This window comes from Martinezella sp. CNPSo 3890, from assembly GCF_057784455.1.
This window is the reverse complement of sequence record NZ_JBXSOR010000029.1, coordinates 1-45,841: the sequence shown is the minus strand read 5'-3', so window position 1 is coordinate 45,841 and position 45,841 is coordinate 1. Positions and strand designations below refer to the sequence as shown.

The window sequence follows — 45,841 nt, the reverse complement described above, 5'->3', positions numbered from 1 at the left end:
ATGGTTTTTGCTGCAAGGCAGCAATTCGTTGACCATGCCTGCTCCTGCCTGATACCGGTTGCATATGGCGACGTACAGCTCTCAGGCTGCCGCCGTCATGGCTATCCGATACGAACCCGATCCTTCGTGGCAAACAGCATGGACACCGCTGCCGGTGCCCACAGGCGATATCCCGTGAACACTGCTTCCCAGACCATCCGGTCCACTTCGACCCTGTCCCTCATATCGATCGTGGCGCTGACATTCTTCGGCTACCTTGCCATCGGATTGCCGCTTGCAGTGTTGCCGACCTATGTCGACAGCAGCCTCGGCTTCGGCGTCGTCTGGGCCGGCATCGCCGTCAGCACGCAATATGTCGCAACCATCGTCAGCCGCGCCCATGTCGGGCGGCTCTGCGATCAATATGGACCCCGCCGCTCGGTCTTTCTGGGCTTCCTTGCCTACGGTCTGTCGGGTGCACTCACCATCGCTTCCACCTTTACGATCCAAGTCCCGGCAGCAAGTCTTGCCCTTCTGCTTGCGGGGCGGCTGGCGCTCGGCATTGGTGAGAGCTGGGTGAGCACGGCGGCGATCACCTGGGCGATCGGCCTGATGGGATCGCGTGAAACCGTGCGCATCATCTCCTGGAACGGCATCGCCACTTACGGCGGCATTGCGCTCGCCGCCCCGATGGGCGCTTGGCTGCAAGGGCAATATGACTTCTTCGCCATTGGCGTCGTCACCATCATCCTTGCGGTTGCCGGCTTCATGCTGGCTCAAACGCGGCCGCCCGTTCCGGGCGTAAAGGAAAAGGGCATCGGCACCGGCCAGGTGCTGAGCCGCGTTACACCGTACGGCGTCGCACTTGCGCTTGCCTCGAGCGGCTTCGGCGTCGTCATGGCCTTCGTCGCGCTGTTCTTCCATAGCCGTAGCTGGGAAGGCGCCTCCTTTGCACTCAGCGCCTTTGGCCTTGCCTTCATGGGCGTGCGCCTGGGTCTTGCGCAAGCCGTCGCCCGCTTCGGCGGTCTGCCGCTGGTGCGCATCTCGCTTGTCATCGAGATCATCGGCCTGGCGGCGCTTGCCTTCGCGCCATCGCCGACAGTCGCCATCATCGGCGCGGCTCTCGCCGGCGCCGGCTTTGCGCCCGTCTTCCCCGCGCTCGGCAATGAGGCCATGGAACGTATCCCGCCGCAGAACCGTGGCGTCGCGCTCGGGCTCTATTCGATCTTCCTCGACGTGTCGCTTGGGAGCACCGGCCCTATCGCCGGCCTGTTCGCGGATCATCTCGGTTATGCAGCACCGTTCTCCTTCGGTGTCGGCGCAGTGCTGCTCAGCCTGATCCTGAGCTTCTGCCTGCGCAGGAATGGCAGCCGCTGAAAGCTTTTTTGGCGCTGTTTGTCCCCGATCCTGATTTTGGCATGTGGAGACAAACGGTTGCAGGCTCCCTTTAAGGCTTGATATGGGTCTCTGATCATCATCAGCAGGAGGCCCGCCCATGAACGTCACCGAAATCGTCATCGAAGGCGATACTCCGGGGATCGCCTGGCGGCTGCCGGTCCTGCATTTTGCCGGCAGCAAGGCAGACGCGCCGAAGATCTATATTCAGGCCGCATTGCATGCCGGCGAGTTGCCGGGCACGGCCTCGGTGCATTTCCTCTGCGAGCGGCTTCGGAAAGCGGAAGCCGAAGGCGCCATTCTAAGCGATATCATCGTGGTGCCGCATGCCAATCCGATCGGCGCGGCGCAATCGCATTTCGGCGAGATGCAAGGGCGCTTCGACTTGGGCTCGCGCACCAACTTCAACCGCGACTTTCCGCTGATCTCGCTTCGCGACCGCGATCTCCTGATCGAAAATCTGGAACGCTATTCCGCCGTCGATCGGCTGAAACGTCAGCTGATCCATATGGCGCTCGGTGCCGATCTGGTGATCGACCTGCATTGCGATGACGAATCCCTGCAATATGCCTATATTGACGAGGCATTTTGGCCTGAAGCCGCCGATCTTGCCGCGGCGCTCAAGATGGATGCGGTGCTGCTGTCGGACGGTGAAAGCTCGGCCTTCGAGGAGGCCGTCAGCTTCGCCTGGAAATACGAAGTGCCGGGGGAGAAGAAGGCAAGGCTGCCGGGCAAGCTTTCAGTCACGGTGGAATTGCGCGGCACCCGCGATGTCTATCCCGAAATGGCAAAGAACGATGCCGAAGGGCTCTGGCGCTTCCTGGCGGCGCGCGGCGCGGTACAGGACGACAGCGTCGCGCCCGGCACCTCCTTTAGCGGACCGGCCGTGCCGCTCGACAATGTCGAAATGATCCGCGCACCACAGGCCGGCACGGTGCTCTTCCATCGCAATATCGGCGAGCGCGTTGAAGAAGGTGATCTGCTGGCGACGATCATCACCGCGCCGGGCATGCCGGACGGCGCCATCGATATCCGCGCGCCGCAAGCGGGTCTGATCGTCACCCGTGTTTCGGACCGGCTGGTGCGACGGCGCGGCGATCTGATGAAGATCGGTTCGGACAGACCAAGCTCCGTCGCCCGCAAACCGGGAACACTTGAGGATTGATTTCCTTTAGCGGCGATCGATCACCTTGCAGCGCATGATGAAAGCGATCGCCGCTGATTCCCGCAGAAGCGTACCGAAATGGCGAATGTGATACGGCGCGCCGGCAATGAACGCGCGCACTATATTCGTTAGCCGGGCAAGAATTGAACGATTTTCCATCGCGATCATGCCTCCGATCGAGTTGATGCAGGCAATGTTCAGGTCAGAGAAGGCGACAATCATCGCTTTTCAAAATATATGTATGCAGTGTGCATATATATAATGAAAATGTCAAGACGCTGTTCCGGGCCTACGTCATGAAGGCAATCGGGCAGCGATCCTGGTCGCAAACGCCTTGATCGCACACGCGGCAAACCACATCCTGGTCATCGCCGAGATCGACCAAGGCGGGCAGCAGCTTTTCGACCAAGCGGCCGAACTCGGCCGTCTCCTCCGGGCTGAGAACGCCAAAAGCCCGGTGGATGACAGTTTGGCGGGCGGAGAGACTTCTATCAAAGAGCAAGTGGCCTTTTTCTGTCAGCTGCAGCGCGCGGGCTCGCTTGTCTCCCTCGACGCCGCCGCCCCGCAGTACGAGGCCGGACGCCACCAGCTGATCGACCAGGCGCACCGTGGCGGAATGAGAGAGCGCGATCATCCGCCGTAGGCTCTCGATCGTCAGGCCCGGCTCGATGCCGATTTGAACGAGTGCGGCAATGGCGCTCGGGCCGAGGCCGGTTTCATCGGCGAAAGCCTTCTCCATCTTGTCCACCAGAGCAAGGCTCATAGCGCCAAAGAGGTTTTCCAGCCGCAATATTTCCTTGTCCGTCGCCATGCATCCGACCCATAAATATGCATGCTGCATATTTATGCGATTATCGCTGGCACCTGCAATGGGTGAGAGAACCGCTTCCCCATCCGAGCGGCTTTCATCCGCCTTTATCCGCATGCTATGCGCTATCGGACAGCAAAAGACGGATTCGCCATGACGATCACCATTTACGGCATCAAGAACTGCGACACGATGAAGAAGGCCCGGACCTGGCTCGAAAGCCACGGCATTGCCTATGACTTCCACGACTACAAGGCCGTCGGCATCGACAGGGAACATCTGGAGCGCTGGACGAAGGAAGCGGGATGGGAAGTCGTGCTCAACCGGGCCGGCACCACCTTCAAGGCCTTGCCGGAAACGGACCGCGCCGATCTTTCGAAGGACAAGGCCATTCAGCTGATGTTGGCACAGCCCTCGATGATCAAGCGTCCGGTGCTGGAAGCGGACGGCAAATTGCTCATCGGCTTCAAGCCGGATATTTATGCGGCTGCATTCGGCAAGGCGGCCTAGAGGCGAGCAATGTCAAAAACCACGCGCGCCACCCAAGTGCTGACCCAGGCGAAAGTCGCCTTCACCGTGCATGCCTATGACTACGATCCGAATGCGGAGCGTGTCGGCCTGCAGGCGGCGGAGGCGCTGGGCGAAGAGCCGCATCGGGTATTGAAGACCTTGATGGCCGAAGTGGATGGGAAGCCGGTGTGCATCGTCGTGCCCTCGGATCACGAAGTCAGCATGAAGAAGCTCGCCGCAGCCTTCGGCGGCAAATCGGCGGCCATGATGAAGCCCGCCGATGCCGAGCGTCTGACGGGCTATCATGTCGGCGGCATCAGCCCCTTCGGCCAGAAGAAGATCGTGCCGACGGCGATCGAGGCGCAGGCGATGACCGAAGCCTACGTCTATATCAACGGCGGCCAGCGCGGGCTGCAGGTGCGCCTCAGTCCGCAGGATGCCTTGAGCGCTCTCAAGGCCAAGGCTGTGCCTCTGATCGCCTGACGATCTTCAAGATCGGACATAGCGCCTTCAATTTCGCCGCAAACAGGTCTAAGTCTTTGGGCCATCTTTCGATAGCAAGCACGCAGGTTTTGCCATGACATCAGCCATCCCCAACCATCATCCCGTCGATCACGCCAAGCTGGAGAAGCTTGCGGAAGTAGCCGTAAGGGTCGGGTTGCAGCTACAGGCGGGCCAGGATCTGCTAATAACAGCGCCGGTCGCGGCAATGCCACTGGTTCGGCTGATCACACGCGAAGCCTATACGGCCGGCGCCGGTCTCGTCTCCACCTTCTATTCCGACGAAGAGACGACGCTCGCCCGCTACGAATACGGCCAGGACGCGAGCTTCGACCGGGCCGCGACGTGGCTTTACGAGGGCATGGCCAAGGCCTTCTCCAACAACACAGCACGCCTCGCCATTGCCGGTGACAACCCGATGCTCCTGTCCAATCAGGACCCGAACAAGGTGGCGCGTGCCAACCGCGCCAATTCGGCCGCCTATAAGCCGGCGCTGGAAAAGATCTCGAATTTCGATACCAACTGGAACATCGTCTCCTACCCGAATCCCTCCTGGGCGAAGCTGGTCTTCCCGAATGATCCGGAGGCGATCGCGGTCGCAAAACTTGCCAAGGCGATCTTCTCTGCCTCGCGCGTCGATGTCGAAGATCCGATCGCGGCTTGGACGGAGCACAATGCCAATCTGCACAAGCGCTCGGCCTGGATGAACGGCCAGCGTTTTTCCGCTCTGCACTTCCAGGGACCGGGCACCGACTTGACTGTCGGTCTGGCGGATGGCCATGAATGGCATGGCGGCGCTTCCACCGCCAAGAACGGCATCACCTGCAACCCGAATATTCCGACGGAAGAGGTCTTCACCACGCCGCATGCGCTGCGTGTCGAAGGCCATGTCTCGTCGACGAAGCCGCTGTCGCATCAGGGCACGCTGATCGACAATATCCAGGTGCGCTTCGAAGGCGGTCGGATCATCGAGGCCAAGGCGACGCGTGGCGAGGAAGTGCTGAACAAGGTGCTCGACACCGACGAAGGCGCCCGCCGGCTCGGCGAAGTGGCGCTGGTGCCGCATTCCTCACCGATTTCGGCGAGCGGCATCCTGTTCTACAACACGCTCTTCGACGAAAACGCCTCCTGCCACATCGCGCTCGGCCAGTGCTATTCCAAGTGCTTCATCGACGGCGCCAAGCTCAGCCAGGAGCAGATCAAGGCGCAGGGCGGCAATTCCAGCCTAATTCACATCGACTGGATGATCGGCTCCGATAAGGTCGATATCGACGGCATCAATGCCGATGGCTCGCGCGTGCCGGTCATGCGCAAGGGCGAATGGGCATAACCAAAGCTCAGACGTTCGAATGCGATCATGCCGCGGTATCCCTGCCGCGGCATTTTTTTGGCTGAATCGTAGGATCAGATCGTCGCCAGCGCTTTCCTGACGCGGTCGAGATGCGCCTTGCGCCGAGCTTCGGTGACGCGGTCCATGTCATGCAGCGCCAGCATGCGGAAATTGAGCCGCTTGGCGCAGAAGGCGGCGATGCCGCGCTTCAGCAGGCGCCGCACCGGATTGCCCATGTAGAGATGCACGATCCACCAGGGCGAACCGGTCGTCGTCAGCGCCCAGAACAGGCGGATATTGGTCAGTTCAGGCACGATGCGCCCACCGGCCGGATCATGGGTGAAGGCGACGCCGGGCGCAAAGGCGCGATCGAAGAAACCCTTGAGGATCGCCGGGAAATTGAACCACCATTGCGGAAAGACGAGGATCAGTCCCTCCGCCGCTCGCAGTCGCGCGACGATATCGCTGACACCTGAGACATCGTAAGGCTGATCGAAATAGCCGCGCCGCTCGGCCTCGGACAGACGCGGGTCGAAGCCCTCGCGATAGAGATCGAGCAGATCGACCTCGTGCCCGCCGGCGACGAGCGTCTCCTGCGCGAGCTTTGCCACGGCGGCGGCAAAACTATCCTCCAGCGGATGAGCCAGCACCAGCAGGATGCGCATCAGAAGAGGCTTCCCTGCTTTGGCGGAACGGCAGGCTCCGCCGGTTTGGTGGCACGCTTCTTCGAAGGCGCAGTGCCTGATGGCGGCGTGGATGAAGACGGTGGGGAGGCATCATCGCCGGTGACGGCCCCGATGCGGCCATCAGCAAACTCGATCGAAATCGCGGCACCCGTCGAAAGGGCCGCGGCCAGCGAAACCGGGCGATCATCCTCGTCGCGCACGACAGCGTATCCGCGCTTCAAGACATTCTTGTAGGAAAGCGACTGCAGAATGCGCTCCTGCGCCGTGAGTTCGCTGCGCGCTCGGGTCAGCTGATGGCGGATGGCCGTATCGGCATGACGGACGAGATTGCCGAGGCGATCGCGAGCCCGCCCCGTCTGTGCCTCAAGGCGCGATGGCAACGTAGCGAAGACGGCATCGGCGCGTTCGATGCGAGCGCGGGACCGGTCGAGCATGCGCTCAATGGTCCGCTCCGCGCGGGTCATCCGTTCGCCCAATTGCTGGCGGCGCTCGGCGATCCTGTTCGACAGTATATCGGGTCGGAGGTGCGAGGCCGTGCGTTCGAAGGAACGGCGTTTGTTCAGCGTGTTCAGCTCCAATCCGCGGCCAAGGCCGGCGGCGGCCTCATCGAAGCGGCGGCGGGGCAGAGCCAGGATCTGGTCGAGGGAAGGCAAAGCGCGCAACAGCGCACGCACAGCCTGCCGGCGTTGATCCATCTGCCTCGTCATTCCCCCCTGCAACCGGGCTGCGAGGCTCGCCAGCTGGGCTTCGAGCTCGGCTTTGACCGGAACGGCCATTTCGGCAGCACCCGTCGGCGTCGGGGCGCGCACGTCGGCGGCATAGTCGATCAAGGTCCAGTCTGTCTCGTGGCCGACGGCCGAGATCAATGGGATCTCGCTCGCGGCAGCCGCGCGGACCACAGCCTCATCGTTAAAACTCCAGAGATCCTCGAGGCTGCCGCCGCCGCGCGCGACGATCAGCACATCGGGGCGCGGGATGAGGCCACCGGGCGCAAATTCGTTGAAGCCGCGTATGGCGTTCGCCACTTCGTCGCCGGAGCCCTCTCCCTGTACCTTCACCGGCCAGACCAGCACATGTACGGGGAAGCGATCGGAGATGCGATGGAGGATATCGCGGATGACGGCGCCAGTCGGCGACGTGACCACCCCGATCACCTTGGGCATGAAAGGCAGCCGGCGCTTGCGCTCGGGATCGAACAGGCCTTCGGCAGCAAGCTTGCGCTTGCGTTCCTCCAAAAGCGCCATCAGGGCACCGGCGCCGGCGGGTTCCAGGGTCTCGATGACGATCTGGTATTTCGACGATCCAGGGAAGGTCGTCACCTTGCCTGTTGCAATGACCTCCATTCCCTCTTCAGGGCGGAATTTCAGCTTGGAAAATGTGCCTTTCCAGATCACCGCATCGATACGCGCGCGATCATCCTTCAGCGAGAAGTAGGCATGGCCCGAGGAATGCGGCCCACGATAGCCGGAGATTTCCCCGCGCACACGCACCTGGTCGAACGCATTCTCGACCGTGCGCTTGATCGATCCGGATAGTTCCGAGACGGAGTATTCCGTCAGGTTCGAAGGCGAATCATTCTCAAAAAAGCTGCTCATGTCCCCCTTCTACCCGATGTCGCGGTAAATTCGGAGCCTGCTTCATACCGCTTAAGTCCGAATCGATCGAAAGACGGGATTGTGCGCATACTTGAGATGCTTCCGCCTCCTTGCATGTCTCACAAAGGGCGCGGAGCCTATTGCTTCATCAAGCGTTAACCCTGCTGACAAAGGCTTTCTTAGCCATCTGCGCGTAAACCTGTGCAAACTGATTCTTGGTAAAGAGGATATGGAGCGATGATATTCGCGACCGCCACGATCATCGGAATTGCCGCCGGCCTGCAGCGCTCGACGATCGGCGCGCTGCTCGGCGTGGCACTCGTGAGCATCGCTTTCATGGCCGCCGTCGCCACATCGATCGTTCCGCCGCCGCTGACGACGCTGTTCATCACGCTCGGCGGCTACAATCTCGGCTTCATCGGCTACCTCGTCACCATCGACATGGTGGAGCATCGCCGCGCTTAAAAGCAACGTCAGGAAGTGTCTGGCGATTTCGCCAATTTAAGTGACGCGGAGTGATTCAAAGAATCCAAGAGGAGCTGAAACGCTCCAAATCAATCCTGCGGCTTGACGCGGAAGAACCGCACATCCGATTCCGCCGGCGCCGCAATCGGCTCCAGATAGACCGGGATATGCCCGGCAGTCAGCTGCGCATAAAGCCCCTTCGGCGCCCGCTCACTCACTAACTCCACCTGGGGATCCCCCTTACAGAAGGCGACAATCGTCACCTTTGCCTCATGCAGAAGCGCTTCCGCCCGTTGCGGCTCTGCAAGACCGATATGCAGCTCGGCCAGCATCCCGTCGGGATCGCGATGATAGGGACCGGAAAGGGTACGGTGCGGCGTGAAGCGCAGAAGCGGCGCTCCCATATTGGAGGCGGCCGCGACGACGCCCGGCTCGAGACCCGCAATCGGTGCCAGGGCCTGCCTGGAGGCACAATTGGCAGCCTCCTCTGCTTTGGCCGGTGCCGCGACTGTAAAGCCGTTGACGATCCCCTTGCTCGCAAGTGCACCGCCCACGGCCCAAACGGCCGGAACGGAAGCCAATATCGTCGCTGCGTAAAGCAGAACGGAACGAAGATTTCTGGTATCGGCCATGTAGTCTTTGCGCAGCTCGGCGATCGCCAACGCCAATGGCGGTATCGCCAAAAGGTTGGCAAATTCTGCGCCGCGCACCTGCACCAGCGTAATCATCCAATTGATCGCGATTAGAGCCATCAGCATTGCATGGAGGCTCGCGCGGTTGCCCCGCAGGATACGAACCGAGCAAATGAGCATCGCCAGGAGACCCGTCGCATAGAAGGCGCCGAGCGTATCGGGCTGCCTGTGAGCGACGGAAAAGATCGACTGCGCCTCGGTCACCCTGCTGAGCCAGAAATCCACCAGCATGGGATCCAGATCGGCAAGCGGATTGCGCAGGCATTGCGGTGCAAGTGCTGCGGTCGTCGCAAACACAAATGCGCCGTTGACCGCGAGAATTGCAATGCGCCAGGGGCGGGAGAGACGGCTGGCAAAAAGGGACGACAGGAGAAGCCCGACGCAGCCGGCGCTGGTGATGCCGTAAAAGCCAAGCGAGAGATTGTCGCAGGTAACCATCGAATAAAGGCGCGGCGGCACCAGCGAAAAGAAGGCGGCGCTGACGGCAACCGTCAACGTCAGCGCAAAAGCTTTTGCAGCGGGTGCGAATATCTCGCCTTTCCAAGCCCACAAACAGGCAACAGACATGCAGGCGATGGCGACAAAGGGCGTCGTCTCTGCGCCGATACCGAGCTGAACGGCAAGGGCGATGGCAGCGATTGCAAAGTTGCGAGGCCTGTAACTTTCGTCGACCAGCATTGCGACAGTAAGCGCGACGAGGCCGAGCTGGACATTATCGTGATCGATGGAGCCCGGCACGAAGCGCGGCGAGAGCAGGACGAAGAGTGCCGTCAGGATCAGCGAAAAGTGCATGCCCTGCAGACCGGCGATCCGCCTGCCCGCAAGACCCATGAAGAACATCAGCGGTAGGACGAGCATCAGCGGCCAGACGGTTAATGCCGCCGCCTCGGCGCTTTCCGGTGAAAGGAAGATCCGGAAGAAGAGGATGAGGCTTGCAATCGGCAGATCGATGAAGCGCGACCAATGCATCAACGTCCCGCCCGCAAGGCCGAGACGGTACTGCATCATGTCGAACCAGCCCTGGCCTGCGAGAAAATCGCGCACTTCGACAAGACGCATGGCGTCGTCATTATCCGGCCCGACATAGTCCGTGAGGTTGCGATGAATGATGAGCTGCGCGACGATGACAATGGCGGCATAGACGAGCGCAGCGAAAGCAGGATGAGACCAGCGCATGGGCGCCTTCTTCTCTGCCGTTCCGGCTGCCTCGGGCGGCATTGCCAGCGTTTGCGCCATCTCGGTGAACCCCATATTGAAAGGATAGTCGGGGCGAAACGCTAACGGTTGCCGATCAAAAAAAAGTAAAGCTGCTGCCTTCAGCCGCTTTCATCACGAGAATGTTTTTCACAACGCCGGTACCCCGCCTTTTTTATTTCGCAGCCATAGGGTCTTATTAACAGCCAGCGGGATAAGCTCTCGTCCGGATCGTCAATCGGGCCTCGACTTGACTTCACACGCAGCAACCGGCCAAGACCATGTGGAATGAGAAGCTGAACATCGCTGTCCTCCTGCCCTGCTACAACGAAGCCGCAACGATCGGCGAGATCGTGCGCGGCTTCCGCAAGGCACTGCCGCAGGCCGCGATCTATGTCTACGACAATAATTCGACTGACGGCACCGCGCTGCATGCCATGCTCGCCGGCGCAACCGTCGTGCGCGAGCGTCGGCAGGGCAAGGGACATGTGGTGCGCCGCATGTTCGCCGATATCGAAGCCGACATCTATCTGATGGCCGACGGCGACGGAACCTATGCGCCCGAGGACGGAGAAGAGCTGATCCGCACGCTGCTGACCGAGGGATCGGATATGGTCGTCGGTACGCGGCGCAACGTGCATAATGATGCAGGCAGGCAGGGACACGCCTTCGGCAACCGCATTTTCAACTGGCTCTATCGCACCATATTCGGTGCCGATTTCACGGATATATTTTCCGGCTACCGCTGTTTTTCGCGTCGCTTCGTCAAGAGCTTTCCTGCCGTGTCGGGCGGTTTCGAGATCGAAACGGAAATGTCGGTTCATGCCTCCAGGCTGAAGCTGCCCGTGAGCGAGCTGGAACTCGATTACGGCCGGCGGCCGGAAGGCTCGCATTCGAAGCTTTCCACTTTCCGCGACGGTGGCAAGATTCTCTGGATGTTCGCCATGCTGATGAAGGAAACGCGGCCTTTTGCCTTCTTTGGCATCCTGAGCGCCATTGCCATGGAACTCAGCATCGGCTTCTCCATCCCGGTCTTCATCGAGTATTTCGAAACCGGGCAGGTATTGCGCATGCCGAGTTGGATGCTCTCCCTGGCACTGACAATGATCGCCTTCATGCTGTTTACGGCCGGTATCATCCTCGATTCCGTGGCACGCGCCCGCGCCGAACAGCTGCGCATCCACTATATGAGCCTGCCGAAGCCTTCCTCGCGCGAAAGCGGCAATGACAGGACGGTTTACATGGCTGAGATCGACAAACCGGCAAGCCGGAAGAAAAGGGCCAAGGCTGCATGAAGAAGCTCTTTCGCTTCCTGATCGCCGGCGGTGTCGGCTTCATCGTCGATGCGGGCGTGCTGCATCTGCTGCTGTGGTTCACACCTTTCGGCCCCTTCGTCGGCCGCGCCATATCTATCCCCAGCGCGCTGCTTGCCACCTGGGTGCTCAACCGCAACTTCACCTTCGGCCGGTCCGACCGCTCGCTTGCGGCGGAGGGCTTCCGCTACGGTTCGGTCGGGTTGACTTCGGCCCTGCTGAACTACGCCCTTTTCAGCTCTTTGCTGATGACCGAGCCGTCATTAAGACCGATCATTGCGCTGACCCTGGCATCAGCGGCGGCAACGGCGTTCAGCTTCTTCGGCTATTCACGCTTCGTCTTCCGCCACCGGCAAAGTCCCTGAAGCAATTCCCGGAAAGTGTGCAGCGGTTTTCCGCCCGGAATTGCGCCAGAAAATAAGGAACACCCTCAGACCGGCTCCCAGCCATCCTTCTCGCTGGCGCGGTAGATGGCGTCGATGACCTTCTGGTTGAGTTTCGAACTTTCCAGCGACACGACCTCTGCGCCTTGACCAAGCGCAGCAGAGGCGAAGGCCTCAGCCTCGCGCCTGTACTGGCGGCTGTCTGGGAAACGGAAAATCTGCGATTCCGAATGGCCGCGATTGGTTAGTTCCAGCTCTTCCGCGCCGTAACGGTCGGCATTGAAAGGCGACTTCACCTCGATGAAGCCTTCCGTGCCGTGGAAGACCATGACCTGACGGTTGGCCATCTGTGTCGAGATGTAGAAGGTGAGCTCGAAGTCGCCGAAGTCTGCCTTGACGCTGGAATAGATGTCGGTGCCGAATTCCGGATCGCGCTCGGTCACCGCCTGGATGCGCAGGGGTTCGCGGCCGGTGACGAAACGGGTGCTGATCGTCGGATAGACGCCGATATCGGGCAGGCCGCCGCCGCCGAGCGCCGGGATATTGCGCATGTTGCCGGCATCACGGTTGAAATAGGTGAAGGCGCCCTGGATATGACGCAGGCGGCCGATCGCGCCATCGGCAAGCAGCGAGCGAACCTTCCTCCAGACCGGCGCATAGGTGACCATATAGGCTTCCGTTACCAGCACCTTGTTGCGATCACGGGCGGCGATCAGGCTGTCGATCTCATCCGCCTTGAGCGCGATCGGCTTTTCGCACAGCACATGCTTGCCGGCATCGGCAGCCTTGATCGTCCATTCGACATGCTGCGATGTGGGCAAGGGAATATAGACGGCGTCGATCGTATCGGAGGCAAGCATCTCCTCATAGGAGCCGAAGGCATGCGGCACGGAGAAGCGGTCTGCCATCTGCCGGGCGCGACCGAGATCGCGGCTGGCAATTGCCGTCACAACGCAGTTTTCCGCATCCTGAATGGCGGGCACGACCAGATCGCGGCCGATTTTGGCCGTCGACAGAATTCCGAAGCGCAGCATGATCTCTCTCCTGAAGCATTGTCCCGAAGCAGACGGCCGCATGGCGATGATCGCAACACGGGCTTTCCGGCGGGATCCTTTGTGAACACGGTGGGGTAAAGCGAAACGGGGCATTCCGCTCTGAACGAAATCGACGCCAATCTTATTCGGCCCCTGCCGAAGGCGCAACGCCCGAGACGGCCCGCAGGCGCGAACCCGAGGACATAAGGACCATCTCACCATGTCCGTATTTGTCCCTTTTCTGTCTGCCAGATGGCTTTCGAAGCTTTCAAGCGACGCCTAATCTCGGCTATCCTTCAAGCACAGGAGATACGAAAATGTCCCATGCGGATACCGCACTGCTCGTCATCGATGTCCAGGAATCCTTTCGCCAGCGTCCCTACTGGAGAACGGACGACCTGCCGGTCTTTACCGACCGCCTGCAGGCGCTGATCAATGGCGCCAAGGCGAAAGGCATTCCCGTCGTCCAGATCTTCCATGTCGAGGACAGCGACGCGCATTTCAGCCTGAAGAGCGGCTATGTGCGCAAGCTCGATGAGATCTCGCTGGAGGCCGATGCCGTCTTCCACAAACGCCGCCACTCGGCACTCGTCGGCTCCGGTCTCGATGTCTGGCTGGTGGCAAACGGCATCCGCAAGGTGATCGTCTCGGGTATCCGCACCGAGCAATGCTGCGAGACGACGACCCGGCACGCCTCCGATCTCGGCTATGAGGTCGACTATGTCACCGAGGCGACGCTGACCTTCCCGATGACGCATGCCTCGGGCACGGTCTTCAGCGTCGACGATATCAAGAAGCGCAGCGAACTGGTGCTATCGGGCCGTTTCGCCCGTATCGCAACGGTCGAAGAGGCGCTCGCCGATGCAACGATCCTGAATGCCGCATGACCCAAAGCGACCAGCGCCTCCATCGGCGGATCATTCCTGTCTACGTGCTTCTGCCGCCCTATACGCTGCTGATGGACGTGGCCGGGCCGGTGGAGGTTTTGCGCCGCGCCAATATCGAACAGGACGACGTCCTGTTCGACTATCAGTTCATCGCTGCCCAGCCGTCACAGACGACTTCGGTCGGGCTGACGCTTGCCGATCTCAGGCCGTTGCCGGATCACATTCCTGATAGCGCCTATGTCATCCTGTCCGGCAGCGTCACGCCGCCCGACGATGCCGAGGATATAGAGCCGGAGCTAGCCACGCTCGCGGCGTGGCTGAAAAGTGCGATCCGTCCGGGCATCACCCTCGTCACCATCTGCTCCGGAGCCGTGCTCGCCGCCCGCGCCGGGCTGATGGACGGCTATGCCTGCACCACACATGCCGCCTGTCTCGACGAAGTCAGGGAATTCGCTCCGACGGCCAGGGTTCTCGACAACCGGCTCTACGTCGAAGACCGCGATCGCTATTCTAGCGCCGGCATCACCACAGGCACCGATCTGATGCTGCATCTCGCCTCCAAGCTGACTTCACCGATGACGGCTCTGACCATTGCCCGGCACATGGTCGTCTATATGCGCAGGACCGGCAGCGAGCCGCAGCTCTCGCCATGGCTCAGCGGCCGTAACCACATCCACCCCGCCATCCATCGCGTTCAGGATGCGATCATGGCCGATCCGGCCCACGGCTGGTCGCTTGCCGAGCTTGCCGGCATCGGCGCAATGAGCGCACGGCATATTTCGCGACTGTTTCAGGAGCATGCCGGCCTGTCGGTGACGGCCTATGTCAATCTGATGCGCGTGACGCTGGCGCGCGACGTACTTGCCAATTCGCGGCTGAATATGGAGCGCGTGGCGGAAAAATCCGGTTTTGCCTCGCCGCGGCATATGCGGCGCGTCTGGTCGAAATATAACGCGCTGCCGCCCAGCCACTATCGACGCTCGACGACGGAATAAAGAAATTGTGTGTGGTTTTCGCCGCGAAAGGCCGATAGCCTGCCTTGTCCCTTCCTCCGGCGTCCGCTCGCCGGTTTACCTTTCAAATGACCTGGAGAAATAGCATGGACACGCGCAAGCTTGGACGAACCGATCTGTTTGTCGCCCCCATCGTTTTCGGCGGCAACGTCTTCGGCTGGACGGCCGATGAGAAAACCTCCTACGCACTGCTCGACGCCTTCTTCGACGCCGGCTTCAACACGGTCGACACGGCCGACGTCTATTCCCGCTGGGTCCCCGGCAACAAGGGCGGCGATTCCGAGGAGATCATCGGCAAGTGGCTGAAGCAGGGCCGCGTTGCGCGCGACAAGGCCATCATCATCACCAAGGTCGGATCGGAGATGGGGCCGGGCAAGAAAGGCCTCAAGGCCGGCTATATCATCGAGGCGGCCGAGGCTTCTCTGAAACGGCTGCAGACCGATCACATCGACCTTTATCTCTCGCACTGGCCGGACCCAGAGACGCCGCATGAGGAATCGCTCGCCGCCTATGCCAAGCTGAAGGAACAGGGCAAGATCCGCCATGTCGGCTGCTCGAACCTCGATGCGACGCAGCTCCAGGCTTCGCTCGATGCTGCCGCAAAGGCTGGTCTGCCGCGTTACGACGTGCTGCAGCCGGAATATAACCTCTACGCCCGCGACAGCTTCGAGGGGCCGCTGGCGGATCTCTGCGTCAAGCAAGAGATCGGCGTCATCACCTATTTCAGCCTCGCGGCCGGCTTCCTGACCGGTAAGTACCGCACCAAGGCGGATACCGAGGGACGGGCGCGCGAGAACCGGGTTTCAGCCTATTTCGACGACAAGGGCCTGCGCATTCTCGCAGCCCTCGACAAGGTTTCAGCCGAAACCGGCGCCAAGCCCGCCGAGATCGCGCTTGCCTGGCTCTTGCGCAAACGCGGCGTCACCGCTCCGATCGCCAGCGCCACCAGCCTCAGCCAGCTCGACGCGCTCATCAATTCGGCGAAGCTCTCGCTTTCCGATGACGCCATGCGTCTGCTCGACGCAGCCGGCGAATAGGAAAGGCAGGCCTATGACCGTGACGATCCGCGACGCCAGACCCGAAGACGAAGCCCGTTGGCGCGCGCTTTGGGACGGCTATCTCTCTTTCTACGGCGTCACCGTCGCGCCTGATATCACCGATGCGACATGGCGCCGGGTCTTCGATCCGGCGTCGGCGATCTTCATGCGCGTGGCCGATGTCGATGGCGAAGTGAAGGGCTTTACCCTCAGCCTCACGCATGAAGGCACATGGGTGCGCGCGCCCGACTGCTATCTGGAAGATCTATTCGTCGATGAAAGTGCCAGAGGCCACGGCGTCGGTCGGGCGCTCTTGGACGATCTCGTCGCGCTCTGCAAGACGAACGGCTGGGCACGTCTCTACTGGCATACGGAAGAGGGCAATGCGACCGCCCGCAAGCTCTACGACACCTATGTTGAGAGCGACGGGCACATTCGCTATCGCATCAGCTTCTAAGTCTGGGAAAGCCCTCGTAATGAGCGGAATGGTCGCCTTCCCAGTTGGCCATGCCCGACTTGGTCAGCATGCCGCGTGGACTGACGAAGCTCTGAATGGCCCGCTTGGGCCGCTCGTGCCATTGGATGTTGAAGGCCCAAAGTTTCGGGAAGAAGCAAAGTGAGGCGTAGGGCAGATGGTCGTGGATCCACCAGGCGAGCCTCTGCCAATCGCCCTCGTGACTATGGTGATCGATCAGCCAGGGCACGACGATGCAGACGGCAGCCCCCATGCAGCCGTCGAGATCGCGCATATCCCAGATGTGGTGCGCGGCGGTATGGGGATTGGTCGAGCAGTTCAGCCCGTGCTTGTTGCCGAATTGATTGACTTCGGGCGAACGGTAGCCGGAACGGATATGTAGCCGGCCAAATGTCGCCTCCAGCGGCTCCAGCAATTCCTCGCAAAGCCGGCGTCCAGCCTCGATCGCCAGATCCGGGTCTTCGGGAATATTGGGAATACGATAGAAATCCGCGATTTCCGAATGCAGGAAATCGCGAAAGAAGAAGTTCTTCGAAAGCCTGACGCGCCCGAGATCCTCAAGCCCCTTCATCGATCCCGGTTTTCTCATCGCTATAATCCCTTCCTGAAACCATTCGATCAGTCGAGACGAGTTATGGCACTGCCGCCACCCGATTTCTGTCAGCAGCTATGTCAGGGTCCGGTATATTTGAAGAAATCGATGAAGGCTCTGAGCGCCGGGCGCATCTGGCGGCGGCTCGGATAGTAGATGCAGAAGCCGGGATAGGGCGGGCACCAGTCCTCAAGCACGCGGATGAGCTTGCCCTCGGCCAATTCCTGCTGCACGCGAATGTCGAAAAGATAGGCGAGGCCGGCGCCATTGAGGGCGGCCAAAACGCCGAGCCGATCCTCGATCACGATCAGGGGGCCATCGACGGCAACGACCAGTTCGCGGCCGTCTTTCTCGAATTCCCAACGATAGATCGAGCCATCGGTAAATCGCCGCTTGATGCAGCGGTGATGGACGAGATCGCGTGGATGCAACGGCTTCGGATGCTTCTCGAAATAGGCAGGCGACCCGGCGATAACCGTGCGTATATCCGGAGAGATCTTCACCGCGATCATGTCGCCTTCGATGCTCTCCGCCAGCCGGATGCCAGCATCATAGCCTTCCTTGACGATATTGCTGAAGCCGTCCTCGTTGGCGATTTCAAGGGTGATATCGGGATAGGTATTGAGGAAATCGCCGATGCGCGGCGCCATCAGCAGATCGGAGGCAAAACGCGGCGCGGTGATGCGCAGTGTCCCCGCCGGGCGGCCGCGGGTCGCAAGCGCATCCTCCAGCGCGATATCGATTTCCTCCAGGGCCGGCCCCAGCCGTTGCAATAGCGCCTGCCCCTCCTCGGTCGGAAGCACGCTGCGCGTGGTGCGGGCAAGCAGCCGCACGCCGAGGCTTTCCTCAAGGCTGGAGACGGCGTGGCTGACCGCCGATGGCGCAATCGACAATTCCTTGCCGGCGGCACGGAAGCTGCGATGGGCGGCGACGGCGGCAAAAACCGCAAGCTGAGAGAGCTGTGTTCTGTTCATTGATCTAAATTATAGAACAACCTGTAAGAATTTGCATGGATTTTCATTCATTGTCCGGAACCCTAACTTGAACTCGTAGGCAGCGGACACGAGCCCCTGTCGCTCCCATACGTCTCAAGAAGGAATACATCATGAAAACCCGCAGGCTAGGTAAGGATCTCACCGTTTCCGCCGTTGGACTGGGCTGCATGGGCATGAGCTTTGCCTATGGCGCCACTGACGAGACCGAATCCGTCAAGACGCTCCATCGCGCCGTCGATCTCGGCGTCACCTTTTTCGATACCGCCGAGGTCTACGGCCCCTTCACCAATGAAGAGCTGCTCGGCCGCACGCTGAAGTCTGTGCGTGACCGCGTTGTTATCGCCACCAAATTCGGTTTCAAGCTCGATCTCACGAAAAGTGGCCCGGCGGCGATGATCGGCGTCGACAGCCGGCCCGAGCATGTCAAGGAAGTCGCCGAAGCTTCCCTTAAGCGACTTGGCACGGATGTCATCGACCTCTTCTACCAGCATCGCGTCGACCCGAATGTGCCGATCGAAGATACGGTCGGCGCCATGGCGGAGCTTGTGAAAGAGGGCAAGGTGCGCACACTCGGCCTATCCGAAGCCGGCTCTGCCACCATCCGCCGCGCCCATGCCGTACATCCGATCGCTGCAGTGCAGAGCGAATATTCGCTCTGGAGCCGCGATCCCGAGGAAGACGTGCTCGCCACCTGCCGCGAACTCGGCATCGGCTTCGTGCCCTACAGCCCGCTTGGCCGCGGCTTCCTGACCGGAGCGATCCACAAGACGGAGGATCTCGCCGACGACGATTTCCGCCGCTCGCTGCCACGCTTCCAGAGCGAGAATTTCGATGCCAACGCGGCCTTGGTCGCAAGGCTTCAAGCTCTTGCCGAAGAAAAGAATGTCACGGCGGCACAACTGGCGCTCGCATGGGTGCTGCATCAGGGTGACGACATCGTGCCGATCCCCGGCGCACGCAAACTGCACCATCTCGAGCAGAACGCCGCCGCTGCCGATATCGCGCTGTCGCCGCAGGAGTTGAAGGAACTTGGTGGCATCATCTCGCCCGAAACGGTCGCCGGCAAACGATACACCGATGCCTCCCTGGCGATGACGAATATATGACAAACGGGCTGCTCCTTCTGCCCACACAAAGACATCGGCCGCAAAGGCCGGTGTCTTTTTGGGACCGAAAAGAAAAGTGAAGCATCGCAGAGAAGATGGCCGAACATGCGAATCGCCTGAATTGCAGGCTTTTTCAAATTCCTAGATTGATCGTCATGGACGCGAAGCTCGTTCGAAAGCTCCACGCTCGGTTGACAAACGGGTGCGAAATTTGAAGATTGCCGCCATCAAAAACGGGCAGCGTGGGGAGGACTTATGTCTAGGCGCGCGTTTATCGGCTTCTCTGCTTTTCTTCTCGCCACTTTCGCATCTCTGACCCCTTCGGTCGCCGCTGACGTCAAGCGCCAGGTGGTCACCACGAAGGATGGCGACTACTTCGGCTTCGATCTGCGCACAGAGCAGAATGTGACGCTGGATCAGTGCTCCGCCTCCTGCATCGGCGACAAGTCCTGCAAGGCCTTCACCTACAATCCCAAGGTGAAGTGGTGCTTCATGAAGTCGGACTTCAATCAGCTCAACAGTTTCCCCGGCGCGATCGCCGGCAAGATCGTCGAGACGGCCGCCACCAGCGAGCCGGATATCGGCGCTGCCCCTGCCCTTTCCTTCCTTTCCGACAATTTCGTCCAGAGCGCGCGCGATGCAAAGAACACGCTGACGCTCGGCAACGAGCTGAAGGGCCAGGGCGTCGAAAGCCTGATCGCGCTCGGCCGCATCGAACTGACTTCGGGCAATGTCAACGATGCCCTAAACGCCTTCCAGGGCGCGCTTTCAATCAATCCCGACAATGGTGATCTGTGGATCGAGATGGCGCACGCCGCCAATACGATCACGAACGACACGTCCGTCGCCACGCGGGCCGCCTATGCCGCGCTCAACGGCTACCAACTGACCCGCACGACGAGCAGCCGCGCCGATGCGCTGGCTGTGCTCGCCGAAGCGCTGAAGAATGCGCAGAACTATCGCCCCGCGCTCAGCGCCTACAAGGCAAGCCTCAATCTCGTCAGCTCCGCCGCCGTCCAGGCAGCCTATAACGATCTTCTGGCTCGCCAGGGCTTCCGCGTGACCGGCAATACGCTCGACAACGACAATGCCTCGCCCCGCGCCTGCGTGCAGTTCTCCGAAAAGCTGGTGAAGAGCGGCGTCGACTACACGCCTTTCGTCACCCTCAACGGCGCCACGCCGAAGGGTGTCGACGCCAAGGACAACCAGATCTGTGTCGAAGGTCTGGAATTCGGCCAGCACTACCGCATTTCGCTACGCGCCGGCCTGCCCTCCTCGGTGGACGAAAACCTCGCCTCGCAGGTCAATGTCGATATCTACGTCAAGGATCGCACCGCTTCGCTACGCTTCACCGGCGACAATTTCGTCCTGCCGTCGACTGCTCGCCACGGCATCCCGATCGTTTCGGTCAACGCCAACACGGCCAATCTCAAGCTCTATCGCATCGGCGACCGCAATATCGCGCAGCTTCTGAATAACTCGCAGTTCCTGACGCAGGTGGACAGCTACAGCGCCCAGACCATACAGGATACCAATGGCGAACTGGTCTGGCAGGGCTCCATCGAGATCAAGCAGGAACTCAACAAGGAAGTCGCGACCAGCTTCCCTGTGGACGAGGCACTGCCGAAGCGCAAGCCCGGCGTCTATGTGTTGACGGCGGTTGCGCCCGAGAGCGGCGGCCATGAATGGGACCCGCAGGCGACGCAGTGGTTCGTCGTTTCCGACATCGGCGTCACCACCTATGCCGGCACCGACGGGCTCAACGTTTTCGCCCGCTCGCTCGGCAGCGCCAAGCCGCTGGCCGGCATCCAGCTGCAGCTGCTCGCCAAGAACAATGAAATCCTCGGCACGGCGAAGACCGACGACAACGGACGCGCCGTCTTCAGCGCCGGCCTGATGCGCGGTACTGCTGGCATGACGCCGGCCGTGATTACCGCCCAAAACGGCGATCAGGATTATGTCTTCCTCGACATGACGCGCGCCGGCTTCGATCTTTCCGATCGCGGCGTCGCCGGTCGAACCGCGCCTGGTGCGATCGACCTTTTGACCTGGACGGAACGCGGCATCTACCGTGCCGGCGAAACCGTTCATGCCTCCGCCCTTGCCCGCGACGTCAGCTCGACGGCGGTCGAAAACCTGCCACTCACCTTCGTCTTCCTGCGTCCGGATGGCGTCGAGGACCGCCGCATCGTCACCGATGGCGGCAAGCTCGGCGGCTACAATGTCGACCTGCCGCTGCAGCAGACCTCGATGCGCGGCACCTGGACGATGAACATCTACACCGATCCGAAGGGCTCCTCCATCGGCTCCCAGACCTTCCTCGTCGACGATTTCGTGCCGGATCGCATCGAATTCGACATGAAGAGCGACGCCAAGGAGATCGAAGTCGGCCAGCCGACACCGGTCAACGTCGACGGACGCTACCTCTATGGTGCGCCGGCCGCCGGCCTCAATCTGGAAGGCGAAGTGACGCTGAAGCCGACGCGCCAGAGCGATGCCTACAAGGGCTATCAGTTCGGCCTCGCCGACGAGGGTGCCGGCAAGGCAGACGCAAACAATGACGACGACGACAGCAGCAGCGGCGACAGCAAGGCGGAAAGCACGCAGGTGCCGCTCGAAGACCTGCAAGCGCTGGATGAAAACGGCAAGACCACCTTCAACGTCACGATCAACGATACGCCTTCGACCACGCAGCTCCTGAACGCCAATATCACGGTGCGCATGCAGGAAGCCGGCGGCCGCGCCGTCGAGCGCTCGCTGACGCTGCCCGTCAAGGCGGACGGTCCGCGCATCGGCATCAAGCCGGAATTCGATGGCGATCTCGGGGAAAACTCCGTCGGCAACTTCCATGTCATCGTTGTCGACGCCAATGGCCAGAAACAGGCCATGCAGGGCCTGACCTGGAAGCTGCTCAGCGTCGAGCGCAATTATCAATGGTATCGCGACGGCAGCAGCTGGAAGTTCGAGCCGATCATGTCCACCAAGCAGGTGGCCGTCGGCACGGTCAATGCTACGACGGACGGCGCGGCCATTTCCATGCCCGTTACCTGGGGCCGCTACCGGCTCGAAGTCTCCACGGCCGACGCGAACGGCCCGGAATCGAGCGTGGAATTCAATGCCGGCTGGTATGTCGCCTCCACCTCGACGGAAACGCCTGACGCGCTCGAGATCGCGCTCGACAAGGAGAGCTACCATGTCGGCGATACGGCCAAGCTGAAGGTTACTTCGCGCTATGCCGGCCAGCTGATGGTGACGGCAGGCTCGGAAACGCTGATCTCGGTCACCAATGCCGATATCGGCGCCAAGGGCGGCGAAGTGGATGTTCCGGTGACGGCGGACTGGGGTGCCGGCACCTATCTGACCGCGACACTGTTCCGTCCCGGCGATGCCCAGGAGAGCCGCATGCCGATGCGCGCCATCGGCATCAAATGGGCTCCCGTCGACCCCGGCGAGCGCAAGCTGCTGATCAAGATCGACGCGCCGCAGAAGACCCTTCCGCGTCAGCCGCTTAATATCGGCCTGCAGGTATCAGGCGCTGGCGCCAACGAGGACGCCTATGTGACGATCGCCGCCGTCGATGTCGGCATCCTCAACCTCACACGCTACCAGCCGCCGGCACCGGATGACTGGTATTACGGCCAGCGCCAGCTCGGCCTCGAAATCCGCGATATCTACGGTCGCCTCATCGATGGCTCGCTCGGCGCGACCGGCAAGCTGCGCACCGGCGGCGACGGCGGACAGGCGGCTTTACAAGCAAGCCCGCCAAAGGAAAAGCTGATCGCGTTCTTCTCCGGTCCCATCAAGCTTGATGCGAATGGGAAAGCGAATGTCAGCTTCGACATTCCGCAATTCAACGGCACGGCGCGGCTGATGGCGGTTGCCTGGTCGAAGGCCGGCGTCGGTCACGCGACCCAAGATGTCATCATCCGCGATCCTGTCGTCGTCACCGCAAGCCTGCCGAAGTTCCTGGCACCTGGAGACAAGGCGAACCTGCGCCTCGATGTCGCCAATACGGATGCGCCGGCCGGCGAATACACGCTCGCGGTAACAGGCAACAGCGCCGTGACGGTGGATGCAAACGCTACCCAACAGAAGATCAACTTGGCGACTGGCGGCAAATACAACATCACGCTGCCGCTGACCGGCGGACAGCCGGGCGACGGCACGGTTTCGATCAAGCTGTCGAATGCTTCGGGCATGTCGCTCGATCAATCGGTCGATATCCCGGTTCGTCCGTCGCAGCTGCCGGTCACCGAACGGCGCGTCATCGCGCTGGCCCCCGGCAAGAGCCTCACCGTCAATGCCGATCTTCTTGCCGATAGCGTGCTACCCGGCGCCTCTGTCAGCGTGAATGTCAGCCGCTCCAGCGCCTTCGATGTGCCGGCGCTGCTGATGAGCCTTAGCCGCTATCCCTATGGCTGCGCGGAACAGACGGCGAGCAGCGCCATGCCCCTGCTCTACTTCAGCGACATGGCCATCAAGAATGGCCTTGCCGATGACGCCGAGATCCAGAAGCGCGTGCAGGATTCGATCTATCGCGAATTGTCCTACCAGTCTTCGACCGGCAGCTTTGGTCTCTGGGGACCGGGTTCCGGCGATCTCTGGCTCGACGCCTACGTCATGGACTTCCTGACCCGCGCCCGCGAGCAGAAGTACAACGTGCCGGACCAGGCGATGGTGCAGGGCCTCGAAAACCTCCAGAATGCGCTGAGCGCCAACACCAACGTCAAGGACAACGGCAACGAAATCGCCTATGCGCTCTATGTGCTCGCGCGCAACAAGAAGGCCTCGATCAGCGATCTGCGATATTATGCGGACACGATGCTGAACGACTTTCCGACGCCGCTCTCCAAGGCGCATCTGGCTGCGGCTCTCGCGCTCTATGGGGATGCTCAGCGCTCTCGCAACATCTTCGTGGACTCGCTGCAGATGTCGCAGAAGGCGGCAGTCACAAAGGTCAGCTTCGTCCGCTCGGATTACGGCTCGTCGCTGCGCGACGGTGCGGCCGTGCTGGCGTTGGCTGCCGAAAGCCGCCCGGTGCCGCCGATCATTCCGGAACTCGCCAGCGTCGTCGCCAAGGATTGGCAGAGCCGGAAATATACCAGCACCCAGGAACAGACCTGGATGCTGCTCGCCGCCCGCGCCCTGCAGAACGGCGATGACGGCCTGACGATCGACGTCAATGGTGCTGCCCATAGCGGCACCTATATGGCGCAGATGTCGGGCGATGCGCTGATGGGCCATCCGTTGACCGTGACCAACACGACGCGCCAGCCGCTGTCGGCTGCCGTAACCACGGTCGCGGCTCCGGTCGCGCAGCTGCCGGCCGGTGGCAACGGCTTCAAGATCGAGCGCAAGTACTACACGCTCGATGGCGAAGAGGCGAATGTCAGCCAGGCACAGCAGAACGAACGCTACGTGGTCGTCCTGCATGTGACCGAGGATAATGACTGGCCGCAGCGCATCCTCGTGACCGATCTCCTCCCGGCAGGCTTCGAGATCGACAATCCGAGCATCGTCAATAGCGCCCAGCTTTCGAACTTCGACTGGCTCAGCGAAATTCAGCCCGCCCATGTCGAATTCCGCAACGACCGCTTTGTCGCCGCCTTCGACCAGGGCTCCGGAGCGGACCGTGACATGACATTCGCCTATGTCGTGCGCGCCGTAACCCCCGGCGTCTACGACCATCCGGCGGCAAGCGTCGAGGACATGTACCGTCCGCAGTTCTCGGCCCGCACGGCGATGGGCCGCATGGAGGTGCTGGGCGCCCAGCAGTAACGAGCAGACATGAAGGCGCATTGGAAAATCGCGATCGGCTTTGGAGCCACGGCCCTGACGGCGGTGGCTGTGGTCTTCGGCCTGGAGGCTGCGGACCGCGCCTATCCGCCGCCGCTGGACAATGCCCGCATAGTCTCGGCCGAGGTGCTCGACGCCAATGGCGATCTCCTGCGCGCCTTCGCCACGCCCGAGGGCCGCTGGCGGCTGAAGACCGATGTTGCCGATGTCGATCCGCAATATCTCCGCATGCTGGTCGCCTATGAGGATCGGCGCTTCTACGATCATCACGGTGTCGATCCGATGGCGATCGGCCGCGCCTTCCTACAGCTCCTCACCCATGGCCGCATCGTCTCCGGCGGTTCGACGCTCTCCATGCAGGTCGCGCGTCTGATCGAGCCGCGCAGCGAGCGCTCGATGACGGCGAAGCTCCTGCAGGTCGCCCGTGCCATCCAGATCGAACGGCGGCTGACCAAGGAACAGATCCTCGATCTCTACCTGACGCATGCCCCCTATGGCGGCAATCTCGAAGGCGTGCGCGCGGCGAGCCTTGCCTATTTCGGCAAGGAGCCGCGACACCTGACCGTCGCCCAGGCGGGCTTGCTTGTGGCGCTGCCGCAACTGCCGGAAAAGCGCCGGCCGGACCGCAATCTTGCCGCCGCACAGGCCGCCCGCCATCGCGTGCTCGAGCGCGCTGCCGTGGCAGCTATTATCGGAGAAGGGGAAGCAGAGCGCGCTTCGCTTTCACCCATTCCGGCTCAGCGCCGGCAGCTGCCCGCCTATGCCGCGCATGTCGCCGAATTGGCGCTTCGCAAGCAGCCCGGCGTCATCAAGCACAAGACGACGCTCCGGCGTGATGTGCAGCAGGGCCTTGAAGCCGTTGCGGATGCGGCGGCAAAGCGGCTTGGGCCGAAAGTGTCGGTCGCCATGATCATGGCGGACGCCAAGACCGGCGAGATCATCGGCGAGGTCGGCTCGGCCAATTATTTCGATTCCTCGCGCGCCGGCTGGGTCGATATGACCCGCATCCTGCGCTCGCCCGGCTCGACGCTGAAGCCCTTCATCTACGGCCTTGCCTTCGAGCAGGGCTATGTGGCGCAGGAAACGATCATCGAGGATCGCCCCGCCGATTTTTACGGTTATCGTCCCCGCAATTTCGACATGAGCTACCAGGGCGATGTCAGCGTACGGCAGGCGCTGCAATTGTCGCTCAACGTGCCGGCCGTTCGGCTCCTCGATGCCGTAGGTCCCACGCGGCTGCTGGTGCGCTTCCGCCGGGCCGAGGTGAAGCCGAAGCTGCCGCCGAACGAAGCGCCCGGGCTTGCCATCGGACTTGGCGGCGTCGGCGTGACGCTGAAGGACCTCGTGCAGCTCTATGCCGGGCTTGCCAATCGCGGCAAGGCGATGCGGATCGGCGACGGCATTCAGGACGAGCCGGGGCCGATCGACGGCGAGCCGCTGATGGAGCCGATCGCGGTTTGGAACATCACCGACATTCTCTCCGATATCATCGCGCCGCGCGGCAGCAAACAGCTCGGTATCGCCTACAAGACCGGCACCAGCTACGGCAACCGCGATGCCTGGTCGATCGGCTATGACGGCGCGCATGTGCTCGGCGTCTGGGTCGGCCGTCCGGACAATGGCGCCGTGCCCGGGCTGGCGGGCTATGTTTCCGCCGCGCCCATCCTGTTCGAAGCCTTTGCGAAATCCGGCGTTGCCATAACCCCCTTCCCAGCCGCTCCCATGGGCGCCGTGCGCATCGCGCCGACCGAACTGCCGATCAGCCAGCGGCGCTTTTCCGTGACCGCCGCCGGGCTGCTGGCCGCCTCCAGCCGTGAACCCGCCCCGCAGATCGTCTATCCGCCGGAAGGCGCACGCGTCGATCTCGGCGCCAGCAGCGGCAACGACCAGATCATGCCGCTGGCGCTGAAGCTGCAGGGTGGCAGGGCGCCGTTCCGCTGGCTCGCCAACGGCAAGCCGCTACCCGACATGTCGCGCCGCCGCACCAACCAATGGACGCCCGACGGCGCCGGCTATTCGACGCTGACGGTCATCGATGCGGCAGGGCGCGCAGCAAGCGTGCGGGTTTTTGTCGAATAATATAAGTCAAATCATTGCGATCACGACCTCGCATTTTTGTCAGCCGCCGGCGTCTATGATATCTTAGGCATAACTCAAACGAGGAATGACGAGATGTCGGAAGAGCAGGCAATCCGTGCGGTTGTTCATCTCTATGTCGATGGCATGGCATTCGCGAACGAGCCGGCACTGCGCAAGGCCTTCCATCCGCGAGCAGCGATCATCGGCAATTACCAGGGCGCGGTGGAATGGATGACGCGGGATGAATTCATTGCCGCGATCGTTGAGGAAGGCAGTGCGCCGCCCGGCACCATACCGCTGATGGAGATCGAGTTGATCGACATCGAAGGCGATGCCGCAACCGTCAAGGTCGTCGACGAATTCGCCGGGATGCGGTTTTCGGACTATCTATCGCTGGTGAAAATCGATGGGCGCTGGAGTGTGGTGAACAAGGTTTATCATCTGCATCGGTAGATGATGCGGCCCGAGGCACGCCTTTTATGCCGAGCGTCTGATACCCCCCTCTGTCGCTGTCGCGACATCTCCCCCACAAGGGGGGAGATTGTTGGGAGTATGCCTCTCTTTATCCGTAAAACAATAAGCTACGGTTTCTATGGACTCGATATTTCCTTGAGGGACGCGAGCGCCACGAGTTACCAATCTCCCCCCTTGTGGGGGAGATGTCCCGACAGGGACAGAGGGGGGTGTTGCACTATCAGCAAACGCAAGAGCTACTGATAGTGATAAGCCGCTCTACCCTCTCAGCACTCCACCCGTCGACTTCGTGACGTTCGCCACGATCTTCTGGGTCAGTGCCTCGAAATCCTCATCAGTCAGCGTACGCTCTGCCGGCTGGATCTGCACCTCGATGGCGATGGACTTCTTGCCCTCGCCAAGCGATGCACCCTCGAAAATGTCGAAGACGTTTACACCGGTGACCAGTTTGCGGTCGGCGCCGGTCGCAGCGCGGATGATCGCGCCGGCTTCCACCGACTTGTCGACCACGAAGGCGAAGTCGCGCTTGACGGCCTGGAAGGGAGAAAGTTCCAGCGCCGGCTTGGTGCGGGTGGCCTTCTTCTTCGGCTCGGGCATGGCATCGAGATAGACTTCGAAGCCGGCGAGAGCACCCGACACGTCGAGCGCTTCCAGCGTCTTCGGATGGAACTCACCGAAATAGCCGAGCACGACCTTCGGACCCATCTTGATGGTGCCGGAGCGGCCGGGGTGATACCAGGCCGGCCCGCCCTGCTCGATCTGGATATTGCCCATCGGCAGGCCGCAGGCCTCGATCACCGCGAGAGCATCGGCCTTGGCATCGAAGACATCGACCGGCTTGCCGCCGCCCTTGGTGGCGTTCGACCACATACGGCCGGCGCCGACAAGCGTTGCCGTGCCGCGGCGGATGCCGCCGGCAACGCGGCGCTGGCCCTCGGGCGCGTCATTCTCATAGGTGCCGGAGACTTCGAAGATCGCGACATCGCCATAGCCCTTGTCGGCATTGCGCTGCGCGGCCGAAAGCAAGCCCGGCAGCAGCGAAGGACGCATGTCGGACATATCAGCGGCGATCGGGTTCGCAAGCTTCAGCGCGTTGGAGCCGCCGCCGAAGAGCTTCGCCTGATCTTCGGAGATGAAGGACCAAGTGACGGCTTCCAGCATGCCGCGGGAGGCGAGCGCCCGTTTGGCGATACGTGTACGGATCTGCAGCGTCGTCAGGATCTTGCCGTTGACGGCGGCATGGCTGCTAAGCGGCTGCGGCTTGATATTGTCGACGCCATGGATGCGCATGATTTCTTCGACAAGGTCGGCCTTGCCATCGACATCCGGACGCCAGGAGGGAACGGCGACCGAGATGCGCTCGCCGGAACCGGAGACCGAGAAGCCGAGCTTGGTCAGGATGGACTTGCTCTCATCGGCCGAGACTTCGAGGCCGGTCAGGCGCTCGACTTCCGACAGCGGGAAATCGACGACCTTTGCCTCATAGCCCTTGTAACCCTCGACGCGGGCCTTGGCGGCCGTGCCACCACAGCAGGCAAGCACCAGTTCCGTCGTGCGCTCGAGGCCGGGCACCATATATTCCGGATCGACGCCGCGCTCGAAACGATAGCGCGCATCGGTAATGATGCCGAGGCTGCGACCGGTCTTGGCGATGTTCATCGGGTCCCAGAGCGCGGATTCGATCAGCACGTCCGTGGTGTTCTCGTCACAGCCGGAATGCTCGCCGCCCATGATGCCGCCGATCGATTCGACGCCGTTGTCGTCGGCGATAACGACATTGCTGGGGTTGAGCTTGTATTCGCGCTCGTCCAGCGCCAGCACGGTTTCGCCGTCCCTGGCGCGGCGCACGACCAGATTGCCCTTGACCTTGGCGGCGTCGAAAACGTGCATCGGCCGGCCCTGATCGAAGGTCATATAGTTGGTGATGTCGACCAGCGCGCTGATCGGACGGAGGCCGATGGCGAGCAGGCGCTGCTGCATCCACTTCGGGCTCGGGCCGTTCTTGACGCCGCGCACGAGGCGCAGCGAAAAGCCGGGGCACAGGCGCGCATCATCCAGCTCGATCTTGAGCTCGGTCGGCGTTTCGCCCTGGACAGGGAAGGTTGGCGTGAGGCGGGGCTTCAGGGTGCCAAGGCCGGAGGCAGCGAGATCGCGGGCGATGCCATAGACACCGGTGCAATCCGGGCGGTTCGGCGTCAGATTGATCTCGATGACCGGATCGTCAAGGCCAGCATAGGCGGCAAAGCTCGTGCCAACAGGCGCATCTTCCGGAAGGTCGATGATGCCGTCATGGCTGTCCGAAATTTCCAGTTCCTTTTCCGAACACATCATGCCGCGGCTCTCGACACCGCGGATGTTGCCAATGGCGAGCGTCACATCGATGCCAGGAACATAGGTGCCGGGGGCAGCGAAGGCGCCCACGAGGCCGGCGCGCGCATTCGGTGCGCCGCAGACGACCTGAACGGGCGCACCGCTGCCGGTATCGACCATCAGCACCTTCAGGCGATCGGCCTGGGGATGCTTTTCGGCCGAGAGAACCTTGGCGATGACGAAGGGCTTGAACGCCGCCTTGTCGTCGACCTCTTCCACTTCCAGCCCGATCATCGTCAGGCGGGCGCAGATCTCGTCGAGCGTGGCGTCGGTTTCCAGATGCTCTTTCAGCCAGGAGAGTGTAAATTTCATGTGCTTTATCCCTTCCTTACGCGCTCAGGCCGCCGAACAGCGTCGGCATGTCGAGCGGGCGGAAGCCATAGTGGTTCATCCAGCGGACATCGGCGTTGAAGAAGTCGCGCAGGTCGGGCATGCCGTATTTCAGCATGGCAATACGATCGAGGCCCATGCCCCAGGCAAAGCCCTGATATTCGTCCGGATCAAGACCGCCATAACGCAGTACGTTCGGATGCACCATGCCGCAGCCGAGGATTTCCATCCAATCGGTGCCTTCGCCAAACTTGACGATCGGGCCGGAGCGGTCGCACTGGATATCCACTTCGAAGGACGGCTCCGTGAAGGGGAAGAAGGACGGGCGGAAGCGCATCGTCACATTGTCGACCTCGAAGAAGGTCTTGCAGAACTCTTCGAGCACCCAGCGGATGTTGGCGACGTTCGCCGTCTTGTCGATGACGAGGCCTTCGACCTGGTGGAACATCGGTGAATGCGTGGCGTCCGAATCCTGGCGGTAGGTTTTTCCCGGGATGATGATGCGGATCGGCGGCTTCTGCGCTTCCATGGTGCGCACCTGCACCGGCGAGGTGTGCGTGCGCAGCACCTTGCGCTCACCCTTTTCATCCGGCTGGAAGAAGAAGGTGTCGTGCATTTCGCGGGCCGGATGTCCTTCCGGGAAGTTCAGCGCCGTGAAGTTATAATAATCGGTCTCGACATCGGGACCTTCGGCGATCGAGAAGCCCATGTCGCCGAAGATGGCGGTGATTTCGTCGACGATCTGGCTGATCGGGTGAATGCGGCCGCGTTCGGCCGGCGAGGAGCGGACCGGCAGGCTGACATCGACGGTCTCCGCCTTCAGCTTCGCCTCGATCGCCGCATCGCGCAACTCGCCTTTGCGGGCGTTAATGGCATCGGTGACGGAATTCTTGAGAGCATTGATGGCCGCGCCGCGTGTCTGCCGTTCTTCCGGCGACATCGAGCCCAGCGTCTTCAGCAGTTCAGAAACCGAGCCCTTCTTGCCGAGCGCAGCAACCCTGACCGCCTCGATCGCCTGCTCGTCGTTCGCCGCGGCCACCTCGGCCATGAGTTGGGTTTCAAGTGTTACGAGTTCCGTCATCTGGTCCTGCCTTGCGGACCAGGGGCCATCGGGCTCTCAGTCCACGGAATAAGTGGTGAACGCATGCATCAGAAAGCTTGTCGCAACGATGAAGCGCTGGAGATCACTACCCATGTGCACGCGGCCAATCAACCGGGCAAGGAACAAAAAACCGCCTAGAAAGCGAATCATGCGCTGAAGCTCGGCGCGCGCAGCCGCTGGTGCCTGCTCCGACCAGGCTTCATAGGCTCTGTTCTGCGTTGCAAGGCCGAAGCGGGCGCCGGTTGCGATCTGCAGGAAGAGCAGCCAGATATCACGGGCCTGCGCCACCGCAAGCGGCATGACTGTCTGCGGGTCCTCCTCGAAATCCATGAAGCCAAGCCGATCGCCGGCGAAGAACATGTCGCGCGGATAGGGCCTGCCATGACAAAGCCCCTTGGCATGCAGCCGGCCGAGCTCGGCAGCGCAAGCGACCATGAGTTCATCGTGAGCAGCGGGATCGCTCTCCTTCAGCTGCGCAAGGCGGCGCTGAACCGTGATTCCGGCGTCCGCAAGAACAAGCGCGCCATTCGAAGCGTAGAGAACCTCCGGAACGGCTACACCCCGCTGCCTGAACAAGCCGATGCGCTGCATCTCCCGCTCGGCCATCTGCCGCGCAGACAGATAGGCGCAGGGGCGCAGGAAGGCGAGCGGGACAATGCGTGAAAAGACCCTCTGCAGATGACGCCAGGTAGAGGGTTTCTTCGTGCCGTATCGCTTGATCCAGACCTGACAGGCAGAAAGGGCAACTCGCTCGACACGGCTGGAACCGTTCACCAGCACCGTCAGCATGGCCTCTATGTCCTTACCGTTCAGATTGGGTATGAAGTTCAGTTCCGCAGTCTTGCCATTCAACAATTTCACCCATTCCCGATATCGGGAATCCTCAAGGTGACTATCGCAAATTGATTGTATTGCAAAAAATACAAAACCCGCGCTGGTTACACAAGCGCGGGTTTCATAAATATGACAAAAACTGTCTAGTAGACGCTCTTAGCCAACAGCGGCTTCGAACTCGTTCTTCGTGCCAGCGTCCTTGAGGTACTCAAGCGCCTTCTTGGAGGCAGCGACGAGGGCGCCGAAAGCTTCCGGCTCATGGATTGCCATGTCGGAGAGAACCTTGCGGTCGACTTCGATGCCAGCCTTGTTCAGACCGTCGATAAAGCGGCCGTAGGTCAGGCCGAACTCGCGGACGGCAGCGTTGATGCGCTGGATCCAGAGGGCGCGGAAGTTGCGCTTGTTGACCTTGCGGTCGCGGTAAGCGTACTGCTTGGAACGGTCGACGGCGGCCTTGGCGGTACGGATGGTGTTCTTGCGGCGGCCGTAGAAGCCCTTGGCTGCCTTCAGAACCTTCTTGTGCTTGGCGTGGGCGGTAACGCCTCTTTTTACGCGTGCCATTTCATGATCTCCTTAGTCTATAGCGTTACGAATAGTCTTAGAGACCGTTCGGCAAGTAGTTCTTGACAACCTTACGGCCATCCGGTTCTGCGAGAACCATGGTGCCGCGGGCATCGCGAATGAACTTGTTGCTACGCTTGATCATGCCGTGGCGCTTGCCAGCAGCGGCTGCCTTGACCTTGCCGGATGCGGTGATCTTGAACCGCTTCTTGGCAGAGGACTTCGTCTTCATCTTGGGCATTTTGCTACTCCTTCGATGCTTCCTGGCGCGCTTTGCTTAAAGCCCTTCTCACAGATCCGGACTGGCCGGGCTGCAACAAGGTGCCGGAGCGTTTGTTGTTGAACGGCGGATACGGTGACGAACCGCTCCACCAGCATTCTGAACTGCCACGGCATGCCCTGCCGGTCAGTTCGGACGCGCGCTTATAACCGCACTTGCCCCGAAGTGCAACGGTGCGAATGCGGGAATCTTTGCAGATCGATGACAGGCATCGACCCCTGCCGCAGAAAAGGAAAAAGCCGTCCAAGGGACGGCTCCGGCCTCTCTACTCCGACTTGCGCCTCACTTCGGCGCAAGCACCATCATCATCTGGCGGCCTTCGAGCTTGGGCTCGGCCTCCACCTTGGCAATCTCGATCGTATCTTCCTTGACCTGCTGAAGCAGCTTCATGCCAAGTTCCTGGTGGGCCATTTCGCGGCCGCGGAACTTCAAGGTCACCTTCACCTTGTCGCCTTCTTCAAAGAAACGACCGATGGCCTTCATCTTCACCTCATAGTCATGGGTGTCGATGTTGGGACGCATCTTGATTTCTTTGACTTCGACGATCTTCTGCTTCTTGCGCGCCTCGGCGGCCTTCTTCTGGTTGGCGTATTTCAGCTTGCCCAGATCGAGGATCTTGCACACAGGCGGTTCAGCATTGGGGGAAATCTCTACCAGATCGAGACCGGCCTCCTCTGCCATTCTCAATGCCTGGTCGGTCGGGACGATGCCCATATTCTGGCCGTCAGCCGTAATGAGCTGAACTTTGGGAATGCGAATTTCCCTGTTGGAACGCGGCCCGTCCTTTACGGGCGCGTCGGCTTTAAAAGGTCTGCGAATGGTCGTATTCTCCACGAATTGTTTCGGATAGCTGCAGCCTCTCGCTCCCCGTCGGCGCAACTGACGGAAATGTCGTAAAAGCTGTGTTGAAGTCAATAGCATGACAGCAGGAAAAAAGCACCTCCCGCGTGTCAATGGAGTGTCCTGGAAGCGCGAGATGCGCGAAGGACACAGTATCCTTCTCCCTTTATATAGAAACTACAGCGAAAAGATCGAGGATTTTTCAGGTCACGCGGACGCGAATCTGTTCTATAGGGCAGAAAATCCGGGAGTTTTCCATGTCCGAGACCGCCACATCCATCCAACCGACCTTCCTTCCCGTTGGCACGGGCGAGAGCGAGCGCCAGATCGCCATCATCGAGCGCACCGCCGGCAAGGGTGCCAGAAATGTCAGCTTCGTCTGGTTGTCCGGCTATCGATCCGACATGAGCGGCACCAAGGCCGTGGAGCTGGATGCGCTGGCGGAGCGGCTTGGTATCGGCTGTATTCGCTTCGACTATTCCGGCCACGGGCAGTCCGGCGGCAAGTTCACCAACGGCACGATTTCGCGCTGGCTGGAAGAGGCACTTGCCGTCATCGATCATACCAAGCCGAAGAAGATCGTTCTCGTCGGCTCGTCGATGGGCGGCTGGATCGCGCTCAGGGTCATCCAGGAACTGCGCAAACGCAAAAAGACAGCCGCCATCGCCGGCCTCGTGCTTATCGCGCCTGCTCCCGATTTCACCATCGATCTCATCGAGCCGAACCTTTCCGATGTCGAGCGGCGCTCGCTGGCGGAACGCGGCTATTTCGAGGAGCCTTCGGAATACAGCCCCGAGCCGAACATCTTCACGCGCGCCCTCATCGAGGACGGCCGCGCCAATCGCGTGCTGACCGGCATCATCGAGACTGGCTGCCCGGTACATATATTGCAGGGTATGCAGGATGCAGACGTGCCTTTCTCGCATTCGTTAAAGCTGGTCGAGCATCTGCCGGCGGACGATGTCGTGTTAACGCTTGTGCGCGACGGCGATCATCGCCTGTCGCGGCCGCAGGACATCGAGCGCATGCTCGCTGTGGCCGAGACGTTGGCGCTACATAAAGCGCCATAAAAACAAATAGATATCTGCGAAATGCTCGGCGCGCTGGCTCCTTTTGCGACCGCCTCGGGGGCGCGCTTGCGTAATCGCAGGCAGCAAGAAATTATGGCAGCTATCTCCTTGATTGTGCCGAAATTAACCATATGAGCCGGTTCCGGTGTTAACACTTAAGTAACGATTGACTTCGCGCGCCCCCCTACATTAACAATTTGTTAACAAATGCAGGGACGATACAAGGATAGTGGGCGTGCGTATTAAGGGCTTGTTGATTGCCTTCGCTGCTATAGTTGCGATGTCGTCGGCGGCGATGCCGGCACCTCAGCAGGGCGTTTCGATGACCGTCGGCAACGTGACCTCCCAGCCGATCGGACACTACGACTTCTGTCAGAGACATACCGACGAATGCGGTCCGACCCGTAATGTCGGTCCCGTCGACATGAACGCGGCCGCCTGGGCTCTCGTCAACCAGATCAACCTGCGCGTCAACAAGACGATCCGCCCGGCGACCGACATGGAAGTCTACGGCCAGGAGGAATATTGGGAATATCCGAAGACCGCTGGCGACTGCGAGGATTTTGCCCTGCTGAAGCGCAAGCTCCTCATCCAGAGCGGCATTTCCGCCTCCAACCTGTTGATGACGGTCGTCCGCAAGCCTGATGGCGAAGGACATGCAGTGCTGACGCTGCGCACCAAGCAGGGCGATTTTATCCTCGACAACCTTGAGGACGAGATCAAGGTCTGGACCAAAACTCCCTATTCCTATCTGAAGCGTCAGGCGAGCTTCAATGCCGGCCGCTGGGTCACCATCGAGAACGGCAACGACGTCCTGGTTGGCGCCGTCAAGTAAGCGCGAGCTAATTTCTCGTTACACAAGAAGGCCGGCCCATCGGACCGGCCTTTTGCTTTTTCGTCTTGTAATAAGACCCGTCCTCACTCCTGTGTGCGGACGAATTTGCTACCAGCACGAGCGTCAAGAGTTCTTATGGCTCTGCTGGCCGGCCTTGACGTGCTGCTCGTGGGTGCCGCCGCGTGAGCTGGCAGAGTGCTGCTCACGGGAGCCGGTGGACGAAGCATTCCTGGTGTTGTCGTTGTCCATGCGCTTGTGGCTTTGCTGGCCAGCCTTCACATGCTGCTCGTGGGTTCCACCTTGGTTTGCCATTGGATCATCTCCTTTGGTTTGCAGACGAGGCCAAGAGCGGCCTCGTGTTGCTAACCGGTGGCGGCGGAAGGCGTTCCGAAGTTTAACATTTCGTGATCTCGGAGTGTCTTTGCCCTTCCGGATGCGACAAAACATTGCCCATCCCTCACCGCCGGCCTTTCGTTTGGGCTCGGGGCGTTCGGCGCTCGAAACGATTCACCGGATCGTTTCGTCGGCTATGCCGAACGCGTCTCACCCATTTCCGATCAGAATGCCGGCACCCAGCACCAGCGAGCCGCCGAGGACGACCTGGAAGGCAGCCCGCAGGAACGGCGTCTCCATATATTTGTTCTGGATGAAGGCGATGGCCCAAAGCTCGAAGAAGACGACGATTGCGGCCGTAATCGTCGCGGTCCAGAAATGCGGGATAAGGTAGGGCAGCGCATGGCCAAGGCCGCCGAGCGCGGTCATGATGCCGCAGGCAAGGCCGCGCTTGATCGGCGAACCGCGACCGGAGATCTTGCCGTCGTCATGGGCTGCCTCGGTGAAACCCATGGAGATACCGGCGCCGACCGAAGCCGAAAGGCCGACGAGAAAGGTCTGCCAGGTCTGCTGCGTGGCGAAGGCGGCGGCAAAGATCGGCGCGAGCGTGGAGACAGAGCCATCCATCAGCCCGGCGAGACCCGGCTGCACATAAGTCAGCACGAACTGGCGGCGCGCCTGTGCATCTTCCTCGTGCTTGACCTCTTCCGGCGTATGCTTCTCGCCAAGCAGGCGGGCAACATCTTCATGACCCTGCTCGGCAAGTGCGAGATCGCCGAGAAGCTGGCGCGTCGAGGCATCGGATACCTGCTTGGCTGCTTCGACATAGAAATTATAGGCCTGCTGCTCCATCGCCTCGGCCTCGTCGCGCATGGCATCGAGGGAGAGGTTCTTGCGCAGCCAATCGGGTTTGCGCTCGTAAAAGCCGCGCACATGCTCGCGCCTGATCAGCGGGATACGCTCGCCGAAGCGGCGGCGGTGCATGTCGATCAATGTCTTGCGATGCGTATCCTCGACCTCGGCCATGTCCTCGAAAACCTTGGCGGACTCGGGATAATGCGGGCGGAGCGTATCGGCATAGGCGAGATAAATGCGTGAATCGTCTTCCTCTGCCGCAATGGCAATCGCCAGAATCTCCTGTTCGGAAAGAGAGGTGAAGGGACGTTTCGACGGGCGGAATAAGCCTAGCAGCATCGGGGCAACCTCATAACTTTAGAATTATTCTAATTCTAAAGTCGGCAATTGCGCTGGTCAAGCACGGAGACGTCATTGCGGAGGGAAAATCGTGCCGGAAAATTTGTGGCCCGCCGAACGGGGCCGCGGAAAATAGTAACGCGACTTTGACAGATTGCCGCAACATCTCCATGACGTCTTGGTCGCGCTGAGAAATTGCATACATAGGGACCTGAAAGACGTCGGAGCAGCGGTTCTCCACGCGCCGGCACTCGGAGAATATTATGGAAAACGAGATACAGGCTAGCGCCGCCCATCTGGCCGGCATCCGCGAAAGGGCCGAGGCGGAGATGGCGCGGATGGGCATCGATCCCGCCTTCATCGACAGGCTGGTCGACACGTTCTATGGGCGCGTTCAGGCGCATCCCCGGCTCGGACCGGTCTTCGACGGGCGCCTTGCCGGGCGCTGGCCCGACCACATGGAAAAGATGAAGCGCTTCTGGTCCTCCGTTGCCTTCAAGAACGGCGCCTATGGCGGCAAACCGGTCCAGGCGCATCTCGGCGTCGAGGGCATGGCCGCCGACCTCTTTCCAGAATGGCTGGCGCTTTTCTCCGAAACCCTTGCCGATATCGCGCCTTCCAAAGAGGCAAGAGACTGGTTCATGGCGACGGCCGAGCGCATCGCCAAGAGCCTGACGCTCTCACTCTTCTATAATCCAGCGCTGGACGATCCCGCGAGAACGACGGCTTAAGGCAGGCCGCGCGAAAATACGGCGGCAAGTCACTTCAAACTCGCCGCCGCAAGATCGGGTAGCGCCTATGCATGTGCTTTGCGATAGGCCGCGACCGCAAGCCAGATTGCGGAAAGCAGGAAATAGAAGGCTCCGAACGCCGCGTAGGGGACGATATCCAGAATGGTCGGCTCGACCGTGCCGAGGGATCGGCTGAGCATGAAACCGCCGGCAAGTGCCGACTGCGCGCCGCTCAGGATCATTACCCATTGAGCGCCATAGATACGCCAGCGCCTTACGCCGGTGTAGAGTTGCAGCAAGCCCGAGAGGATCGCCCAAGCCCCAAACACGGCCAGGACGGCATAGGCGCTATTGTAGGCGGCCACGACAACGGCGAGCGCCGTGGCGATGCTGACGACAACATTCAACGCCTGGGACGGATTGACCTTCAGGCCGCCGTTAACCCGGGCGTCGACCAGATTGGCAAGGGCATCCCAGACAGGATAGATCACCAGCAGAAACGCGGCGGATGGCGGTTTTGCGCTGAGGAAGATCGCGGCTGCAATCCAGACGATCGAGAACAGGGCACGTGTAAAATAGTAGGATTGCAGCCAGTTGGGCTGCGATGAAATGCGACTTTGCATCGGGAGGCTCCTTGTAGTTACCTACCTACTAGTAGGAAGATGCATTCGCTGAGTCAACACAGGCTCGAACACCGTTTCGTGAGAGCCAGAAGTGGTGCGGCAATCTTGACAACCAGCCTACCAAAAGGTAGGCAGCGATATGAAATCAATAACTTCCACTTCAGAAAAAATTCTCGACATCGCACAGGCTCTTATCGTGGCCGGAGGCTACAACGGCTTCAGCTATGCCGACATCTCCGCTGCGATCGGCATCCGGAAGGCAAGCATCCACCATCACTTTCCGACAAAGGCCGAACTGGTTTCGGTGCTGGTGAACCGTTACAGGCAGCAGACGGAAGCGGGTTTGAAGTCTTTGCGCGAAGGCATCTCGAGCCCCGCGGAACAGCTGCAGGCCTATGTGAGCTACTGGCACTCATGCATTCGGGACGCCTCGCTGCCCTTCTGCGTCTGTGCGATGCTCGCCAGCGAGATGCAGATGCTGCCGGAGGAGGTCGCATCCCAGGTGCGAGGCCATTTTCATAGCCTCGCCGGGTGGCTTACGTCAGTGCTGCAGGCGGGAACCGAGAATGGCCTCTTCCGGCTGAACAAACGGCCCGAGGAAGAGGCGCAAATCCTGATGGCCTCGGTTCATGGAGCAATGCTCTCGGCGAGAGCTTTCGGCGATCCAGGACTGTTCATCGCAATCGTTGCACCCCAGATCGCCAGGCTTCAAGCCGCGGATTGACGGAGAGTTGCCGGGCCAAACTCAAAGCAACGACGGCTTACCCCCCGCCAGTCTTAGCCTTTCGCAGCGAAGATCGTCGCCCCGATACTGGCTGCAACAACAAGCGCGGTGCCGAACATCTGAGACGGCGTCATCGGCTGCGACAGGATGACGAAGCCGGCAAAGGCGCCGATGGCAGGCTCGAGGCTCATGAGGATGCCGAAGGACGAGGTGGGCATGCGCCGCAGCGCCACCATTTCCAGCACATATGGCATCAGCGGAACGAGCAGCGCAAGCCCGGCTATTTCGAGCAGGCCGAAGGCCGTCAGATGCGGGACGGCCGAGGCAAAGCCGAAGGGGGTGGAAACGACCGCTGCAACCAGCAGCGACATGGAAAGCCCCTCGAGGCCCTGAAAGGCATTGCCGACCTTCTTCGTCAAAAGAATGTAGCAGGCCCAGCCCGCGCCTGCGCCGATGGCAAAGAGAATGCCGGGGAGATTGCCGACCCATTCTTCGCCATCATAGGCCAGGAGCAGAACGCCGATTGCCGCAAGGATTGGCCAGAGAAGTTGGCGGCTGAGTCCGAAGCCGAGGGTCGCAACCAGCAGCGGCCCGAGAAATTCGATGGCGACGGCAAGCCCTAGGGGAATGCGCGCGATTGCCGAAAAGAAAGAAGTCGTCATCAGCGCCGAGACTGTGCCGAGCGCCAGCACGCCGAGCCATTGCGAGCGGCTGTAGCTCGTGATCTTCGGGCGAACGATGATCGCCAACGCGATGGAGGCGAAGACGAGCCGCAGCCACGTTGCGCCCGCCGGCCCATAGGCGTTGATGATCGGAGCCGACAGGGCCGAGCCGAACTGGATTGACGACATCGACATCACGCACATCAGCACGCCGGCAGCAATGCCACCGGTCGATGGCGCGACATCCGGATGCGGCATCAGCCCCGCGCCGCCATCCGATCCACTGTCGACAAGCTTCTGTTCCATAAACACCCCCAACTAGGCGGCGTTTTAGAGGCGTGGCCATGCAGTGGCAAATTCAAACTTTTCATCCTGCGATCAGGCACTTTGATGCAAGGCGCCTCAGGCTTCGAGACCTTTCAGCACATTGGCGACGTTCAGCCCGATCTCGGGCACGCCATAGCCACCCTCCATGCAGACGAGGACGGGCAGGCCTGCGGCAGCAACCCGCTCGCCCATGCGGATGAAGTTCTGCGATGTCAGCCTGAAGAAGGAGATCGGATCGCGCTCGAACGTATCGACACCAAGCGAGAGCACGATCACCTCCGCGCCGAAGGCCTTGATGCGCGCGAGCGCATCGTCGAGGGCCGCCGACCAGACCTCCCAAAGCGTGCCGCGCGGCATGGGGTAATTGCGGTTAGCGCCCAAGCCATCACCCTCGCCTTCCTCATCAGCATGGCCAAGGAAATAGGGAAAGGCGTGGATGGGATCACCATGCAACGACGCTGTGAAAACATCGCCGCGTCGGTAGAAAAGGTCCTGCGTGCCGTTGCCGTGATGGAAATCGACATCGAGCACCGCCACCTTGGCCGCGCCGTGATCACGCAGCCGCTGCGCCGCGACGCCGGCATTGTTGATGAAGCAATAACCGCCGAAGAGATCGATGCCGGCATGATGGCCGGGCGGCCGGCAAAGTGCGAAGGCGAAGCGGTTGCTGGCGTTGAGCCAGTCGGCGCCTGTCAGAGCGCAGCGCATGGAAGCGAGCGCCGCCTCATAGGACCCTTTCGTGATCGAGGTATCGGCCGCGTTGGCATAATGGCCGATCATGCCGACGATATTGTCAGGCACGCGCTGGCTGGTGCGCCTAACGGGAAAGGAATTGGCGATCGCCTCACCCTTATAGCCGGCGGCGACCCAGCGCTCCCAGACCGCGCCGAGAAAATCGAGATAGGCCGGATCATGCACCTTTCGCGCCGTTTCCAGCCCGTGGGCATGAGGTGCAACCACATCGGTAAAGCCGGCTTCCTTCACGGCGGCAAGGATCCATTCGGCGCGGAAGGGCGCCTCGAAGGGTGTGACGAGCTGGCCATCATGCAGCTCGGTCTTCGCGTCTCTGAGCTTGTGATCCTCCGAATAGATGACCCGCATGTTCGCCTCCCCATCGCCCACTTTGTTCTGCTGATGACACGAAGGCTTACATGCATCGCGTCCGAGAAAAAAGGATGACATGCAATCTTGAATGCTGCTGCAAACAACTGCACCTTCCGCCTGCGTTTGAGGAATTGGAGGCGGCCGCATGAAACTCCTGATGGTCGATGTCGACGGCGTGTTGGTGCACGGCCGGCCAAGCGACGGATTGCCGCTGTTCACCTATCTGGAGCGCGATCTGGGCTTGCGGCTGGATGTGCTTCAACAGGCGTTCTTCAAAACCTATTGGGTCGATATCGTCACCGGCCGCGATGCGCTGGAGCCGAAGCTTGCAGAAGTTCTCGGCAAAATCGCTCCTCATCTCAGTGCCCGAACGCTGATCGACTACTGGTTCGAGAATGATTCCCGCCTGGACCACGTCCTGCTCGACGATCTCGCCGCCCTGCGGGCCGGGGGAACGAGGATGTTCCTTGCGACCAATCAGGAGCATATGCGCGCCGCCTATCTGATGGGCGAACTCGGGCTCTCCTCTCGCTTCGACGGCATCTTCTATTCCGCCGCCCTCGGCTATCAGAAGCCAGCAGCCGAATTCTTCCGGCTGGCAACCGAACGTGTCGGGATATCCGCAAGCGAGATCGGCTTCATTGATGACGTGGAGGCCAATATCGAGGCCGCACGGCACTTCGGCTGGAAGGCGATGCAATGGACAGCGGGATCGACATTGCAGGATGCCATTGCCGCTTTCTCAGCCTGAATAGCCTTCTCAGGCTGCAATGCGCTTATAGAAAATGGTCGTGTCGCAAAGGCCGCCCTCCGGCCACATCGCATAATCCGGCACGACGCCGACGCGCTGCCAGCCGAGGCGCGGATAGATCGCCTCGGCATCGCTGCCGGTTGCCGTATCGAGCACAAGCAGGGTCTTGCCGATACGGGCTGCCTCGCGCTCAGCCGCCTCCATCAAGAGGCGGGCAAGTCCCTTACCCCGCGCGGATCGGTGCACCAGCAACTTCTTGAGATCGCCGCGATGCGGCTGGTTCGGCATCTGGGCTGCGCCCACCTGCACCGTGCCTACGACCCCGCCCTCGATCACGGCGACAAAAAGCAATGTCCCGCCGCTTTCGACGCTGTCTGCGACGCTCTGCCAATAAGGCAATGCGTCGGCAGGCATATAAGGCTGCATGAAGCCGACGGAAGCGCCGCCATTGACGCAATCGGCAAGCACATCGCAGAGATCCCGCAGGACAGTACGAGCCTCAACGGCGGAGAGAAGACGAATATCGGGCATGAGAAGGTCCTTGGGTGTTATGAACGGCCGCGATCGAGGATGACGCTGTAGCGCGCCGGCACCTCGCCGGGATTGTGGAAGGCGTGGCCATTGCCGACGCCCATGAAGAGGCAATCGCCAGGCATGAGGCGGTGCACGATGTCGCGGTGCGTCACCTCCATTTCGCCCTCGAACAGCCAGACATGCTGGGTCATGCCGGCACTTGCCGAATTCGGCGGGAAGATGACGCGCGCGCCGGCGGGGAAGATGACTTCGACGACATCGACCTTCGAGTCGGTTCCCGGCGGCGAGACGGCGCGTCTGACATAGCCGGTTCCCGGGTCGCGCCAGATCGCCTGCTGATCGCGGCGGGCAAGCGGCGACACCTCCTTATCCTCCTCGGCAAAAAAGGCCGAAAGCGAAAGTCCAAGCGCTGCGCAAAGCCGCGACAGCAGCGAGGCCGTCGGGCTCGCCTCGGCCCGCTCGATGCGCGAGATCATGGCACGGCTGACGGCCGAGGCATTGGCAAGCTCATCCAGCGTCAGGCCGCGGGTGATGCGCAGCTCCTTGATGCGCGCACCGATCGCCAGTTCCAGATCATCATCCGCCATGACTCATGTCTCACGCTTCGTGATTCTACTATATGAGAAATACATGATCGCATGATGGAATCAAGAGCATTGTGACACTCGGCAGCGGCGAGCCAGAAAAGGCTAACATAACGTGAAGATACCAGCCAAAGCTCCGCTTTTCCGCTTTGCGGCGCGGGGCGGCGCTGCTATATGGCGCGCATGAGCACCAATTCCACCACTCCGCTTTCGCATATCCGCAACTTCTCGATCGTGGCCCATATCGACCACGGCAAATCGACGCTGGCCGACCGCCTGATCCAGACGACGGGCGGCCTTGCCGAGCGCGAGATGTCGGAGCAGGTGCTTGATAATATGGAGATCGAGCGCGAGCGCGGCATCACCATCAAGGCCCAGACCGTGCGCCTGCACTACAAGGCCAAGAATGGCGAGACCTATATCCTCAACCTGATCGACACGCCCGGACATGTCGACTTCGCCTATGAAGTCTCGCGCTCGCTGTCGGCCTGCGAGGGATCGTTGCTTGTCGTCGACGCCTCTCAGGGTGTGGAAGCGCAGACACTCGCCAACGTCTATCAGGCGATCGACAACAATCACGAGCTCGTCACCGTCCTCAACAAGATCGACCTGCCGGCGGCCGAACCCGACCGCATCAAGGAACAGATCGAAGAGGTGATCGGCATCGACGCCTCCGACGCCGTGCTGATTTCTGCGAAGACCGGCCTCGGCATTCCCGACGTTCTCGAAGCCATCGTGCACAAGCTGCCGGCGCCGAAAAGCGCGGGCGGCGAGAAGGCGCCGCTGAAGGCGCTGCTGGTCGACAGCTGGTACGACACCTATCTCGGCGTCATGGTTCTCGTGCGCATCATCGACGGCACGCTGACCAAGGGCCAGACTATCCGCATGATGGGCACGGACGCGAAGTACCAGATCGAGCGTGTCGGCGTTCTCACGCCGAAGATGGTCGCCGTCGACAGCCTTGGCCCCGGCGAGATCGGCTTCATCACGGCTTCGATCAAGGAAGTGGCCGACACGCGCGTCGGCGATACCATCACCGAAGACAAGCGCCCGACCGCCGAGCCGCTGCCGGGCTTCAAGCCGGCGCAGCCCGTCGTGTTCTGCGGCCTCTTCCCGGTCGATGCCGCCGATTTCGAAGATCTGCGCTCGGCCATGGGCAAGCTGCGCCTCAACGACGCCAGCTTCTCCTTTGAAATGGAATCGTCTGCCGCTCTCGGCTTCGGCTTCCGCTGCGGCTTCCTCGGCCTGCTGCACCTGGAAATCATCCAGGAACGCCTGGAGCGCGAATTCAATCTCGACCTGATTGCGACGGCTCCCTCGGTCGTCTATCAGCTCACCATGACCGACGGCACCGAGATCGAGCTGCACAACCCGGCCGATATGCCAGATGTCGTCAAGATTTCCGAATTCCGTGAGCCGTGGATCAAGGCGACGATCCTGACGCCGGACGATTATCTCGGCTCGATCCTGAAGCTCTGCCAGGACCGCCGCGGCATCCAGACCGAGCTGACCTATGTCGGCAACCGCGCCATGATCACCTACGACCTGCCGCTTAACGAAGTCGTCTTCGACTTCTATGATCGCCTGAAGTCGATTTCGAAGGGCTATGCCTCCTTCGACTACAGCCTGACGGACTATCGCGAGAGCGATCTCGTCAAGATGTCGATCCTCGTCAATGCCGAGCCGGTGGATGCGCTCTCCATGCTCGTGCACCGCTCGGCGGCTGAAAAGCGCGGCCGCGTCATGTGCGAGAAGCTGAAGGACCTGATCCCGCAGCACATGTTCCAGATTCCGATCCAGGCCGCCATCGGCGGGCGCATTATCGCACGCGAGACGGTGAAGGCTCTGCGCAAGGACGTGACCGCCAAGTGCTACGGCGGCGACGCCACCCGCAAGCGCAAGCTGCTCGACAAGCAGAAGGAAGGCAAGAAGCGCATGCGGCAGTTCGGCAAGGTCGAAATCCCGCAGGAAGCGTTCATTGCCGCGCTGAAGATGGGGGATGAGTGAGGTTTAACCTCACCCCTGCCCCATATATTCCTTCGTCAGGCCCTCATACTCCTCCATCGCCGGCAGTGCGGCATAGCTGTGCTTGGCCGGCGTCGTCACCCAGGGCAGCTTTTCGCTCGTCCAGGTCTCGATGAAGGGCGTGAACCAGCTGGTGTCGTCGAGCATGGTGGCGCGGACATTGACGAACCAGTCGACGCCTTCGAGCTTCGTGAACATCCAGCTCATGCAATGCGGGCAAAAATAGTGATGGATGACATCGCCGTGCAGACCGCCGATGACAGGCTCGCCCTGCGTTACCTCGAAACCCTGCGTGGGGATGGCGGCGCTCAGCGAATAGGGGCCTGCCGTCATGCGCTGGCAGCCGGTGCAGTGGCAGGCCATGGTGAGCATCGGCTTGGCGCTGATCTTCAACCGCACCTGCCCGCAACGGCAACCGCCCTCGCTCGGTAGTTCCAGCGTACTCATGATGTGATTTCCTCCTATTTCACAGCTTATCGACGCGCGGCACATCGCGATCGGATCCGGCGGTCGCGCACTTACT

General features: G+C 61.0%; 44 protein-coding genes. 22 read left to right on the top strand and 22 right to left on the bottom strand.

The window, feature by feature from the left end:
* Window positions 1-174: 174 nt before the first annotated feature.
* Window positions 175-1,356, top strand: a complete 1,182-nt coding sequence (locus AC13RC_RS33125; protein WP_488559698.1) for an MFS transporter — start codon at window positions 175-177, stop codon at window positions 1,354-1,356.
* 118 nt (window positions 1,357-1,474) lie between these two features.
* Entirely contained in the window at window positions 1,475-2,539 is a 1,065-nt protein-coding gene (locus tag AC13RC_RS33120; RefSeq protein ID WP_488559697.1) for a peptidase M14, read from the top strand.
* A gap of 6 nt (window positions 2,540-2,545) precedes the next feature.
* Here the strand turns inward: AC13RC_RS33120 and AC13RC_RS33115 are convergent, their stop codons facing one another.
* Together AC13RC_RS33115 and AC13RC_RS33110 are read right to left on the bottom strand one after the other, a co-directional pair.
* Entirely contained in the window at window positions 2,546-2,707 is a 162-nt protein-coding gene (locus AC13RC_RS33115) for a hypothetical protein (protein WP_488559696.1), read from the bottom strand.
* Between the two features lie 121 nt (window positions 2,708-2,828).
* Entirely contained in the window at window positions 2,829-3,350 is a 522-nt protein-coding gene (locus tag AC13RC_RS33110) for a MarR family winged helix-turn-helix transcriptional regulator (protein WP_488559695.1), read from the bottom strand.
* Window positions 3,351-3,500: 150 nt separating this feature from the next.
* Here AC13RC_RS33110 and AC13RC_RS33105 point away from each other — a divergent pair, with 150 nt between their 5' ends.
* The 3 genes from AC13RC_RS33105 to AC13RC_RS33095 all read left to right on the top strand — a co-directional run bounded on the left by AC13RC_RS33105 (window position 3,501) and on the right by AC13RC_RS33095 (window position 5,688).
* Complete coding sequence (locus tag AC13RC_RS33105) at window positions 3,501-3,857, top strand: ArsC family reductase (RefSeq protein WP_145323446.1); 357 nt, start codon at window positions 3,501-3,503, stop codon at window positions 3,855-3,857.
* Window positions 3,858-3,866: 9 nt separating this feature from the next.
* Window positions 3,867-4,340: a Cys-tRNA(Pro) deacylase gene (ybaK, locus tag AC13RC_RS33100; protein ID WP_488559694.1), complete on the top strand. Its 474-nt coding sequence runs from the start codon at window positions 3,867-3,869 to the stop codon at window positions 4,338-4,340.
* Window positions 4,341-4,434: 94 nt separating this feature from the next.
* Window positions 4,435-5,688 carry an aminopeptidase gene (locus AC13RC_RS33095; protein WP_488559693.1) on the top strand — a complete coding sequence of 418 codons (1,254 nt, stop codon included), beginning with the start codon at window positions 4,435-4,437 and terminating at the stop codon, window positions 5,686-5,688.
* Window positions 5,689-5,762: 74 nt separating this feature from the next.
* On the opposite strand, the gene AC13RC_RS33090 is transcribed toward AC13RC_RS33095, so the two are convergent.
* Together AC13RC_RS33090 and xseA are read right to left on the bottom strand one after the other, a co-directional pair.
* Window positions 5,763-6,353 carry an NAD(P)H-dependent oxidoreductase gene (locus tag AC13RC_RS33090; protein ID WP_488559692.1) on the bottom strand — a complete coding sequence of 197 codons (591 nt, stop codon included), beginning with the start codon at window positions 6,351-6,353 and terminating at the stop codon, window positions 5,763-5,765.
* A complete protein-coding gene (xseA, locus tag AC13RC_RS33085; protein WP_488559691.1) occupies window positions 6,353-7,969 on the bottom strand; it encodes an exodeoxyribonuclease VII large subunit in 1,617 nt (538 codons plus the stop codon). The genes AC13RC_RS33090 and xseA overlap by 1 nt, the downstream gene beginning before the upstream one ends.
* A gap of 237 nt (window positions 7,970-8,206) precedes the next feature.
* Between xseA and AC13RC_RS33080 the strand changes: the two genes are divergently transcribed.
* The gene (locus AC13RC_RS33080) at window positions 8,207-8,434 is read left to right on the top strand and encodes a homogentisate export protein (RefSeq protein ID WP_488559690.1); all 228 of its coding nucleotides are present in this window, start codon (window positions 8,207-8,209) and stop codon (window positions 8,432-8,434) included.
* 89 nt (window positions 8,435-8,523) lie between these two features.
* Here the strand turns inward: AC13RC_RS33080 and AC13RC_RS33075 are convergent, their stop codons facing one another.
* Complete coding sequence (locus AC13RC_RS33075; RefSeq protein ID WP_488559689.1) at window positions 8,524-10,362, bottom strand: hypothetical protein; 1,839 nt, start codon at window positions 10,360-10,362, stop codon at window positions 8,524-8,526.
* 239 nt (window positions 10,363-10,601) lie between these two features.
* Here AC13RC_RS33075 and AC13RC_RS33070 point away from each other — a divergent pair, with 239 nt between their 5' ends.
* The gene (locus AC13RC_RS33070) at window positions 10,602-11,615 is read left to right on the top strand and encodes a glycosyltransferase (protein ID WP_488559688.1); all 1,014 of its coding nucleotides are present in this window, start codon (window positions 10,602-10,604) and stop codon (window positions 11,613-11,615) included.
* Window positions 11,612-11,998, top strand: a complete 387-nt coding sequence (locus AC13RC_RS33065; protein ID WP_488559687.1) for a GtrA family protein — start codon at window positions 11,612-11,614, stop codon at window positions 11,996-11,998. The genes AC13RC_RS33070 and AC13RC_RS33065 overlap by 4 nt, the downstream gene beginning before the upstream one ends.
* Window positions 11,999-12,063: 65 nt before the next feature.
* On the opposite strand, the gene AC13RC_RS33060 is transcribed toward AC13RC_RS33065, so the two are convergent.
* The gene (locus AC13RC_RS33060; protein WP_488493751.1) at window positions 12,064-13,050 is read right to left on the bottom strand and encodes a Gfo/Idh/MocA family protein; all 987 of its coding nucleotides are present in this window, start codon (window positions 13,048-13,050) and stop codon (window positions 12,064-12,066) included.
* 317 nt (window positions 13,051-13,367) lie between these two features.
* Between AC13RC_RS33060 and AC13RC_RS33055 the strand changes: the two genes are divergently transcribed.
* The 4 genes from AC13RC_RS33055 (at window position 13,368) to AC13RC_RS33040 (ending at window position 16,444) form a co-directional block, all read left to right on the top strand.
* Window positions 13,368-13,937, top strand: a complete 570-nt coding sequence (locus tag AC13RC_RS33055) for an isochorismatase family protein (protein ID WP_113351404.1) — start codon at window positions 13,368-13,370, stop codon at window positions 13,935-13,937.
* On the top strand, window positions 13,934-14,932 hold the full coding sequence (locus tag AC13RC_RS33050; protein ID WP_488559686.1) for a GlxA family transcriptional regulator: 999 nt from the start codon (window positions 13,934-13,936) through the stop codon (window positions 14,930-14,932). Before AC13RC_RS33055 ends, AC13RC_RS33050 begins: the two co-directional genes overlap by 4 nt.
* 104 nt (window positions 14,933-15,036) lie before the next feature.
* Window positions 15,037-15,987 carry an aldo/keto reductase gene (locus AC13RC_RS33045; RefSeq protein WP_488559685.1) on the top strand — a complete coding sequence of 317 codons (951 nt, stop codon included), beginning with the start codon at window positions 15,037-15,039 and terminating at the stop codon, window positions 15,985-15,987.
* Window positions 15,988-16,000: 13 nt separating this feature from the next.
* A complete protein-coding gene (locus tag AC13RC_RS33040) occupies window positions 16,001-16,444 on the top strand; it encodes a GNAT family N-acetyltransferase (RefSeq protein WP_488559684.1) in 444 nt (147 codons plus the stop codon).
* Here the strand turns inward: AC13RC_RS33040 and AC13RC_RS33035 are convergent.
* The gene (locus AC13RC_RS33035) at window positions 16,434-17,051 is read right to left on the bottom strand and encodes a hypothetical protein (RefSeq protein ID WP_488559683.1); all 618 of its coding nucleotides are present in this window, start codon (window positions 17,049-17,051) and stop codon (window positions 16,434-16,436) included. The genes AC13RC_RS33040 and AC13RC_RS33035 overlap by 11 nt on opposite strands.
* Before the next feature lie 83 nt (window positions 17,052-17,134).
* On the bottom strand, window positions 17,135-18,028 hold the full coding sequence (locus AC13RC_RS33030; RefSeq protein ID WP_488559682.1) for a LysR family transcriptional regulator: 894 nt from the start codon (window positions 18,026-18,028) through the stop codon (window positions 17,135-17,137).
* A gap of 131 nt (window positions 18,029-18,159) precedes the next feature.
* Between AC13RC_RS33030 and AC13RC_RS33025 the strand changes: the two genes are divergently transcribed.
* From AC13RC_RS33025 to AC13RC_RS33010, 4 genes are all read left to right on the top strand, one after another.
* Window positions 18,160-19,155 carry an aldo/keto reductase gene (locus AC13RC_RS33025; protein WP_113351409.1) on the top strand — a complete coding sequence of 332 codons (996 nt, stop codon included), beginning with the start codon at window positions 18,160-18,162 and terminating at the stop codon, window positions 19,153-19,155.
* A gap of 255 nt (window positions 19,156-19,410) precedes the next feature.
* Entirely contained in the window at window positions 19,411-24,933 is a 5,523-nt protein-coding gene (locus AC13RC_RS33020) for an alpha-2-macroglobulin family protein (RefSeq protein ID WP_488559681.1), read from the top strand.
* Window positions 24,934-24,942: 9 nt separating this feature from the next.
* Window positions 24,943-27,030 carry a penicillin-binding protein 1C gene (pbpC, locus tag AC13RC_RS33015; RefSeq protein ID WP_488559680.1) on the top strand — a complete coding sequence of 696 codons (2,088 nt, stop codon included), beginning with the start codon at window positions 24,943-24,945 and terminating at the stop codon, window positions 27,028-27,030.
* 93 nt (window positions 27,031-27,123) lie between these two features.
* Window positions 27,124-27,483 carry a nuclear transport factor 2 family protein gene (locus tag AC13RC_RS33010; protein WP_113329872.1) on the top strand — a complete coding sequence of 120 codons (360 nt, stop codon included), beginning with the start codon at window positions 27,124-27,126 and terminating at the stop codon, window positions 27,481-27,483.
* A gap of 279 nt (window positions 27,484-27,762) precedes the next feature.
* Here the strand turns inward: AC13RC_RS33010 and pheT are convergent, their stop codons facing one another.
* From pheT to infC, 6 genes are all read right to left on the bottom strand, one after another.
* Entirely contained in the window at window positions 27,763-30,186 is a 2,424-nt protein-coding gene (gene pheT, locus AC13RC_RS33005) for a phenylalanine--tRNA ligase subunit beta (RefSeq protein WP_488559679.1), read from the bottom strand.
* A 16-nt stretch (window positions 30,187-30,202) separates the two neighbouring features.
* Window positions 30,203-31,285 carry a phenylalanine--tRNA ligase subunit alpha gene (gene pheS, locus AC13RC_RS33000; RefSeq protein ID WP_112722780.1) on the bottom strand — a complete coding sequence of 361 codons (1,083 nt, stop codon included), beginning with the start codon at window positions 31,283-31,285 and terminating at the stop codon, window positions 30,203-30,205.
* A 36-nt stretch (window positions 31,286-31,321) separates the two neighbouring features.
* Entirely contained in the window at window positions 31,322-32,158 is an 837-nt protein-coding gene (locus AC13RC_RS32995) for a serine/threonine protein phosphatase (protein WP_488559678.1), read from the bottom strand.
* A gap of 138 nt (window positions 32,159-32,296) precedes the next feature.
* On the bottom strand, window positions 32,297-32,701 hold the full coding sequence (rplT, locus tag AC13RC_RS32990; protein ID WP_069611027.1) for a 50S ribosomal protein L20: 405 nt from the start codon (window positions 32,699-32,701) through the stop codon (window positions 32,297-32,299).
* 37 nt (window positions 32,702-32,738) lie between these two features.
* Window positions 32,739-32,942 carry a 50S ribosomal protein L35 gene (rpmI, locus tag AC13RC_RS32985; protein WP_069611026.1) on the bottom strand — a complete coding sequence of 68 codons (204 nt, stop codon included), beginning with the start codon at window positions 32,940-32,942 and terminating at the stop codon, window positions 32,739-32,741.
* A 321-nt stretch (window positions 32,943-33,263) separates the two neighbouring features.
* On the bottom strand, window positions 33,264-33,800 hold the full coding sequence (gene infC, locus AC13RC_RS32980; protein ID WP_173002511.1) for a translation initiation factor IF-3: 537 nt from the start codon (window positions 33,798-33,800) through the stop codon (window positions 33,264-33,266).
* A 278-nt stretch (window positions 33,801-34,078) separates the two neighbouring features.
* Between infC and AC13RC_RS32975 the strand changes: the two genes are divergently transcribed.
* Both AC13RC_RS32975 and AC13RC_RS32970 read left to right on the top strand, forming a co-directional pair.
* On the top strand, window positions 34,079-34,891 hold the full coding sequence (locus AC13RC_RS32975) for an alpha/beta hydrolase (RefSeq protein ID WP_113329869.1): 813 nt from the start codon (window positions 34,079-34,081) through the stop codon (window positions 34,889-34,891).
* Window positions 34,892-35,126: 235 nt separating this feature from the next.
* The gene (locus tag AC13RC_RS32970) at window positions 35,127-35,726 is read left to right on the top strand and encodes a transglutaminase-like cysteine peptidase (RefSeq protein ID WP_113329868.1); all 600 of its coding nucleotides are present in this window, start codon (window positions 35,127-35,129) and stop codon (window positions 35,724-35,726) included.
* A gap of 123 nt (window positions 35,727-35,849) precedes the next feature.
* Here AC13RC_RS32970 and AC13RC_RS32965 read toward each other — a convergent pair whose 3' ends face one another.
* Together AC13RC_RS32965 and mbfA are read right to left on the bottom strand one after the other, a co-directional pair.
* Window positions 35,850-36,038 (bottom strand): hypothetical protein, encoded by a 189-nt coding sequence (locus AC13RC_RS32965; protein ID WP_069611022.1) that lies wholly within the window; start codon window positions 36,036-36,038, stop codon window positions 35,850-35,852.
* Window positions 36,039-36,269: 231 nt separating this feature from the next.
* Window positions 36,270-37,253 carry an iron exporter MbfA gene (mbfA, locus tag AC13RC_RS32960; protein WP_113329866.1) on the bottom strand — a complete coding sequence of 328 codons (984 nt, stop codon included), beginning with the start codon at window positions 37,251-37,253 and terminating at the stop codon, window positions 36,270-36,272.
* Between the two features lie 263 nt (window positions 37,254-37,516).
* On the opposite strand from mbfA, the gene AC13RC_RS32955 reads away from it, so the two are divergent.
* A complete protein-coding gene (locus tag AC13RC_RS32955) occupies window positions 37,517-37,984 on the top strand; it encodes a group III truncated hemoglobin (protein WP_269245532.1) in 468 nt (155 codons plus the stop codon).
* A 65-nt stretch (window positions 37,985-38,049) separates the two neighbouring features.
* Here AC13RC_RS32955 and AC13RC_RS32950 read toward each other — a convergent pair whose 3' ends face one another.
* The gene (locus tag AC13RC_RS32950) at window positions 38,050-38,607 is read right to left on the bottom strand and encodes a DUF308 domain-containing protein (RefSeq protein WP_269245531.1); all 558 of its coding nucleotides are present in this window, start codon (window positions 38,605-38,607) and stop codon (window positions 38,050-38,052) included.
* Between the two features lie 139 nt (window positions 38,608-38,746).
* Here AC13RC_RS32950 and AC13RC_RS32945 point away from each other — a divergent pair, with 139 nt between their 5' ends.
* Complete coding sequence (locus AC13RC_RS32945; RefSeq protein WP_113421034.1) at window positions 38,747-39,331, top strand: TetR/AcrR family transcriptional regulator; 585 nt, start codon at window positions 38,747-38,749, stop codon at window positions 39,329-39,331.
* Between the two features lie 53 nt (window positions 39,332-39,384).
* Here AC13RC_RS32945 and AC13RC_RS32940 read toward each other — a convergent pair whose 3' ends face one another.
* Complete coding sequence (locus AC13RC_RS32940) at window positions 39,385-40,299, bottom strand: EamA family transporter (RefSeq protein WP_173002502.1); 915 nt, start codon at window positions 40,297-40,299, stop codon at window positions 39,385-39,387.
* 96 nt (window positions 40,300-40,395) lie between these two features.
* Entirely contained in the window at window positions 40,396-41,421 is a 1,026-nt protein-coding gene (locus AC13RC_RS32935; RefSeq protein WP_488559677.1) for a histone deacetylase family protein, read from the bottom strand.
* A gap of 148 nt (window positions 41,422-41,569) precedes the next feature.
* On the opposite strand from AC13RC_RS32935, the gene AC13RC_RS32930 reads away from it, so the two are divergent.
* Window positions 41,570-42,175 (top strand): HAD-IA family hydrolase, encoded by a 606-nt coding sequence (locus AC13RC_RS32930; protein ID WP_113329862.1) that lies wholly within the window; start codon window positions 41,570-41,572, stop codon window positions 42,173-42,175.
* A 9-nt stretch (window positions 42,176-42,184) separates the two neighbouring features.
* On the opposite strand, the gene AC13RC_RS32925 is transcribed toward AC13RC_RS32930, so the two are convergent.
* Both AC13RC_RS32925 and AC13RC_RS32920 read right to left on the bottom strand, forming a co-directional pair.
* On the bottom strand, window positions 42,185-42,706 hold the full coding sequence (locus AC13RC_RS32925) for a GNAT family N-acetyltransferase (RefSeq protein WP_488559676.1): 522 nt from the start codon (window positions 42,704-42,706) through the stop codon (window positions 42,185-42,187).
* A gap of 17 nt (window positions 42,707-42,723) precedes the next feature.
* Window positions 42,724-43,296 carry a helix-turn-helix domain-containing protein gene (locus tag AC13RC_RS32920; RefSeq protein WP_145633714.1) on the bottom strand — a complete coding sequence of 191 codons (573 nt, stop codon included), beginning with the start codon at window positions 43,294-43,296 and terminating at the stop codon, window positions 42,724-42,726.
* A 171-nt stretch (window positions 43,297-43,467) separates the two neighbouring features.
* Here AC13RC_RS32920 and lepA point away from each other — a divergent pair, with 171 nt between their 5' ends.
* The gene (gene lepA / locus AC13RC_RS32915) at window positions 43,468-45,300 is read left to right on the top strand and encodes a translation elongation factor 4 (RefSeq protein WP_069611013.1); all 1,833 of its coding nucleotides are present in this window, start codon (window positions 43,468-43,470) and stop codon (window positions 45,298-45,300) included.
* 9 nt (window positions 45,301-45,309) lie between these two features.
* Here lepA and AC13RC_RS32910 read toward each other — a convergent pair whose 3' ends face one another.
* Entirely contained in the window at window positions 45,310-45,765 is a 456-nt protein-coding gene (locus AC13RC_RS32910; protein ID WP_488559675.1) for a GFA family protein, read from the bottom strand.
* Window positions 45,766-45,841: the final 76 nt, after the last annotated feature.

Coding starts and splice junctions, on each gene's coding strand:
- AC13RC_RS33120 (WP_488559697.1), top strand. CDS start 1,475: ATGAACGTCACCGAAATCGTCATCGAAGGCGATACTCCGGGGATCGCC.
- AC13RC_RS33115 (WP_488559696.1), bottom strand. CDS start 2,707: ATGATCGCGATGGAAAATCGTTCAATTCTTGCCCGGCTAACGAATATA.
- AC13RC_RS33110 (WP_488559695.1), bottom strand. CDS start 3,350: ATGGCGACGGACAAGGAAATATTGCGGCTGGAAAACCTCTTTGGCGCT.
- AC13RC_RS33105 (WP_145323446.1), top strand. CDS start 3,501: ATGACGATCACCATTTACGGCATCAAGAACTGCGACACGATGAAGAAG.
- ybaK (WP_488559694.1), top strand. CDS start 3,867: ATGTCAAAAACCACGCGCGCCACCCAAGTGCTGACCCAGGCGAAAGTC.
- AC13RC_RS33095 (WP_488559693.1), top strand. CDS start 4,435: ATGACATCAGCCATCCCCAACCATCATCCCGTCGATCACGCCAAGCTG.
- AC13RC_RS33090 (WP_488559692.1), bottom strand. CDS start 6,353: ATGCGCATCCTGCTGGTGCTGGCTCATCCGCTGGAGGATAGTTTTGCC.
- xseA (WP_488559691.1), bottom strand. CDS start 7,969: ATGAGCAGCTTTTTTGAGAATGATTCGCCTTCGAACCTGACGGAATAC.
- AC13RC_RS33080 (WP_488559690.1), top strand. CDS start 8,207: ATGATATTCGCGACCGCCACGATCATCGGAATTGCCGCCGGCCTGCAG.
- AC13RC_RS33075 (WP_488559689.1), bottom strand. CDS start 10,362: ATGGCGCAAACGCTGGCAATGCCGCCCGAGGCAGCCGGAACGGCAGAG.
- AC13RC_RS33070 (WP_488559688.1), top strand. CDS start 10,602: ATGTGGAATGAGAAGCTGAACATCGCTGTCCTCCTGCCCTGCTACAAC.
- AC13RC_RS33065 (WP_488559687.1), top strand. CDS start 11,612: ATGAAGAAGCTCTTTCGCTTCCTGATCGCCGGCGGTGTCGGCTTCATC.
- AC13RC_RS33060 (WP_488493751.1), bottom strand. CDS start 13,050: ATGCTGCGCTTCGGAATTCTGTCGACGGCCAAAATCGGCCGCGATCTG.
- AC13RC_RS33055 (WP_113351404.1), top strand. CDS start 13,368: ATGTCCCATGCGGATACCGCACTGCTCGTCATCGATGTCCAGGAATCC.
- AC13RC_RS33050 (WP_488559686.1), top strand. CDS start 13,934: ATGACCCAAAGCGACCAGCGCCTCCATCGGCGGATCATTCCTGTCTAC.
- AC13RC_RS33045 (WP_488559685.1), top strand. CDS start 15,037: ATGGACACGCGCAAGCTTGGACGAACCGATCTGTTTGTCGCCCCCATC.
- AC13RC_RS33040 (WP_488559684.1), top strand. CDS start 16,001: ATGACCGTGACGATCCGCGACGCCAGACCCGAAGACGAAGCCCGTTGG.
- AC13RC_RS33035 (WP_488559683.1), bottom strand. CDS start 17,051: ATGAGAAAACCGGGATCGATGAAGGGGCTTGAGGATCTCGGGCGCGTC.
- AC13RC_RS33030 (WP_488559682.1), bottom strand. CDS start 18,028: ATGAACAGAACACAGCTCTCTCAGCTTGCGGTTTTTGCCGCCGTCGCC.
- AC13RC_RS33025 (WP_113351409.1), top strand. CDS start 18,160: ATGAAAACCCGCAGGCTAGGTAAGGATCTCACCGTTTCCGCCGTTGGA.
- AC13RC_RS33020 (WP_488559681.1), top strand. CDS start 19,411: ATGTCTAGGCGCGCGTTTATCGGCTTCTCTGCTTTTCTTCTCGCCACT.
- pbpC (WP_488559680.1), top strand. CDS start 24,943: ATGAAGGCGCATTGGAAAATCGCGATCGGCTTTGGAGCCACGGCCCTG.
- AC13RC_RS33010 (WP_113329872.1), top strand. CDS start 27,124: ATGTCGGAAGAGCAGGCAATCCGTGCGGTTGTTCATCTCTATGTCGAT.
- pheT (WP_488559679.1), bottom strand. CDS start 30,186: ATGAAATTTACACTCTCCTGGCTGAAAGAGCATCTGGAAACCGACGCC.
- pheS (WP_112722780.1), bottom strand. CDS start 31,285: ATGACGGAACTCGTAACACTTGAAACCCAACTCATGGCCGAGGTGGCC.
- rplT (WP_069611027.1), bottom strand. CDS start 32,701: ATGGCACGCGTAAAAAGAGGCGTTACCGCCCACGCCAAGCACAAGAAG.
- rpmI (WP_069611026.1), bottom strand. CDS start 32,942: ATGCCCAAGATGAAGACGAAGTCCTCTGCCAAGAAGCGGTTCAAGATC.
- AC13RC_RS32975 (WP_113329869.1), top strand. CDS start 34,079: ATGTCCGAGACCGCCACATCCATCCAACCGACCTTCCTTCCCGTTGGC.
- AC13RC_RS32965 (WP_069611022.1), bottom strand. CDS start 36,038: ATGGCAAACCAAGGTGGAACCCACGAGCAGCATGTGAAGGCTGGCCAG.
- mbfA (WP_113329866.1), bottom strand. CDS start 37,253: ATGCTGCTAGGCTTATTCCGCCCGTCGAAACGTCCCTTCACCTCTCTT.
- AC13RC_RS32955 (WP_269245532.1), top strand. CDS start 37,517: ATGGAAAACGAGATACAGGCTAGCGCCGCCCATCTGGCCGGCATCCGC.
- AC13RC_RS32950 (WP_269245531.1), bottom strand. CDS start 38,607: ATGCAAAGTCGCATTTCATCGCAGCCCAACTGGCTGCAATCCTACTAT.
- AC13RC_RS32945 (WP_113421034.1), top strand. CDS start 38,747: ATGAAATCAATAACTTCCACTTCAGAAAAAATTCTCGACATCGCACAG.
- AC13RC_RS32940 (WP_173002502.1), bottom strand. CDS start 40,299: ATGGAACAGAAGCTTGTCGACAGTGGATCGGATGGCGGCGCGGGGCTG.
- AC13RC_RS32935 (WP_488559677.1), bottom strand. CDS start 41,421: ATGCGGGTCATCTATTCGGAGGATCACAAGCTCAGAGACGCGAAGACC.
- AC13RC_RS32930 (WP_113329862.1), top strand. CDS start 41,570: ATGAAACTCCTGATGGTCGATGTCGACGGCGTGTTGGTGCACGGCCGG.
- AC13RC_RS32925 (WP_488559676.1), bottom strand. CDS start 42,706: ATGCCCGATATTCGTCTTCTCTCCGCCGTTGAGGCTCGTACTGTCCTG.
- AC13RC_RS32920 (WP_145633714.1), bottom strand. CDS start 43,296: ATGGCGGATGATGATCTGGAACTGGCGATCGGTGCGCGCATCAAGGAG.
- lepA (WP_069611013.1), top strand. CDS start 43,468: ATGGCGCGCATGAGCACCAATTCCACCACTCCGCTTTCGCATATCCGC.
- AC13RC_RS32910 (WP_488559675.1), bottom strand. CDS start 45,765: ATGAGTACGCTGGAACTACCGAGCGAGGGCGGTTGCCGTTGCGGGCAG.